At 68.8% G+C, this 56,012-nt stretch carries 54 protein-coding genes, 1 tRNA gene and 1 riboswitch (2 of these 56 running past the window's edge); of the genes, 36 read left to right on the forward strand and 19 right to left on the reverse strand.

The annotated features are described in order from the left end of the window. Positions 1-978: the start of a carbohydrate binding family 9 domain-containing protein gene (locus tag F4Y45_18245; GenBank protein ID MXY26447.1), read on the reverse strand. Its footprint begins 1,566 nt before the window's first position; only the first 978 of its 2,544 coding nucleotides appear in the window; it begins with the start codon at positions 976-978; its stop codon lies beyond the left edge, outside the window. A gap of 80 nt (positions 979-1,058) precedes the next feature. Beyond that, the gene (locus tag F4Y45_18250; protein MXY26448.1) at positions 1,059-2,573 is read right to left on the reverse strand and encodes a B12-binding domain-containing radical SAM protein; all 1,515 of its coding nucleotides are present in this window, start codon (positions 2,571-2,573) and stop codon (positions 1,059-1,061) included. Positions 2,574-2,727: 154 nt separating this feature from the next. Here F4Y45_18250 and F4Y45_18255 point away from each other — a divergent pair, with 154 nt between their 5' ends. Together F4Y45_18255 and F4Y45_18260 are read left to right on the forward strand one after the other, a co-directional pair. Beyond that, positions 2,728-3,705, forward strand: coding sequence for a hypothetical protein (locus F4Y45_18255; GenBank protein ID MXY26449.1), 978 nt, complete (start codon positions 2,728-2,730; stop codon positions 3,703-3,705). Between the two features lie 46 nt (positions 3,706-3,751). Beyond that, positions 3,752-4,789 (forward strand): hypothetical protein, encoded by a 1,038-nt coding sequence (locus F4Y45_18260; GenBank protein MXY26450.1) that lies wholly within the window; start codon positions 3,752-3,754, stop codon positions 4,787-4,789. Here F4Y45_18260 and F4Y45_18265 read toward each other — a convergent pair. Both F4Y45_18265 and F4Y45_18270 read right to left on the reverse strand, forming a co-directional pair. Beyond that, entirely contained in the window at positions 4,778-5,455 is a 678-nt protein-coding gene (locus F4Y45_18265; GenBank protein ID MXY26451.1) for a class I SAM-dependent methyltransferase, read from the reverse strand. The genes F4Y45_18260 and F4Y45_18265 overlap by 12 nt on opposite strands. Then, a complete protein-coding gene (locus F4Y45_18270) occupies positions 5,448-6,596 on the reverse strand; it encodes a hypothetical protein (GenBank protein MXY26452.1) in 1,149 nt (382 codons plus the stop codon). Before F4Y45_18270 ends, F4Y45_18265 begins: the two co-directional genes overlap by 8 nt. Before the next feature lie 17 nt (positions 6,597-6,613). On the opposite strand from F4Y45_18270, the gene F4Y45_18275 reads away from it, so the two are divergent. After that, complete coding sequence (locus F4Y45_18275; protein MXY26453.1) at positions 6,614-6,985, forward strand: DUF423 domain-containing protein; 372 nt, start codon at positions 6,614-6,616, stop codon at positions 6,983-6,985. A 111-nt stretch (positions 6,986-7,096) separates the two neighbouring features. On the opposite strand, the gene F4Y45_18280 is transcribed toward F4Y45_18275, so the two are convergent. After that, positions 7,097-8,272 carry a low specificity L-threonine aldolase gene (locus tag F4Y45_18280; GenBank protein MXY26454.1) on the reverse strand — a complete coding sequence of 392 codons (1,176 nt, stop codon included), beginning with the start codon at positions 8,270-8,272 and terminating at the stop codon, positions 7,097-7,099. Positions 8,273-8,385: 113 nt separating this feature from the next. Here F4Y45_18280 and F4Y45_18285 point away from each other — a divergent pair, with 113 nt between their 5' ends. The 6 genes from F4Y45_18285 (at position 8,386) to F4Y45_18310 (ending at position 13,760) form a co-directional block, all read left to right on the forward strand. After that, on the forward strand, positions 8,386-10,128 hold the full coding sequence (locus F4Y45_18285) for a PQQ-binding-like beta-propeller repeat protein (GenBank protein MXY26455.1): 1,743 nt from the start codon (positions 8,386-8,388) through the stop codon (positions 10,126-10,128). Positions 10,129-10,183: 55 nt separating this feature from the next. Continuing rightward, on the forward strand, positions 10,184-10,918 hold the full coding sequence (locus tag F4Y45_18290; protein ID MXY26456.1) for a hypothetical protein: 735 nt from the start codon (positions 10,184-10,186) through the stop codon (positions 10,916-10,918). 32 nt (positions 10,919-10,950) lie between these two features. Further along, positions 10,951-11,346, forward strand: coding sequence for a hypothetical protein (locus F4Y45_18295; GenBank protein ID MXY26457.1), 396 nt, complete (start codon positions 10,951-10,953; stop codon positions 11,344-11,346). A gap of 51 nt (positions 11,347-11,397) precedes the next feature. Continuing rightward, on the forward strand, positions 11,398-12,093 hold the full coding sequence (locus tag F4Y45_18300) for an SDR family NAD(P)-dependent oxidoreductase (protein ID MXY26458.1): 696 nt from the start codon (positions 11,398-11,400) through the stop codon (positions 12,091-12,093). Positions 12,094-12,198: 105 nt separating this feature from the next. After that, complete coding sequence (locus F4Y45_18305; protein ID MXY26459.1) at positions 12,199-13,188, forward strand: YhdH/YhfP family quinone oxidoreductase; 990 nt, start codon at positions 12,199-12,201, stop codon at positions 13,186-13,188. After that, positions 13,188-13,760, forward strand: a complete 573-nt coding sequence (locus tag F4Y45_18310) for a hypothetical protein (GenBank protein MXY26460.1) — start codon at positions 13,188-13,190, stop codon at positions 13,758-13,760. The genes F4Y45_18305 and F4Y45_18310 overlap by 1 nt, the downstream gene beginning before the upstream one ends. A 6-nt stretch (positions 13,761-13,766) precedes the next feature. Here F4Y45_18310 and F4Y45_18315 read toward each other — a convergent pair whose 3' ends face one another. Together F4Y45_18315 and F4Y45_18320 are read right to left on the reverse strand one after the other, a co-directional pair. Beyond that, entirely contained in the window at positions 13,767-14,360 is a 594-nt protein-coding gene (locus F4Y45_18315) for a cob(I)yrinic acid a,c-diamide adenosyltransferase (GenBank protein ID MXY26461.1), read from the reverse strand. A gap of 33 nt (positions 14,361-14,393) precedes the next feature. Then, complete coding sequence (locus tag F4Y45_18320) at positions 14,394-16,886, reverse strand: TonB-dependent receptor plug domain-containing protein (protein MXY26462.1); 2,493 nt, start codon at positions 16,884-16,886, stop codon at positions 14,394-14,396. A 20-nt stretch (positions 16,887-16,906) separates the two neighbouring features. Further along, positions 16,907-17,106, reverse strand: a riboswitch (cobalamin riboswitch). A gap of 11 nt (positions 17,107-17,117) precedes the next feature. On the opposite strand from F4Y45_18320, the gene F4Y45_18325 reads away from it, so the two are divergent. From F4Y45_18325 to F4Y45_18335, 3 genes are read left to right on the forward strand one after another with little or no spacing between them, the layout of a single operon-like run. Then, positions 17,118-18,290, forward strand: a complete 1,173-nt coding sequence (locus F4Y45_18325) for an adenosylcobinamide amidohydrolase (protein MXY26463.1) — start codon at positions 17,118-17,120, stop codon at positions 18,288-18,290. Next, positions 18,269-19,243, forward strand: a complete 975-nt coding sequence (locus F4Y45_18330; GenBank protein ID MXY26464.1) for a cobalamin biosynthesis protein — start codon at positions 18,269-18,271, stop codon at positions 19,241-19,243. Before F4Y45_18325 ends, F4Y45_18330 begins: the two co-directional genes overlap by 22 nt. Positions 19,244-19,251: 8 nt before the next feature. Then, entirely contained in the window at positions 19,252-20,049 is a 798-nt protein-coding gene (locus F4Y45_18335) for an MBL fold metallo-hydrolase (GenBank protein ID MXY26465.1), read from the forward strand. 102 nt (positions 20,050-20,151) lie between these two features. Here F4Y45_18335 and F4Y45_18340 read toward each other — a convergent pair whose 3' ends face one another. Continuing rightward, complete coding sequence (locus tag F4Y45_18340) at positions 20,152-21,507, reverse strand: hypothetical protein (GenBank protein ID MXY26466.1); 1,356 nt, start codon at positions 21,505-21,507, stop codon at positions 20,152-20,154. A 26-nt stretch (positions 21,508-21,533) separates the two neighbouring features. After that, positions 21,534-23,486 (reverse strand): molecular chaperone HtpG, encoded by a 1,953-nt coding sequence (htpG, locus tag F4Y45_18345; protein ID MXY26467.1) that lies wholly within the window; start codon positions 23,484-23,486, stop codon positions 21,534-21,536. A 178-nt stretch (positions 23,487-23,664) separates the two neighbouring features. On the opposite strand from htpG, the gene F4Y45_18350 reads away from it, so the two are divergent. The 5 genes from F4Y45_18350 to F4Y45_18370 all read left to right on the forward strand — a co-directional run bounded on the left by F4Y45_18350 (position 23,665) and on the right by F4Y45_18370 (position 27,761). After that, positions 23,665-24,969 (forward strand): hypothetical protein, encoded by a 1,305-nt coding sequence (locus tag F4Y45_18350; GenBank protein ID MXY26468.1) that lies wholly within the window; start codon positions 23,665-23,667, stop codon positions 24,967-24,969. Between the two features lie 13 nt (positions 24,970-24,982). Further along, positions 24,983-25,861, forward strand: a complete 879-nt coding sequence (locus tag F4Y45_18355; protein MXY26469.1) for a hypothetical protein — start codon at positions 24,983-24,985, stop codon at positions 25,859-25,861. A 47-nt stretch (positions 25,862-25,908) separates the two neighbouring features. Beyond that, complete coding sequence (locus F4Y45_18360) at positions 25,909-26,934, forward strand: hypothetical protein (protein ID MXY26470.1); 1,026 nt, start codon at positions 25,909-25,911, stop codon at positions 26,932-26,934. A 153-nt stretch (positions 26,935-27,087) separates the two neighbouring features. Further along, positions 27,088-27,348: a type II toxin-antitoxin system prevent-host-death family antitoxin gene (locus F4Y45_18365; GenBank protein ID MXY26471.1), complete on the forward strand. Its 261-nt coding sequence runs from the start codon at positions 27,088-27,090 to the stop codon at positions 27,346-27,348. Then, a complete protein-coding gene (locus F4Y45_18370; GenBank protein ID MXY26472.1) occupies positions 27,345-27,761 on the forward strand; it encodes a type II toxin-antitoxin system VapC family toxin in 417 nt (138 codons plus the stop codon). Before F4Y45_18365 ends, F4Y45_18370 begins: the two co-directional genes overlap by 4 nt. A gap of 127 nt (positions 27,762-27,888) precedes the next feature. Here F4Y45_18370 and F4Y45_18375 read toward each other — a convergent pair whose 3' ends face one another. After that, the gene (locus F4Y45_18375) at positions 27,889-28,446 is read right to left on the reverse strand and encodes a hypothetical protein (GenBank protein MXY26473.1); all 558 of its coding nucleotides are present in this window, start codon (positions 28,444-28,446) and stop codon (positions 27,889-27,891) included. Between the two features lie 114 nt (positions 28,447-28,560). Here F4Y45_18375 and F4Y45_18380 point away from each other — a divergent pair, with 114 nt between their 5' ends. After that, a complete protein-coding gene (locus F4Y45_18380; protein ID MXY26474.1) occupies positions 28,561-28,977 on the forward strand; it encodes a hypothetical protein in 417 nt (138 codons plus the stop codon). A gap of 37 nt (positions 28,978-29,014) precedes the next feature. Here the strand turns inward: F4Y45_18380 and F4Y45_18385 are convergent, their stop codons facing one another. Both F4Y45_18385 and F4Y45_18390 read right to left on the reverse strand, forming a co-directional pair. Continuing rightward, positions 29,015-30,070: a hypothetical protein gene (locus F4Y45_18385; protein ID MXY26475.1), complete on the reverse strand. Its 1,056-nt coding sequence runs from the start codon at positions 30,068-30,070 to the stop codon at positions 29,015-29,017. A gap of 47 nt (positions 30,071-30,117) precedes the next feature. Beyond that, the gene (locus F4Y45_18390; protein MXY26476.1) at positions 30,118-31,101 is read right to left on the reverse strand and encodes a hypothetical protein; all 984 of its coding nucleotides are present in this window, start codon (positions 31,099-31,101) and stop codon (positions 30,118-30,120) included. Between the two features lie 137 nt (positions 31,102-31,238). Here F4Y45_18390 and F4Y45_18395 point away from each other — a divergent pair, with 137 nt between their 5' ends. The 6 genes from F4Y45_18395 (at position 31,239) to F4Y45_18420 (ending at position 35,464) form a co-directional block, all read left to right on the forward strand. Further along, entirely contained in the window at positions 31,239-32,180 is a 942-nt protein-coding gene (locus F4Y45_18395) for a hypothetical protein (GenBank protein MXY26477.1), read from the forward strand. Next, on the forward strand, positions 32,108-33,286 hold the full coding sequence (locus F4Y45_18400; protein ID MXY26478.1) for an AMP-binding protein: 1,179 nt from the start codon (positions 32,108-32,110) through the stop codon (positions 33,284-33,286). Before F4Y45_18395 ends, F4Y45_18400 begins: the two co-directional genes overlap by 73 nt. Continuing rightward, positions 33,067-33,744 (forward strand): ATP-dependent acyl-CoA ligase, encoded by a 678-nt coding sequence (locus F4Y45_18405; GenBank protein ID MXY26479.1) that lies wholly within the window; start codon positions 33,067-33,069, stop codon positions 33,742-33,744. Before F4Y45_18400 ends, F4Y45_18405 begins: the two co-directional genes overlap by 220 nt. 92 nt (positions 33,745-33,836) lie before the next feature. Next, positions 33,837-34,829 (forward strand): hypothetical protein, encoded by a 993-nt coding sequence (locus F4Y45_18410; GenBank protein ID MXY26480.1) that lies wholly within the window; start codon positions 33,837-33,839, stop codon positions 34,827-34,829. 117 nt (positions 34,830-34,946) lie between these two features. After that, positions 34,947-35,174 carry an addiction module protein gene (locus F4Y45_18415; protein ID MXY26481.1) on the forward strand — a complete coding sequence of 76 codons (228 nt, stop codon included), beginning with the start codon at positions 34,947-34,949 and terminating at the stop codon, positions 35,172-35,174. Further along, complete coding sequence (locus tag F4Y45_18420) at positions 35,171-35,464, forward strand: type II toxin-antitoxin system RelE/ParE family toxin (protein MXY26482.1); 294 nt, start codon at positions 35,171-35,173, stop codon at positions 35,462-35,464. The genes F4Y45_18415 and F4Y45_18420 overlap by 4 nt, the downstream gene beginning before the upstream one ends. Positions 35,465-35,487: 23 nt before the next feature. Here F4Y45_18420 and F4Y45_18425 read toward each other — a convergent pair whose 3' ends face one another. The 5 genes from F4Y45_18425 to F4Y45_18445 all read right to left on the reverse strand — a co-directional run bounded on the left by F4Y45_18425 (position 35,488) and on the right by F4Y45_18445 (position 39,521). Next, positions 35,488-36,111 (reverse strand): DUF4126 domain-containing protein, encoded by a 624-nt coding sequence (locus tag F4Y45_18425; GenBank protein ID MXY26483.1) that lies wholly within the window; start codon positions 36,109-36,111, stop codon positions 35,488-35,490. 2 nt (positions 36,112-36,113) lie between these two features. Further along, entirely contained in the window at positions 36,114-37,931 is a 1,818-nt protein-coding gene (locus F4Y45_18430; protein ID MXY26484.1) for a PQQ-binding-like beta-propeller repeat protein, read from the reverse strand. A gap of 172 nt (positions 37,932-38,103) precedes the next feature. Further along, positions 38,104-38,736 carry an RES family NAD+ phosphorylase gene (locus F4Y45_18435; GenBank protein ID MXY26485.1) on the reverse strand — a complete coding sequence of 211 codons (633 nt, stop codon included), beginning with the start codon at positions 38,734-38,736 and terminating at the stop codon, positions 38,104-38,106. Between the two features lie 7 nt (positions 38,737-38,743). Further along, positions 38,744-39,340 carry a helix-turn-helix domain-containing protein gene (locus F4Y45_18440; GenBank protein ID MXY26486.1) on the reverse strand — a complete coding sequence of 199 codons (597 nt, stop codon included), beginning with the start codon at positions 39,338-39,340 and terminating at the stop codon, positions 38,744-38,746. Between the two features lie 94 nt (positions 39,341-39,434). Then, positions 39,435-39,521, reverse strand: a tRNA-Leu gene (locus tag F4Y45_18445). Between the two features lie 101 nt (positions 39,522-39,622). On the opposite strand from F4Y45_18445, the gene sppA reads away from it, so the two are divergent. Next, complete coding sequence (gene sppA / locus F4Y45_18450) at positions 39,623-41,374, forward strand: signal peptide peptidase SppA (protein ID MXY26487.1); 1,752 nt, start codon at positions 39,623-39,625, stop codon at positions 41,372-41,374. Positions 41,375-41,378: 4 nt separating this feature from the next. Here the strand turns inward: sppA and F4Y45_18455 are convergent, their stop codons facing one another. Further along, entirely contained in the window at positions 41,379-43,307 is a 1,929-nt protein-coding gene (locus F4Y45_18455; GenBank protein MXY26488.1) for a hypothetical protein, read from the reverse strand. A 99-nt stretch (positions 43,308-43,406) separates the two neighbouring features. Here F4Y45_18455 and F4Y45_18460 point away from each other — a divergent pair, with 99 nt between their 5' ends. From F4Y45_18460 to F4Y45_18490, 7 genes are all read left to right on the forward strand, one after another. Continuing rightward, entirely contained in the window at positions 43,407-44,162 is a 756-nt protein-coding gene (locus F4Y45_18460) for a GGDEF domain-containing protein (GenBank protein ID MXY26489.1), read from the forward strand. Next, positions 44,162-45,178: a rod shape-determining protein gene (locus F4Y45_18465; GenBank protein MXY26490.1), complete on the forward strand. Its 1,017-nt coding sequence runs from the start codon at positions 44,162-44,164 to the stop codon at positions 45,176-45,178. The genes F4Y45_18460 and F4Y45_18465 overlap by 1 nt, the downstream gene beginning before the upstream one ends. A 26-nt stretch (positions 45,179-45,204) precedes the next feature. After that, complete coding sequence (gene mreC, locus F4Y45_18470; protein ID MXY26491.1) at positions 45,205-46,044, forward strand: rod shape-determining protein MreC; 840 nt, start codon at positions 45,205-45,207, stop codon at positions 46,042-46,044. Further along, a complete protein-coding gene (locus F4Y45_18475; GenBank protein ID MXY26492.1) occupies positions 46,041-46,556 on the forward strand; it encodes a hypothetical protein in 516 nt (171 codons plus the stop codon). Before mreC ends, F4Y45_18475 begins: the two co-directional genes overlap by 4 nt. A gap of 24 nt (positions 46,557-46,580) precedes the next feature. After that, positions 46,581-48,575, forward strand: a complete 1,995-nt coding sequence (mrdA, locus tag F4Y45_18480; protein MXY26493.1) for a penicillin-binding protein 2 — start codon at positions 46,581-46,583, stop codon at positions 48,573-48,575. Then, a complete protein-coding gene (gene rodA, locus F4Y45_18485; protein MXY26494.1) occupies positions 48,572-49,678 on the forward strand; it encodes a rod shape-determining protein RodA in 1,107 nt (368 codons plus the stop codon). Before mrdA ends, rodA begins: the two co-directional genes overlap by 4 nt. Positions 49,679-49,814: 136 nt before the next feature. Beyond that, a complete protein-coding gene (locus F4Y45_18490) occupies positions 49,815-51,446 on the forward strand; it encodes an Rne/Rng family ribonuclease (protein ID MXY26495.1) in 1,632 nt (543 codons plus the stop codon). 7 nt (positions 51,447-51,453) lie between these two features. Here F4Y45_18490 and F4Y45_18495 read toward each other — a convergent pair whose 3' ends face one another. Further along, positions 51,454-51,966, reverse strand: coding sequence for a DUF664 domain-containing protein (locus F4Y45_18495; GenBank protein MXY26496.1), 513 nt, complete (start codon positions 51,964-51,966; stop codon positions 51,454-51,456). Between the two features lie 234 nt (positions 51,967-52,200). On the opposite strand from F4Y45_18495, the gene F4Y45_18500 reads away from it, so the two are divergent. The 4 genes in view from F4Y45_18500 to F4Y45_18515 are tightly spaced (at most 13 nt apart) and all read left to right on the forward strand, a layout consistent with a single transcriptional unit that may run on beyond the window. Then, positions 52,201-53,427 carry a NupC/NupG family nucleoside CNT transporter gene (locus F4Y45_18500; GenBank protein ID MXY26497.1) on the forward strand — a complete coding sequence of 409 codons (1,227 nt, stop codon included), beginning with the start codon at positions 52,201-52,203 and terminating at the stop codon, positions 53,425-53,427. Between the two features lie 13 nt (positions 53,428-53,440). Next, a complete protein-coding gene (gene mtnA / locus F4Y45_18505) occupies positions 53,441-54,487 on the forward strand; it encodes an S-methyl-5-thioribose-1-phosphate isomerase (GenBank protein ID MXY26498.1) in 1,047 nt (348 codons plus the stop codon). Between the two features lie 5 nt (positions 54,488-54,492). After that, the gene (gene tsaD / locus F4Y45_18510) at positions 54,493-55,716 is read left to right on the forward strand and encodes a tRNA (adenosine(37)-N6)-threonylcarbamoyltransferase complex transferase subunit TsaD (protein MXY26499.1); all 1,224 of its coding nucleotides are present in this window, start codon (positions 54,493-54,495) and stop codon (positions 55,714-55,716) included. Between the two features lie 12 nt (positions 55,717-55,728). After that, on the forward strand, positions 55,729-56,012 hold the beginning of the coding sequence (locus F4Y45_18515; GenBank protein ID MXY26500.1) for a dicarboxylate/amino acid:cation symporter. 1,057 nt of this gene lie beyond the right edge of the window; only the first 284 of its 1,341 coding nucleotides appear in the window; its start codon is at positions 55,729-55,731; its stop codon lies beyond the right edge, outside the window.

The following is a 56,012-nucleotide window of genomic DNA, read 5'->3' on the forward strand; positions in this document are numbered from 1 at the left end:
CGCCGCCGACAGGCGGAACATCCCCGGCCCGACGGAGATGGGGACCGGCGTCAGATAGACGCTCTCGTTCTTCCATCGGATGTTTCGCCCGAGCTGCACGCCCCAGAGCTGCTGCTGACCGCCCCCGAACCGCAACGACTTGAACGGGATCTCCGCTTCGACCGTCCACCCGCCGTCGAAGCGGCCCGTCCGCGAATCCCAGATGGGGTTCCAGTCGTTGTTCGGGTTGCCCTCGTCGGTGATCTGGTAATCGAAGAAGCCGCCGATCGGATTGACCATGAAGGCGACGCCATTACGACGGTCGTAGAACGTGTCGAATGCGAAGCTGAAGCTCTCGTTGTTGATCAACTGGAACGAGTCGCGCTGCATCTCGTTGGCGACCCACCGGGATTCCGGTGAAGAGTCCCACAGGCGCGCGGCCACGTAGACATTGGTGTCGTCGTAGAAGAGCCATGCCTCGGTGCGCTCCGTTGCGGGCGCTCCTTCCGCCGGGACCTGTTGCAGAAAGCCGCTCATCGACGGGGTCGTCTCGTAGGCTCCCTCGTCGAGGACCCCGTCCAGCCGGAGCGGTTCTCCGATCCGGACTGCCCGTACAGTGGCTCGGCCGCCAGCGTCTCGGGCGATGACTTCCGGCGCTGCGGGGGGCGGCGGGCCGTCGATGGCGCCTGGCGCGGCCCTGGCAAAGCCGCCGGCGGCTCCGCGGTCCGCGGGTGAGACCCCTCCGGTCGGCGGCCCGCCTCTCCCGGGCGGCCCTCCGCGCGCTCCCGGGGGGCGGGCACCCGGTGGCGGCGCCGACGGTGGAGAATCCGCCTCTGGCGGCGCCGTTTCACTTGACGGCGGCGTCTCGCGCTGCGGCGCGTATTCGGGGTTGATGGTGATCGTGACCGGGGCGCAGGCCGTGCCGGCCACCATCAGCAGGAGGGCCAGGAGTTCGGGGACTCCGGGGCGGCGGATTGCTCGCGGCGGGGCGTCAGTCATGAACATCCGATCCCGTCCACGCCGACAGCGCCGGCGCAAAGATCCTATGCCGGGTACGACAGTACTTGAACTGCGGGCGTTTACTGCGACCGCGCCGGAACCTGCAACTCCGGCATCGGCTCCGCGGTAAAGAGCCGCTTCAGGGGAATCGCGAGCCACCGCGCCCAGGTTGCCGCCCGGGAGACGCGCGCGCTGTCGGTGGCGATGCCGGTGTTGCCGTACATCTGGCGGTACAGCTTCGATACCAGCATGAACGCGAGGCGTGACTTGAGCGAGCGTACGCAGCGCGACCGCCGCCAGACCGCGCCGAGCCGGTAGAACCGGTCCCAGGCCCGTTGCGTTCCCATGCGGATCTCCTCGGCCGTCATCGCCGGGTGGGGCGAGAAGATCTTCGGCCGCTTAATCGGCGGAATCAGCCAGTACCGGCTGACCGGCACGCCGTCGACATCCGGCACTCCCTTCGCCTCGTTCTCTTCCCACTTCAGGAAGTCTAGGGTGCCGGGGAAGGGGGTGAGCGTCAGGAACTGCGCGAAATCTATGTCGGCGGCATTCGCAAGCGCCGCCGTCGCGTCGAACGTCGACGGTTTGTCGCTGGGCAGGCCGAAGATGAACGACCCGAGCACGTGCACGCCGTGCTCGCGGAACTGCCGGAGTTGTTGCACCAGGTCATCGCCCGCCAGGTTGAAGCCCTTGTAGACGTCCTTCAGCCCCTCCTCGGTAACCGCCTCCACGCCGATCAGCGCGCCCTTGATGCGCGCCGCGCGCATGGCATCGAGGAACGCCGGATCCTCGGCCGCCTCCATGGTGATCTGCGTAAAGAAGATGGTGTCTTCCGGCAACTGCGCGAGCATTTCCATCAGTTCGAACCGTTCGGCCCGCAGGGCCTCGAGCTCGCGCAACCGCGAGGGATCCTTACGCCGCTTGGCCATCGCCAGATCCTCGAGCGTTACCGGGTAGAAGTTGTCGTCCGCCAGCGCGATGAAGCGGAATCCCATCCGCCGCAGCTGCACGATCTCCTCGATGACCGCGTCAACCGTCCGCTGGCGCGGCTCCTGTCCGTCGGTCCGCCAGACCGAGCAGAACGAGCAGTGCTTGGGACAGCCCCGCACGGTCTGGACCGAGGCCCACATGTAGCGTTCGCGCGGCATCAGGTCCCATCGCGCCTTCTGCAGAGACGCGCCGGGAACACGGCCGCCGTCATAAATCCGTTCGTGCCGCCCCGCCGCGACGTCCTCGATCACGTGCGGCCACGCGCCGTCTCCGTCCCCCTTCACGACCGCGTCGGCGTGGCCGCGCTCCAGGGCTTCCTCGGGGTAGAGGGTGGCATGGATGCCGCCGTAGATCACCCGCGCGCCACGTTCCCTCGCAATGCGTCCCACCTCGTACCCGCGCAGCGCGTTGCCGGTATGGACGCCGATGCCGACGATGTCTCCCTCCTCGATCGTCTCTGGGTCGAGCGGTTCGAGAGTCTCGTCGACGATGACCGGATCGCCGTACTGCCGGGGTGTCGCGTGCGCCAGCACATAGAGCCAGCGCGGCGTGATGACCGCGAGACCAAAGGCAATATGGCTGGGGTTGATGAGATGTATGCGCATGTAAGGCGCGACCTCCGGGCTTCTTTGACCGTGCAGGTAGCACGCAAGCTTACTACAAGGGAGACGAAATCGGGACGCCTCCCTTGCGCCGGACGCGCGCCTGGGCGATCATCCGGCGAACCGCGATGGTCCGGTCGAGTCGGGGAGGACGCTCATGAGATGGTTCGTTCTTGCGCTCACCGTATCCGCAATCATCGCCGGTGCGGAGCCGCCGGCCGCGGCGGCCCAGGCCCCGGAACCGGGCGAGGAGCCGGCGGTTCCCCGCACGCCATGGGGCGATCCCGATCTGCAGGGGTTATGGAACCATGGCACCATCACGCCGCTCGAGCGGCCGCCCGAGCACGCCGGCCGCGAATGGCTTACCGAGGAAGAAATAGCGGCCGCCAACCTCGCTTCGGAGACGCGGGCTACCTCCGAACGGAGGAGCGAGTTGACTCGCGAGCAGGATGTCGCGCTCGCCTACAACCAGTTCTGGTGGGACCGCGGCATTTCGGTGGGCCGGACCTCGCTCATTACGGATCCGGCGGACGGCCGGCTGCCTCCGCGGACACCCGAACGACTGGAGTACGAGGCGACTGCCGAAGCGCAGCGGCTGGCTGCCGCCAAGCGCGGCCGGGTACCCGCGCACGGGCCGGAAGACATGGATCTGGGCGACCGCTGTCTCGTCTATCGCCACGTGCCGATCACGTCGAGCGGTTACAACAACCACGTCCACATCCTGCAATCCCCGGGATACGTCGCCATCTTCCAGGAGCAGATTCACGACTTTCGCCTGATCCCGGTCTTCGATCAGCCCAAGCTGGCTGACCAGGTCCGACTGTGGCTGGGCGTGTCGCGGGGCCATTGGGAAGGCGATACGCTCGTCGTCGAGACGACGAACTTCCATGCGCAGACCGACTATCTCGGATCGGGTCCGAATCGCAGCGTCGTGGAGCGGTTCACCCGGCGGGGCGAGAACGCCATCGAGTACTCGTTCACGGTGACCGACCCGAGCGTCTGGACCCGGCCGTGGAGCGGCATGGTGCCGTGGCGGCCGGCGGAGGGACCGACGTTCGAGTACGCCTGCCACGAGGGCAACTACGGCATGACCAATCTCCTCACATCGTCGCGGGCGGTGGAAGCGCGTCGGTGAGGAGGCGACCCGTCGTCGTAGAATGACGTTGGCAAGGAGGTTCAACATGACGGTTCGCGGTTTCGTCGTCGCTTGCATGCTGATCGGATTGACGGTGGGCGCGTCCACCGCGACGGCGCAGGGCGGGTACGAGCCGCCGCGGCTGCCGGACGGAAAGCCGGACCTGCAGGGGGTCTGGGACTTTCGCACACTGACGCCGCTGCAGCGGCCGCAAGACCAGGAGAGCGCGATCCTCACGGAGGAAGAGGCGGCCGAGATAGAAGCGCGGTCCGCCGAGCGCAGCGCCGAGCTGAACGCGCCGACCGAACGGACGGGCGAGCTCCTGCCCGTTGGCGGCAACGTGGGCGGCTACAACCACTATTGGGTGGACCAGGGTGCGAGCGTCGTGGGCGATCAGCGGACGTCGCTCATCATGGATCCGCCGTCCGGCCGCTTGCCGGAGCTTCAGCCCGGTTTCGAGCTGGTGGAGTTGTCGCTTGCCGAGGATCGGCCGGGCACTCGCCCCGTGCGGGTCCGCGCCGCCGGCATCGGGGCGGACAGCTATGAGGACCGCGGCCTGGCGGAGCGCTGCCTGCTCGGCTTCAACTCCGGTCCGCCGATAGTGCCGGCCGGCTACAACCAGAACCTGCAGATTTTCCAGACGCCCGACCACGTCGTCATCCTGCACGAGATGGTGCACGACGCCCGCATCGTGCCGCTCGATGGACGCGACCACCTGCCGGAGGGCGTCCGCCAGTGGATGGGCGACTCGCGCGGCTACTGGGATGGAGACACCCTGGTGGTCGAATCGAGGAACTTCACCGAGAAGGTCGCGAGCTTCAATCCGTCGGTCGCGACTTCCATCGGCGAGGGCGACACGCTGCATCTGACGGAGCGCTTCAGCCTTGTCGGGGACGACACGCTGCTCTATGAATTCACGGTGAACGACCCGACGACGTTCACCGCCCCCTTCACCGCGGCGCTGCCGATGAAGCGTGGCGAGGGCATGTTCGAGTACGCCTGCCACGAAGGGAACTACGGGCTCTTCAACATCCTGTCGGGCGCCCGCGCGGCGGAAGAAGTCGCGGCGGATTCACAGCCGTAGCCCGGGCTGCCGGGTGGGGCGGCGGGCGATGATTTCGGCGACGCCGAGATCGTCGCCTGCCGAGGGCCTAGCCGCCCGCTCCGTGCTGTGGAGGATGTCCCACCGCCAGGCCTTCACCTCGCGCTCCAGTTCGCCGGGCTGCAGCACGTAGCGGTGTCCCCTCCCGCCGGCGGGAGCCGGCAGGTGCAGGGCGGCGACGAACAGGCCGCCGGGGCGCGTTCCCGCCCGGACCGCCGCGAACAGCGGCCGGTGGATGAAGTAGCAGTCCACGATCAGGTCGTACGCCTCGCGCGCTATCACGAACCCCGGCGGTTCGGACTCTAGGTCGGCGGCATGCGCCGTGACGCGATCCTCGCAGCCCGCCCTTTCGGCACCGGCGAGCAGCAGGTCCAGGGCGGTCTCGGCGCCGTCAACCGCGTCGACCCGCCAGCCCCGCCGGGCGAGCCAGATGGCATTGCGGCCGGTCCCGCAGGCAAGATCGAGGGCACGCCCCGGATTCACGCCATCCACCGCCGGCGGCAGCAGGGAAGCCGGCGACTCGTCGAAGCCCGGTTCCCGCCCGGCGTAGCGCGCGTTCCACTTCGCGATCTGCCTGTTCACTTGCCGTCCGTCGTCCTGCTGCCGTGCCGCAGATTCGAGCCGCGTGGCGCCGGTGGGGTTACGGATGGGTGCCCCAGACCAATTCGGCCAGGAAGCCGGCCGGGATGCCTACGACGAGAAGGGCCAGGCTGACCAGAAGGAAGCGCGAATAGATGGGGACCTTCAGCGCGCGGTGGGTCAGCGGAACGGCGACCGTCTCGCGCTCGTCGATCGCCGAGTAGGCTTCCTGCAGCCCGTTCTCGGTGGAAACGTCGAAATAGTCGCCGCCGAAATCGCGGATCCGGTCAATCAGCAACACCCGGTCGGAATCCTCCTGCGTAGAGGTCTCGGCCGTCGTGTTGATGTAGATGATGTAGGGGATCACGTCGCGGGCGTTCAGGGCGGCGAGCTCCGCCTCGGGAATCTCGTCGACGTCGGCGTCGGTAATGATGAGCAGGGCGCGGCTTTCCGGCGCCCCCCGGTTGACCACGGAGGCGTCGCGGTCGAAGTGCCGGATGATCGACTGCAGGGCGCGCGTGATGTTCGTGGTTCCCTCGGAGTCGATGATCCGCACCTTGTCCTGGGGGACGAAGAAGCGGTCGCGCGGCGCGCCCGGCTCGCTCGCCAGGATCTTCACCGTCACCCAGGGCGCTCCCATTACCTGGAAGTAGTAGAGCTCGTCGTCGAGAACGAAGTCGTCCACCATGTAGGGGTACGACGAGAAGAGCCAGAGCGAGACCCGGTCGTTCTTCTGCTGTCGCATCTCGAGAAACGCGAGGTGCGCCTCGCGCGCCACTTCAGCGCGCGAACGGTCGCTGTTCGCGAACTCCCATGCCATCGAGAGCGACGTGTCGACCAGGTCGATCCGAACGCGCGACTCCACGTTTCCGGTGACCCGCTCGCTCGAGGTGAGAAACGGATCGGAGAGCGCCACGAGGATCATCACGAGCGCGAGGCCGAGGGCGACCTTGGGTATGGAATGCAGGACGCGGCTGGGCCAGCCTCGATGGAACCGCCGCGGAACCACGTGGCCCGAGTGGCGGCGCGCATGCCGTCGGCGAAGGAAGGCGAGGCGTCCTGCCGTCAGGAGGGCCGCGGTAAAGACCGCCATCGCGACCAGCACGGCGGTGCCGGTGTCGCCGTAGCGGACCTGCGCCAGGTCCGTGGCGAGCAGATCCTGCAGCTCTCCGCTCAGGAACTGCGAGAACGCGGTCCAGTTCGTGAGCACGGCGGTATCATAGACGCATGGTCGCAGGATGGTTCGCAACCGGCGCCGCGTTGTGCGGGGTCGGCGTCATGCTCGGAGCGTTCGGCGCCCACACGCTGCGCGATCGTCTGGGGACGGACATGCTTGCGATCTTCGAGACCGGTGTCCGGTACCACTTCATCCATGCGCTCGCCCTCTTTGTCGTGGCGTGGGCGGCGTCGCGCTGGCCTGGCCCGTTCGTCAATGCCGCCGGGTGGTTGTTCGTCGCGGGCATCGTGATCTTCTCCGGCAGTCTGTACATCCTCTCCATCTCCGGTATCCGCTGGCTGGGGGCCATTACCCCGATCGGCGGCCTCTGCATGATTGCTGGATGGGCGCTACTCGCGGTGGCTGCCTTGCGCGCTTCCTGAGGCGATCCGTCTCCAGCCCGCGCGGCCTTGCCGAACGCGCGCGGGCGCCACGGTGCGCCGGCCTCCAGGCCGGCATCCGTTCAACGCCGCGACCCGCGCCGTAACGGGCTCCTATAGTGAGGCCACGAACAAATCCGCCAGCTCCTCGGCCGGCCGGCGATTCCAGGTTTCGTTGACGCCGACCAGGATGCGTCCGTTCCGCGCTGCTCCGACCGCCACATCCGCGTCGCGCAACCGGCGTCTGAACGCGGCGATGTCGCGGGCCCCTACCGTCAGCCAGGAAAGGTTGGTTCCGCTCGCGACCGGTTCGATCGAGAAGGCGTCGTGCCGGCCGATCCTCTCGGACCAGGCGCGCGAGACGTCAATGGCCCGGCGGTAGCGGCCGACGAAGCCGGGCAGGTAGTGGTGCGCCATGGCGGCGAACGGCCACGCCGCCGGCAGGCCCGCCCCGAACATCCGCCGCGTGTGGTACATGCCGTCGAGCAGGGCACGGGGGCCGGCGAGGATCGCCCCGGACGGTGCGTTGAAGTACTTGTAGAGCGATACGTAGACGGTGTCGAAGGGCGCCGCGTACTCCGCGACGTCGCGGTCCTCGTAGGCCGCCTGCAGGAAGATGCGCGCCCCGTCGAGATGGAGGCGGATACCCTCGCGCTGCGCCAGCGAGACTATGCGGCTCAGCTCGCGCGGGTCGAAGGTGGCTCCGAAGTGCCGGCGGACCGGCGTTTCGATCGAGATGACCCGGATCGGCGCGCTGACCCGTCCGCTGGCCGTGCGGTCCAGGGTCGCTTCCACGTCCTCGGCCGTGAAATCCGGACGCCCGGCGCCGAGCGGGATGAGGGTGATGCCGCTGAGCGTCTGCACGCAGTCGCCCGAGTCGTTGTACAGGTGGCTGTCTGCCTGCACGATGGCGCGTCCGGCGCCACCGGCCAGCGCGCGCACCGCGAGATGGTTGGCGAGCGTCCCGGTGGGCATGAAGACGGCCCGTTCCTTGCCGAGCAGCTCCGCGAACACGTTCTCGAGCCGCTCGACGGCGCCGCCGTTCGAGTAGGAGTCGCGCGCCACGTCGCCACCGGCGGTCAGCTCGGCCAGGAGCTGCGCCGACTCCGCCGGGGTCAGGCCGAGGCCGTCGCCCGACATGCGCACCTCCCGCGTATCTTCCAGCGCCGTGGCCGCTGGCTTGGCCGCCGCCGATCCACGCCGCGCCTCCACCGGGCTCGCCCCGGCGAGGCCGTAGCCGACGCCGAGCGTGCCGACTTCCAGGAAACGCCGCCTGTCGATGGTCGTCATGGCTTGCCGCTCCCTCCCCGATCACTGCACCTTACGCCGCTGGGCGGCAGAAGACAACGGCGCGTCGCCCCTTCCGGGTGATTCGACTATGCTTTCCGGCTGGAGGTCGATTGATGACGCATAGGCACGGATTTACGGCGGGTTCGGGCGTGGTGGCGGCTGTGGCCGCGGTCGTGGTGCTGTTCCTCGGCGCGACTTCCCCGGCCGCGGGGCAGAACGTCGACTGGCGCCTGCACAATCTCGACCTGCACGGGAGCCGATACGCCGAGATCGATCAGATCACGCCCGAGAACGCCCACCGGCTGGAGCCGCGCTGGCTGTTTCAGCATGGCGTCATCGACGGCGTGAGCAACCAGACGACGCCGATCGTCATCGATGGCGTCATGTACCTGACCGACTCGCGGGGCAGCGTCTACGCCGTCGACGCTCACAACGGCCATCACCTCTGGACCTACGACGTGACCAACCAGCTCGGCGGGGGCCGGGAGGAGGGCTACATCTTCCGCCACCGCGGTCCCACCTACGAGGACGGCGTCGTGTACAGCGCCGCCGGGTCGTTCATTTTCGCGCTCGATGCCGAGACGGGGGAGCCGATCGAGACCTTCGGCGACAACGGCCAGGCGTCGGTCATCCTCGATGTGCTGCGCCTCCGCTATCCCGATGTCGAAACCGCCATTTCGATGGGCTACTGGTTCACGACGGCGCCGCAGATCCACGACGGCGTCATCTACGTCGGATCGACGCGGAGCGAGAGCCTGATTCCGGGGGGGCACGTTCTGGCCGTCGATGCGAGGACGGGCGAAGTGCTCTGGCACTTCAACACGATCCCGCAGGACGAGAACGATCAGGGTTGGGACATAGCCGGTCCGACCTGGGTTGGCGGCGGTCGAGAGGGCGGCGGCATCTGGGAGACGCCGTCGATCGACCCGGAGCTGGGCCTGCTCTACGTCGCCGTAGGCAACCCGTTCGGCGACAGCACGAAGCGGTCCGGCCTGAATCTCTTCACCGACTCGGTCCTGGCCCTCAGTCTCGACACGGGCGAGTTGCGCTGGTACTACCAGCTCGTCCACCACGATGTCTGGGACTACGACAACGGCAGCCAGCCGATCCTGTTCGACATCGAAGTGGACGGCGAGCGGGTGCCCGCGCTGGCGCAGGCGAACAAGAACAGCTTCGTGTATCTGCTGAACCGGGAGACCGGCGAGCCGATTCACTCGATAGTCGAGACCCCGGTGCCGACCGAGACCGATCGGGAAGGGGAGGAGCCGTGGCCGACACAGCCGATCCCGCACACCGCGGCCGGCGAGCCGATGCTGCCGGCCTCGCCGATCTTCCCGGAGGCCATCCCCGCCGATCATGCGGAGGGCAAGACCCTCGTGCCGATTTTCACGCCGATGGCGCCGGATCAGATTTTCGCTCCCGGCTACGGCGGCGGTCCGAGCTACGGGCCCCTCGCCTTCAGCAAGGAGACGGGTCTGCTTTACGTCAACGCGATCGATCAGCCCTTCAATTCGGGACGCGGTCCCCGGATGTTCTTCACGGCCTACGATCCCACGACCGGCGAGATGGTCTGGCGGCGGATCTACGAGGGGTACGGCCAGGCGGGGCCGGTGGTCACTTCCGGCGGCGTCGTGTTCGTCGGAACCGGGAGCAACCTCGCCGGCTATTTCTTCGCGATCGACGCGCGGACGGGCGAGGAGCTCTACCGCTTCAACACCGGCGCCGGGGTCTTCTCGTCTCCCTCGGTCTACATGGTGAACGGCGAGCAGTTCGTCACCGTCGCGTCGGGTGGGGGCGACCGGGGCCGGCGGGGCGGCGCCCTGATCCTCGCCTTCGCCCTGCCGAAGGAGGATTGACCGCCGGCCGGTGTAGAATCGCGGCAGGACGACGCAAGCGAGAGGTTCAGCGACCATGCCGAGATGGGTGGATGTACGGCGGACGCGGGTGATCATCGTGGCGGCCCTGCTGTTGTGGGGCGCGCCGGGAGTCGGGTTTGCACAGGACGCTGTGGAGATCCCGGATCTGGAAGGCACCTGGGACGGCGGGCCGGGTTCGCGGCCGATCAACGGCCCGAACATGCCATGGGTGCCGGGAGAGAACTTCCCGGTGCTCAACGAACGGGGCCTGGCGTACCAGGAGGCGTTCGACGAGGCGATCGCGGCGAAGTACGACTGCGTGCCGTCGACGCCGCCGGCGCTGATCTACGACCCCTACATGATGGAAGTGGTGCAGTGGCCCGATCGCGTGCTGCTCCGCTACGAGAAGGACGACCAGTTGCGCACCGTCTGGCTGGACGGCCGTGAGCCGACGGCGATGGACTACAGCCTGCAGGGCGTGTCGGTCGGTCACTACGAGGATGGCGCGCTGCTGGTGACGACCACGCACTTCACGTTCGACATCAGCGGCTTCGACGACTACAACGGCATCCCGTCGTCGCAGCTCAAGAAGGTGACGGAGCGCTACTGGCGTGAAGGGGAGCAGTTGAAGGTGACGGTCACGGTGGAGGACGAGCTGTTCCTGCGCGAGCCGGCGGCCTTCACGACGCAGTGGAACCCGGCGCCGGAGGACTACAAGCTGCAGTCCTACGAGTGCGACCCCGAGATTGCGCGCCTGCCGGTGAAGTTCATGGTCCCGAAGTATCGGTAGCGGCGCCGGTAACGATGAAGGAGGGTAGATCGGTGAGAATCCTGCTTTGGACAGCGGCAGCCGCGGGAGCGGTGGCCATCGCGTTCGTCCTGACCGGCGCGCCCGCGACGGCGCACCACGCGAGCGCCCCGTTCTACGACAACACGAAGAGCGTGGAGGCGGTCGGCACGGTTACCCGCTTCCTGTTCCGGAATCCCCACTCGTTCCTCTTTCTCGACGGCGAGGATGAGAACGGCGAGACGATCCACTGGGAGATCGAGATGGGCACCGCCGTCTCCATGAGCCGCCGCGGCTGGAGCCCCGAGACCATCAAGGTGGGCGACACCGTCCGCGCCGTCGGGCAGCCGTCCCGCGCTCCGGGAACGCACGGCATGTGCTGCGCCGAGCTGACGAGGGCGGACGGCGGTCCGATCCGTCCGGCGGACTGACGATCCCTCCCTGCCTTCCCGCCGCGGTTCGGTGGGACGCCCGTTCAGTTCATGGAGAGACAGCGATTTCTGATCACGGGCGCGAGCCAGGGAATCGGCGAGGCGCTCGTGCGTCTGGCTCGCGAGCGCGGGCATGACGTGGTCTTTACGGGCCGGGACGAGGCGCGGATTGCCGCTGTTGCGACCGCGACGGGCGCGCACGGAATCCGGGCGGACGTGGCCGTCGCCGAGGACAACCAGCGTACGGTCGACGCGTGCGTCGAACGCATGGGCGGACTGGACATTCTCGTCAACAACGCCGGCGTCGGCTACGCCAACCCGCTCGGCTCGATTGACATGGACCGGATGCGGGCCCTGTTCGACATCAACGTGTTCGGCCTGGTCGACCTGACGAACCGCGTCGCGCCGATGCTGAAGGCGCAGCAGAGCGGCGCCATCATCAACGTCGCGTCGACCTCCGGCATGAAGGGCGCGGCGGGCGGGACGGTGTATGCCGCCAGCAAGTGGGCGGTGCGCGGCATCAGCCAGTGCTGGCAGGCGGAGCTGCGGCCGCACGGCGTTCACGTCATCTCCGTGCTGCCGTCGGAAGTGCAGACCAACTGGATGGGGAAGACCGGCCGCAACAACCCGAACAAGTTGTACGCGGTCGACATCGCCCGGACGATCATGTCGGCGCTGGAGATGCATCCGCGCGCGTTGTGGCCGGAACTCGCCATCTTCGCCAACAACCCGTGGAAAGAGGACTGAGGGTATGGACCTGGCGGAAGTGGACTATCTGGCGGTGGGGTTGGAGCCTGCCTCGATCGTGGTCATGGCCGTGGTTCTGGAGTTGTGGAGCTAGCGCCCCCTCAGATGCCGTTTCGCGCGTTCCGGGTTGAGAAGACGGAAGACGGCCGGTTCGTCCGGAGCATCGTCGAACGGGAAGTGGTCGATCTGCCCGAAGGCGACTTGCTGATCGATGTCACGTGGTCGTCGCTCAACTACAAGGATGCGCTCTCGGCCATCGGCAACCCGGGGGTGACGCGCAGTTTCCCGCATACGCCCGGTATCGACGCCGCGGGCACGGTCGTCGAATCCGCCTCGCCCGACTTCTCACCCGGCGACGCGGTCATCGTCTGCGGCTTCGATCTCGGCATGGGCACGCCGGGCGGGTTCGGGCAACGGATCCGCGTGCCGGCGGGCTGGGCCGTCGCGATGCCGCACGGTCTGGATGCGCGCAGCAGCATGATCCTCGGGACCGCCGGGTTCACGGCGGCGCTCTCGGTCGACAAGCTGGAAGCGGCCGGCATGACGCCGGACGGCGGTCCCGTAGTGGTGACCGGCGCGACGGGCGGCGTGGGATCGGTTGCCGTCATGCTGCTGGCGAAGCTGGGCTACGACGTTCACGCGGTCACCGGCAAGGCGTCGCGCCATGACTTTCTTCGCAGCCTCGGCGCGAGCACGATCCTCTCGCGCGAAGAGGCGCTGGAAGGCGCGAACAAGCCGCTGCTGTGGCCGAAGTGGGGCGGCGCCGTCGATACGGTCGGCGGGCCTATTCTCTTCAACGTGATCAAGGCGCTCCGCTACGACGCGAGCGTCGCCGCCTGCGGCCTGGTGGCGTCGCCGGAGGTCCCCGCAACGGTCTTCCCGTTCATTCTGCGGGGCGTCAACCTGCTGGGAATCGACTCCGTCGTGCCGCCGCTGGAGCGGAAGCGTGAGATCTGGAACCGGCTGGCCGGACCGTGGATGCTCGACCTCGAGGCGCTGGTCGTGCCGCTGACCCTCGACACGCTGTCGGAGGCAATCGACCGGATCCTGGCCGGCGAAATGGCGGGCCGGGGCGTGGTCGACCTGAACGGATAATGCAGCGGTGCATCTCCGCGTCCTCGGCGGCGGCGTTCGCGCTGCTGCTCGGTCTCCCGGGCTGCGCGGCGGAAGTGGAGCCGCCGCCGTTCCGGCCGACCGCGACGGTCGAGGAACTGATGCGCACGATGATCGATCCGGCCGCCGACGCGGTCTGGGATGCGGTCGTCGTTGACGCCACCCCCGATGGGATCATCGAGATCGTGCCGGAGTCCGAGGGTGACTGGATCCGGCTGCGGCGCCAGGCCGTGACGCTCGCCGAGTCCGCCAACCTGCTGCTCGTGGAGGGACGCCGGATCGCGGCGCCGACGTCACGCTCGGAGCTGCCCGGGATCGACCTCCACCCGGACGCGATTCAGACCCTGGTCGATGAGGACTGGCAGACGTGGGTCGAGGTGTCGCAGGAGTTCACCGCGGCCAGCCTGACCGTCCTCGAGGCGGTCGACGCGCGTGACGTCGACGCGCTGCTCAACGCCGGCACCGAGCTGGATCTCGCGTGCGAGGCGTGTCACGCGGTCTACTGGTATCCCGGGTTCTCCGATCCGCGGCCCGCGGACGACACTCAGGACTGAGGTCCGTCACCAGGCGCGGGACCAGTTCGGTCCGGGCCGATCGTCAGTCCGGAGGGAAGCGTCGAGGCCCGCCTGGTGTTCCAGGAGACGGCCGCACAGCCAAAGCAGGTCCGAGAGCCGGTTGAGATAGGCGAGCACGGGCGGCCGCACTTCCGCTCCCGCTTCCATCAGGCGGACCGCATCCCGTTCGGCGCGGCGGCAGACGGTGCGGGCGACGTCGAGGGCTGACGCGACCGGATCTTCACCCGGCAGCGACCAGTCGCCCAGGACCCCCTCGATTCCCTCGATGCGATGCACCTCGCCGGTGAGACGCTCGACCATGGCGTCGGTCACGCGGCTGAGCGGGCGTCCGCTCCGCGTCTCGGGCGCGTTCGCCGGTGTGACGAGCTCGCCCCCGACGACGAACAGCTCGCGCTGGATCTCCTTCAGCAGGGCGCCCACCGGCTCGTCCCGGCAGATGGATCGGGCCAGGCCGATCTGCGCGTTCAGTTCGTCCACCGCGCCGCACGCCTCGATGTGAGGCGACGACTTGCGGACGCGGGTCCCGCCCAGAAGACCGGTCTCGCCGCCGTCGCCGCGCGTCGTGGCAATACTGCTCATGGTTTCCCTCTCCTCTTGTGTCCGGGGCGTTGATCAGTCGCCGCCCAGCGTGACCGACACCCCGGAGCGGAAGGCCGCCCCGAGCGACGGGAAGCCGGTTGCCGCCGCGTAGTCCTGGTCCAGCAGGTTCTCGATGCTCGCGAACCAGCGTACACGCGGGTGGAGTCGCCAGGACGTGCTCAGGTCGATCTTCTGGTAGGCCTGACCCAGGTCGCGGTTGGGTAGCAGCATCGACGGGCCGAAGAACGGATCGGCCAGGAACGTGCTGCCGTCCGACTTTCCGGAGAAGAAGCCGGCGAGCGTCACTTGACCCGAGCCGAGCAGGTACGACACGCGCAGGTTCGCGACATGCCGGGGCCGGCGGAACGGGCGTTCGCCCACCAGCGGGGAGTACTGGCCGATGGCGATGTCGGGCCACGCGGGATTGAAGACCGGGGCGAGGGCGCTGCTGCTGAACGATGCCGTCACCTCCGCGTCGACGTACGCGTACGACCCGAACATCTCGATGTTGCCGGCGCGCAGGTCGGCGGAGGTCTCCAGGCCGCGCGCCCGGAATGACGAGGCGTTGACGTTGGCCCCGAACGGCACTGCCGCGGCGGCGTCGGTCGCCACGCCCAACTGGGGCAGCACCGACTTGTTGACGTACTCAACCTGGTCGGTGAACACGTTGTCGAACCAGGCGGCCCGCAGTTGCAGGTGTCCTCCGGCGAGGGTCTGCTCGACGCCGACGTCGAACGTCCGGCTCCGTTCGGGCCCGATCGGCGCGATGCCGAACCGGGAAACGACCTCCGCGCCGCCGTCGAGCGACTCGAGGAGCGTGAAGAGCGACTGTGTCTGGTTGAAGACGGACGGCGCCTTGATGCCGCGGCCGGCGTTGACGGTCAGCTTTGTAGCGCCCACGCTGCCGCCGTCGGCCGCCGGCGTGCGGGCGTAGAACGCCAGCGAGACACGCGGCGTGACTGCCCGGCCGAACAGGCCGTTCCGTTCCACGCCGAGGCCGCCGGTGGCGAACAACCGGTTGCCGCCGCTGGCCTGGGCTTCCACGAAGGCTCCGCTGTTGACCCGCTGGATCTCGCCGCTGCTGCCGGAGCGGCCTTGCTCCCGCTCGATCCGGGCTCCCCCGGTCAGGTCGAGTGCGCCGGTCACCCGGTACGTCGCCCGCCCTGACACGAAGCGGCGGGTCGTGTCGGACTCGAAGACGGACGGATAGGCGCCGCCGTAGTCGAGGATGGCGCGCCCGGTGACGCTGTAGCCGTTCGCGCCGGTCACCGTCACCGTGTCGCCGAGGTAGTTGGCGCCGAAGCCGAACGGATCGAACGCCTCGCCGGTCGGTGCGGGATTGGAGAAGACGTAGTCGCGCTCCATGGATCCGAACTGCAACGCCGTCTGCAGGCGGCTGGTCACCTGGGAGTAGGCGGTCACTCCCACGAGCGTCAGCAACTGGGTCTGCGACGCGTCGTCCGGCCGGCCGTAGTAGAGGATGCCGTTGGGCGCCTCGTAGTCCGCGTCCATGCGGCGGACGGTGATGCTGATGTCCGTCGACGTGCCGAGCCGGATTCCCAAGCGGCCGGCGCCGGTCACGTTGGCATAGGCGTTGTTGGGCACCTCGTTGCCGGTCCGGAATCGCGAGACGTCGGCGAAGTAGTCGATCCGCCCGTTCAGACCGCCGAGCGACAGGGCGTGGCGTGACGTGCCGAAGTTGCCCCCATCGGCCGTGTAGGCGACGGTTGGCGTCTGCGTCGAACCGCGCGGCGTCGTCAGGCTGATGACGCCGTTCAGCGCGTCGGCGCCGTAGGTCACGCTGTTCGCGGCGCGCAGCACCTCGACCCGCTCGACGCCGGTTGCGGCGACGGTGGCCCACGCGAACGCCCCGCCGATATCGTTGGCCGGCACGCCGTCGATCAACACCTTGTTGAAGTCGGAGTCGCCGCCCCGAATGAAGACCGACGTCGTGCCGCCGCGTCCCGCCGTCTGCACGATGTTGGCGGACGGGGTCAGGCGGAGCGCTTCGAGAATGTCGACTTTCTCCAGGCGGTCGAGCGTCTCGGACGTCACCACCATGGCCGGCGCGCCGCTCCGCGCCTGCGGCAGGTCCGCCGCGGCGGCGGTCACTACGACGTGCTGCGCGATCGGCCCGATGGTCAGCGCGAGCGTGATCGTCGCCGTCGAACCGGCGCTCACGAACACGTGCGCCGCCAGCGGCTCGAATCCGCCGGCGCGCGCGGTGACGACGTAGCGTCCCGGGGCGAGGTGGTCGAACGTGAAGCCGCCGTTCGCCGCGACGGACGTCTCGGCCACTGGACTGCCGTCGCGCAGGACCGTGACGACGCCGCCCACCCCGCCGCCCAGTTGGTCGGTGACGACGCCCTCGATCCGGCCGGAAGTCTGCTGCGCGTGCGCAGGTGCGCTGAACAGACCGGGAACGGGGGAGAAGAAAAGAAGCAGCGCCGCGGCCGCGGCGCCCCCGATGGACCGCATCCGAACCTCCAGTCGGCGTCTCCACGCGCCGAGCATGCGGTGCGGCATCGGTCACGCCGCGCCCGCAGGTTTACCGATTCCCCGACGCCTGGTCTCCTGACTCGTGGATCGACACGGTGCGGCAACGCCTTCCCATGCCCGCGGCACAGTGGCTGACGCTGAAGCGTCGCTTGCCGCCCGCTCCCCACTTACAGTGGCGGGACCGTGTGGGTTTCTCACCCACTTCCCAACTCGTCGGGGCGCGAACAGTGGCCGAGAGTGTAGCATGCCGCCGACGCGATGAACCCGAAGACCCCGGAAGCGACGGCGGCGATAGGAGACGCGGCGGACGTGTTGCACGGCGACGGTCAATTCATCGCGCGGCGCAGCGGCAGGTTCCTGGTGGTCGAACTGCTGATGCCGCACCGGGTAGTCAGCACGTCGGCGCACCAGGGTGGTGAGCAGGAAGACCTGCGCTACCTCGTGAACCATCAGAGCTGTGAGGCGAGCGGCGATACGGCGCGCCACGAACTGATCAGCCGGCTCGGGCTTCCGGCGTACCACCGCGACGTTTGTGGCGAGATTGGCATCGATCCGGACCGGGCGGCGGTGATGGGAACCGCCGCCAACATGGCGTGCGCCGCCCACCGGTCCGCCGGGTTCGAGGAACTGCGGGCCGACGCGTTCGTGACGGCGGGGGTAGCCGGCAACGCCACGCGGGCCGGTGAGCCGGCATCCTGGCATGAGACGGACGATGGCAGTTGGCGCCGTGTCAACCCCATGGCCGGCACGATCAACACGCTCCTGCTGATCAACGTCCCGATCACGTCCGCCGCGCAGGCGCGCGCGGTGGTGACGATGACGGAGGCGAAGTCGGCCGCACTGGCGGACCTCGCGGTCCCTAGCCGCCGGTCGCCGGCGATCGCCACCGGCACCGGGACGGATCAGTTCTGTATTGCCGCGCCGCTCGATCCCTCGCGCCGGTCGCGCGAGTCGACCGGCCCGCACGCCAAGCTGGGCGAGCTGATCGGCGTCGCCGTCAAGGAGGCGACGGCGGAGGCGTTGCGGTGGCAGAACGGACTGGAGCCTTCGTATACCCGCGGCCTCGCGCACGCTCTGGGACGCTTCGGCTTTGCCGAGGCGGAGGCGCTCGAACGGCTTGCCGAGCTGCTCCCGGAGTCACAGCATGCGTTGCTCGAGCGCAACCAGCGGGCGCTGTTCTACGACCCGGGCGTCGCTGCATCGGCCTACGCGATCGCTGCCGTGCTCGATCGCATCGCCGCCGGGACCCTGCCGGCCGGTTACGCCGCCGAGGCGCTCCGCCACCAGGCGGCCTCGCTCGCCTGCGCGGTGTCGGCGCGGCCATTGGACTGGGTTTCGTTCCATGCCGCGCTGGGAGACGCGCGTGATGACAGTCCGGTGGATCTGGTGTTGCGCGCCATAGCCGTCGGCTGGGCCGCGAAGTGGACCTGACCTTCCTCGCACCCCGCGCCGATCTGCTGGTCGCCGCGGCCCTGGCGGATCTCGTGTTGGGCGATCCGCGCTACCGGTTTCATCCGGTCCGTCTCATTGGCCAGGCACTCGTCTTCCTCGAGGCGCGCCTGCGCGCCGTCGGTTGCGACGGCTATGTGGGGGGCTGCGTTCTGTTCGTGCTCCTTGTCGCCGCGAGCGGCGGCGCCGCGGGGATGGTCCTGGTTGTTCTCCAGGGTCTTCATCCCGTCGCCGCGCTGGCGGGACATGGCTTTCTGCTGTACAGCCTGCTTGCCCTGGGGGACCTGTTCGCGCACGGCCGTGCGATCGACGCGGCGGCCAACGCCGGGGATCTCGACGGCGCGCGCCGCGCCGCGGCGCGACTCGTCGGCCGCGACGTCGAGCGGCTGGATGCCGCGGGCTGCCGCCGCTGCGCGATCGAGAGTTTCGGGGAGAGCCTGGTGGACGGCTTCGTCTCGCCGATCGCGTGGTATGCAGTGGCGGGACTGCCCGGTCTGGTGATCTTCAAGCTGGTAAGCACCATGGATTCGATGGTCGGCTACCGGACCGAGCGCTACGCCCGCTTCGGTTGGTGCGGGGCTCGACTGGACGACGCGATGAACCTGCTGCCGGCGCGGGCGGGGTGGCTCCTGATCGCCGTGGCGGGAGCAGTGGTCCCGGGGGCATCGGGCGTTGCGGCGGCGCGCGTTGGCTGGTCCCAGCACGCCGTCGTGCCGGGGCCGAACGCCGGCTGGAGCGAGACGGCCCTGGCGGGCGCCATCCGCCGGCGCCTCGCGGGCCCAATCCACTTTCAGGGGCGACTGGTCACCGATCGCTGGATCGGGGAACCTGACGATCCTCCGGGCGGGAGCTCGACCGACTATCGACTGGCCGGCCGCGTGGTCGCGGTGGCGGCTCTCCTGACCGTCGTTGCCGCCGCCACCTGGCTGGCGTAGCTGCTAGGATGGCGGACATGTCCCGACTGCCTTTCGCCGTTACCGTCGTTGCCGCGCTCGTCTGCGTTGCCGCCCCGGCGGCGTCGCAGGAACCGCATCGAATCGCCGCCGATGGCGGCGACATCGTGATCACCCCGATACTGCACGCGTCGGTGCAGGTGGAACACAACGGGACGGTCGTTCACGTCGATCCGTGGAGCGCCGGCGATCTCTCGCGGGCGAAGCAGGCCGACCTGATCCTGGTGACCGACGATCCGTCTCATCATCTGGACCCGGACGCCATCACGCAGCTCCGGAAGCCGGGCGCGCCGGTCGTCCTGACGGCGGCGGCGGCCGAGCGGTTCGACGGGGGAGACGTGCTCGCGAACGGTGAGCAGGGCGTGTTCGCCGGCATTCCCGTCGAGGCGGTTCCCGCCTACGACATGACGCCGGGCCAGCCCTGGCATCCCAAGGGGGAGGCGAACGGCTATGTCGTCACGCTGGGCGGCCAGCGCATCTTCTTTTCCGGCGTCGGCGAGTGCGTGCCGGAAATCCAGGCGCTGCGCGACATAGACGTCGCCTTCATGCCGATGAACCTGCCCGTCGATCGAATGCGCCCGCGGCCCGTCGCCGAATGCGTCAAGACGTTCGGACCGTCGGTCGTCTACGTGTACCACTACGACAACGCGTCGGCAGGCTGGTTCGGCGACCGGAGCCGGCAACGCCCGGACAATGCGTCCCAGGTCGCCGCGACTATTCAGGCGTTGCGGGACGCGCTGGACGGAGAGCCGATCGAAGTGCGCGACGCCGAATGGTATCCCCGTTAGCGCCAGCGGTGCGCCGGCGTCCACGCCGGCTTTGATTCTCTTGCCGGCCTGGAGGCCGGCGCACCGTAGTGAAGCCAGCGCGCTCGCCGCGTAACCGGCGCGTCAGTAGGTTCCCGGCAGGCGGGAGTCGAGCACCATCTCCTCCGTCAGCGTCGACCCGAATCCCGGCGCGGTGGTCGCGACCGCATCGCCGTTCTCGAAGGGCGGCGACATCGCCTCCAGGATGGGCGAGCCGGCCGGAAAGCTCTCCGCCATCGTGCAGCTCGCGGCGGTAAGGGCGATCGGCAGGCCCCAGACGCTGCCGCCGCGGTGCGGAATGAGCTCCAGGCCCGCCCCTTCCACCAGATCGCGGATTCGCCGCCCCGCCGTCAGGCCGCCGCACCAGGTGATGTCGGGCTGCAGGATCTCCGCCGCACCCGTGCGAACCAGGACGTCGAAGCCATGCTCGGTGTACTCGTGCTCGCCGCAGGCGACGCGCGTCCATCCGGGCCCGCCGCCCCCGATTCGCTGAACCAGCTCGGCGTAGCCGAAGACGTCGTCCGGCGAGAGCAACTCCTCCATGAAGTAGAGGTTCGCGTCGCGTAGCTGTTCGGCGAAGCCGACCGCCCACTCGACGGTGCCGTTGCGGGACACGCAGTCGGTCATCAGGTTGCCGTCGGGACCCACCGCATCGCGCGCCTCCAGCACGGACTCCACCAGGCGCGCCTGATCCGCGGGGGTCGTGTGCGGCCCGACCGGGGCCGATCGCTTGAAGTGGCGGATCCCCCGCGCGCGGCCCTGGGCGACGTCGCCCCCGGTCTGATAGATGGCGAGCCGGTCGCGCGAGACGCCGCCGATCATCTCGTGAACCGGACGCCCCGCGTGCTTGCCGGCGATATCCCAGAGCGCGTTGTCGACCGCGCTCAGCGCCATGACGAAGAGGCCGCGCCGACCGTAGAAGAGCGCCGAGCTGTACATCTGGTCCCAGAGCTGCTCGGCGTTCAGCGGATTCGCGCCGACGACGAGGTGTTGCAGGTGGCCGTCGATGACTTCGACCGCCGCGGTGCCGCCCGCCCCCATCCCGAAGCCGGTGATGCCCTGGTCGGTCTTGATGACGGCGATGATCGCTGACGGCAACTGCTCGAACGGGCCGCCCCAGCGCCAGCGCCGCCTGTCGTCGTCGCCGGAGAACGTGGGTGGGTCGAGGAGGCCTTCCGATCGCTGGTTGATGTAGATGGGGTACGCGTTTACCTCTTCAACCGTGATCGGCGGTCCCTGGGTGCGCCACGCCTCGGCCTCCGTGGCGCGACTTGCGCCCGCCGCCGCCGCGAGCGCCGCGAAGCTCGTCATGCGTTGCAGGAAATGCCGGCGACTGGGGTGAGCGGGCCCTGGCGGGCGCGTTGGAAGTTCCGCTGGCGCGGAACTTCTACGGAGCAAGCTCCTGCCGGACGGGACGCCGCGGTAGTTCGTGCATGCCATGACTCGTCGCTCCTGTCGACGCCTGACTAACTGCCGGGGGGTGTCCAGAGCCGGGGCTTTCCCTCGCCCGCCATCTCGAGCAGCAGCCGATTCAGCCGCTTGACGAACGTCGCGGGGTCCGCCAGGTGACCGCCTTCCGCCAGCATCGACTGGTCGAACAGAACGTGGCTCCAGTCGCGAAAGCGATCGTCGTCGGTCTCGTCCTTGAGGCGAGTCACGATGGGATGCGTCGGGTTGATCTCCAGAACCAGCGGGATGTTCGGCACCGTCTGCCCTGACGCCTGGAGTATCCGCTGGAGATTGGCGCTGAGGCCGGGCGCGTCGCTCACCAGGCAGGCGGGGGACTCGGTCAGCCGATGCGTCAGGCGGACGCCCGACGCGCGGTCGCCGAGCGCCTGCTGCATCCGTTCCGTCAGCGGCTTGAGGTCCGTGTCCGTCGGTTCCTGCGGCTGCGTCTCCTCGTCGGTTTCGGCCAGCTCGCCCAGGTCGAGGTCGCCCTGCGCCACCGACTGCAGCGGCTTGTCGTCGAACTGCGGGAGGTGCGCGACCACCCATTCGTCCACCCGGTCGTGCAGCAGCAGCACTTCGACGTCCTTCTTCCGGAACACTTCGAGGTGTGGGCTCTGGCGCGCCGCGTCGAAGCTGTCGGCCGTCACGTAGTAGATCGCCTTCTGGCCGTCCCGCATCCGGCCCACGTAGTCGGCGAGCGAGACCGACTGCTCCGGCGTGTCGGTATGCGTCGACGCGAAGCGGAGCAGCGGGGCGATCCGATCCTGATTGCCCGAGTCCTCGCCGATCCCTTCCTTCAGGACGCGGCCGAACTCCGCCCAGACGGTCCTGTAGGTCTCCGGCTGCTTGTCGGCCAGTTCCTCGAGGCGCGCCAGCGTCCGTTTGACCGCCGTGTTCCGGATGGCCTCGACGTCGCTCGAGTGCTGCAGGATCTCGCGCGAGACGTTGAGGGGCAGGTCGTTCGAGTCGATCACGCCCCGAATGAACCGGAGGTAGCCGGGCAGCAGCTCCTTGGCGCCGTCCATGATGAACACCCGGCGCACGTACAGCTTGACGCCATGGCGTCGCTCGCGGTCCCAGAGGTCGAACGGCGCGTGCCGCGGGACATAGAGCAGCAGCGTGTAGTCCTGCCGCCCCTCGATGTGGACATGGGTGTGCGCGAGCGGCGCTTCGATGTCGTGCGCGATCGACTGGTAGAACTCGTCGTACTGCTCCGCCGTGATCTCCGACTTCGGCCGCGTCCAGAGGGCCGAGGCGGTGTTTACCTGCTCGGCCACGTCGGTGTCGCCGGTGTCGAGCGGTTTTCCGGCCGGCCGCGCCTTCGGCATCCGGATCGGGATGCTGATGTGGTTGGAGTACTTCAGGACGATGGACTGCAGGTGCGCCGCGTCGAGCAGCTCGTCCTCACCCTCCCGCAGGTGCAGGGTCACGTCCGTGCCGCACGCCGCCCTCGAGGCGGCTTCCAGCGTGTAGTCACCCTCGCCGGAGCTCTCCCAGCGCACGGCCGCCTCTTCCTCGGAAGACCCGGCCCGGCGCGTCGTCAGCGTCACCCAGTCGGCCACGATGAACGACGAATAGAAGCCGACGCCGAACTGGCCGATGAGCTGCGCGTCGTGCGCCTGATCGCCGGTGAGCTGCTGGACGAACTCGCGTGTGCCGGAGCGGGCGATCGTCCCGATATTGTCGATCACCTCCTCGCGCGACATGCCGATCCCGTTGTCCGAGACGGTAATCGTGCGGTCCCCGGCGTCGATCGTCACCTCGATCACGAGCTCGTCGTCGGATCCGAGGAGAGCCGGGTCTGTCAACGCCTCGAAACGGAGCTTGTCGCAGGCGTCCGAAGCGTTCGAGATCAACTCGCGGAGGAAGATCTCCTTGTTGGAATAAAGCGAATGAACCATCAGGTCGAGAAGCTGTCTTGCCTCGGCCTGGAAGGCGTGAGTGGTCTTGGCGGCGTCAATCTCCGGCACGGTAGTACTCCTGTTCAGCCCTGCCCATCGGACCAATCCGACAATCTATCACGGCAGAAGTTGCGCGACAGCGGAACTTCCAACGCGCCCGCAAGGGCGCGCGACCGCCCCATTGACAACGCTGCGTGATCGGCGCAAAGTTACCTAGATCGGCTGTTGATTCAGGAGGCAAGGCCCCATGAGAGCCCACGCGAGAATCCGTTCGGCCGGACCGTTCGGCGTCGCCGTTGCTGCCTTGTTCGCCCTGTCGGCCGCCCTGCCCGTCAGCGCCGCCGCACAGGCCGATTCGGACATCACCTTCACGAAGGACGTGCTCCCGATCCTGCAGGATTCCTGCCAGACCTGCCACCGGGAGGGCGCCATCGCCCCGATGTCGCTGATGACCTACGAGGAGACCCGTCCCTGGGCGCGGTCCATCCGCGAGAAGGTGACGACCCGCGCCATGCCCCCGTGGTTCATCGACAAGACGATTGGCGTGCAGGGCTTCAAGTACGACCGGTCGCTCAACGACGATCAGATTGCCACGATCGCCAGTTGGGTCGACGCGGGCGCGCCGCGCGGCAACCCGGCCGACGCGCCGCCGCCGCGCGAGTTCGCCGACCGCGACATCTGGCATATCGGAGAGCCCGACTGGATCGTGCCGATCCCGGAGCCGTTCGTCGTACCGGCGGACGGCGCCAACTGGTGGGGCGACCTCTTCTCGGATTCGGGCCTGACCGAGGACCGCTGGATCAGCGCCGTCGAGACGAAGCCGTCGGCCGAGGGCTTCCCGGTCGTGCACCACGCGGTGACGCGGCTGCAGGAGTCGGAGGATGCCGACGAGGGGGACTTCCTGAACGAATATGCCCAGGGAAAGAACGGCGACATTTTCCCGCCCGGCACGGGCCGCCTGGTGAAGGCGGGATCGGTCATCCGTTTCAACATGCACTACGCCTCGATCGGCGAGGAGCGGACGGACCGGACCAGTGTCGGCCTCACCTTCTATCCGGAGGGGGAGGAGCCGGAGCACGAGCTGTTCTCCCGCGCGCTCGCGCAGAACTACGACCTCGACATCCCCTCGGGGGAAGAGGACATCCGGCACGACAGCTACCACCGCTTCGAGAACAACGTCCGGCTGACCGGATTCCAGCCGCATCTGCACAACCGGGGCAAGCGGCAGTGCATCGAGGCGATCTATCCGACCGGTCAGACCGAGATGCTCAGTTGCGCCAACTGGGACTTCGGCTGGCACATCGTCTACAACTACGCTGACGATGTGCAGCCGCTGCTGCCGGCGGGCACGATGATGCACACCATCACCTGGCACGACAACTCGCGCGCCAACCGGTGGAATCCCGACTCGCGGAACTGGGCGGGGTTCGGCCAGCGGTCGAGCGACGACATGAGCTTCACGTGGACCAGCTACTACGAGCTGGATGACGACGAGTACGCCGCCGCGGTCGAGGAGCGGAAGGCCGCCGCCGCCAACAACAACGACAATTGACGGAGGCGGGACGATGCGGCTGCTGAGACTTACGGCCGCGCCGGTGGCGGCGGTTGCGGGACTGCTGCTCGCCGTGCCCGTTACCGCCGGCGCGCAGATGCGGTACGACCGGGGCCAGACCGTGGCGCCGGTCTTCGAGGGTTGGGAGCGGAACCCGGACGGTACCTACACGATGGTGTTCGGGTACATGAACCGCAACTACGAGGAGATGCCGGACGTCCCGGTCGGCCCGGACAACCGGTTCGAACCGGGTCCCGCCGACCGCGGCCAGCCGACCCGCTTCTACCCCCGCCGCCAGCAGTTCGTCTTCCGGGTGCAGGTGCCGGCCGACTGGGGCGAGCAGGACCTGATCTGGAACCTGACCGTTCAGGGCAAAACGGAGCAGGCGTTCGGGTCGCTCTGGCCGAGCTGGGAGATCGACGACGGCGTGGTCAAGGCGAACCGCGGCATGGGGATCCAGGGCGCGCCGGCGGACAATCAGCGTCCGGAGATCGCGGTCCGGGGCGGCGCCGAGTTGCGGGTGGCGGTGGGCGAGCCGCTGACGATCACGGTGGACGTGAGCGACGACGGAATTCCCGGACCGCGTCCGGCGCCAGCGAACGACGAGCAGCGGGCGGCCCGGGAGCGGCGCCGGCAGCTCGCGCATCCGATGAACCAGGCCGTGGTGAATGCCTTCGACGCGGGGGAGACCGGCCTGGCCGTTACGTGGATCCACTATCGCGGTCCGGGCGAAGTGACCTTCGATCCCAGGGTGATTTCGATCGAAGGGGGACGCGGCGGGGAAGCGACCACCACGGTTCGCTTCTCGGAGCCGGGAACGCATCTGCTGCGCGTCCACGGAGACGATTCCATCAACGCCACGCCGTTTGACGTCACGGTCACCGTGCGGTGATGGCCGGAAATGGCGACGTCACGGGCAGCAGTGAAGGAGACGACGTGATGCACCGGTATACGGGACGGCAAGGGATGACGGCGGGCGCGGGTAGCGTGGCCTGCGCCGCCCTGGCGCTGATGATTTTCGGATTCGCGGCGCCCGCGGGCGCCCAGGGCGCGCCGGACGGCTGGGAGCCCGAGCGCCTGGCCGATGGCCAGCCGAACATCCAGGGGATGTGGAACAACACGCGCGCCATGTTCACGCCGCTCGAGCTGCCCGAGGAGCTGGCGGGCCGCGACGACATCACCACCGACGAGCTGCGCGAGCGGGCGTCGGAGCGGGGCAGCGGCCGGATCGAGCGGAGCGAGTGGCGCGGCCACGAGAACAACCGGGGCGGCGTCGGCGGCTATGGCCTCTACTGGTTCGACTGGTACTTCGACGAGCCGACCGACATCGGCCAGGCGTCCATCATTGTCGACCCGCCGAACGGACGCGTTCCGGAGCGGACGGCGGATGCGCGGGAGCGGATTGCGCTGAACATGGCGCAGTTGCACGACTCCTACGCCAACATGGAAACCGGCGACCGCTGCATCTCGCGCGGCGTGCTCGGCATGATGATGCCGACCGAGTACAACAACGGCACGCTGATCCTGCAGCCGCCGGGCTATGTCGTCTTCCACAGCGAGATGATTCACAACGCGCGGATCATCCCGATCGACGACACCCCGCACGTGGATGACGGCATTCGGCAGTGGGAAGGCGATCCGCGCGGCCGCTGGGAAGGGAACACGCTGGTCATCGAGTCGACCAATTTCCGCGCGGTGCGGAACATGCGGGGCCCGACGGCGGGGACGCGCTCACGCCAGTCCGAGGCGCAGCGGATCGTCGAGCGGATCACGATTGTCGGCCCGGATGCCCTCCGGTACTCCGTGACCATGGATGATCCGGAGACCTACACCGGGCCGTGGACGGCGTCCTTCCCCTACGACCGGGACGACAACTACCTCCAGTTCGAGTACGCCTGCCACGAGGGGAACTACTCGGTTCCCAACGCGCTGGCGGGCGCCCGCGTGGAAGAGGCGGAACCGTAGGCTGAGGGAGACGACGCCAGCCTGTTCCGTCGGACGTGCCGTCGAGGCAATCCTCCGTCGCTCGGGAGCGATGCTGACGGCCCCGATCTGATAAACTAGTTTGGCATCTAGTTGGTTAAACACCCCCGTTTCGGTGGGTGGCAGGAGGCTGTCATGCGAGAGGTCGGCGCATTCGAGGCGAAGACGCATCTGTCGGGCCTGCTCGACGATGTCGCCGCCGGCGAGACGGTGACTATTACCAAGCGCGGCAGTCCCGTCGCGCGTCTGGTTCCGGTCGATGATCGGGAGCGGCGAGCGGCCGACGACCGCCGCAGAGCCCGGGATGCGGGTGATGCCCTCCGCGCTCTGCGAGCCCGCTTCGGCGGCGCGACGGTTGAAGAAATCCTGGAGCTACGCGACGAGGGGCGCAGATGAACGGACCCGTCGTCGATTGTTCGATAACCGTCGCTTGGGTTCTGGGGGACGAAGAGTCCACCGCAACTCTGGCAGTGCTCGAGTTGGTGCAGCAGCAAGGCGCCGTCGCCGCCGCGGTCTGGTGGGCCGAGGTGAGGAACGCCCTGATCCGGGCCGAACGCCGCGGTCGAATGAGTCTCTACGGCACGGAAGTGGCGCTGGCGGCGCTGGATGCACTCGCGATACGCCTTGACGGCCTGCCCGACAGTGTCCCCGTTCTCGCCCTCACGCGCGCGCATCGACTGTCGGTTTACGACGCGATGTACCTGGAACTGGCCCTGCGGGAGCGTCGCCCGCTGGCCACGCTCGACCGGCAGCTCGCGGTCGCGGCGCGAGCGGCGGGGGCCGAGGTCCTGGGTATATCGGTGGCGTGACCGGAGCATACGGCTCCCGGAGCGAGGTGAGGGTGGCTTGGAGCAGGTGCCTTCGCGTACACGACAACGGCCCGACCCTCGTGGAGGGCCGGGCCGTTGAACAATCCTCCCCGCCGTCGCGTCGCGGCTACCGTCCGGGGACCATCAGATGGGCGGCCGTCGTGCCCGCCTCCATGATCCAGACCATGTCCGCGCGCCGCTCCGCCGGGAGCCCGAGCGAGTCCGCCGTGGCGTTCGGCACCGCAATCGTGATGTGGGCGTTCGCGCTCGCCTGATCGCGGCCGCTCACCGAGTACCAGACGGTTCCGAACTCCGCCAGCACGCGGGTGCCGTTGGCCTCCGCCTCGGCCATCATGGCGCGACGGGCATCGGCGTCGTCCCCCGCCTCGAGCGCAAACTGCCGGTTCTGCTCGAACCGGGGCAGATTCCCCTCGGCGGAGCATTGCACGGCGAAGTCAGCCGTTCCCGGTACGTCCGAGCGGTCCCAGCAGACCAGGCCGTTCTGGCTCTCGCGGACGACGACCCGGTTACCGTTGGCGTCCCAGCGCACGACGCCCGCCTGTTCGGCGAGCCGTTGGGGGGCGGCGACCGTGGCCTTGGCGATCACGTCGGCGTCCGATTGCGCGTTTGACGTAGCGGGCGCCGCGAGCAGCGCGGCGATGGCGATGAGCAGGTAGCGTCCCATGTCTTGATCCTCCTCCGGAAAAGGCCGGTCGCGGCTATTCTAATCTAGCAGGCCGTATAGGGACTGCCGGCGTCTATACTGCGGTAACGCGGCCGACGCCGGAAGGGGAGGGGGATGGCGTTTCGACGCGCGGGCGTGATCCGCTGGCTCGGGCTCGTTGCGATCTTCGTGCTGCTGGCCACGCGGCCGACGGACCTCGGGCGCGCGGCGCAGGGCCGGCAGGGCTCCGGCGAGGAGCTGGCCGAGGACTGCACCCTCTACTTCGAGTTCCTCGGGCGAACCGGCGCCGGACGCCAGGAGACTTTCGAGATCGACCCGTTCGGAATGGGCTACTGCGCCGGCCTGGTGCGCGGGGTGGCGGAATCGGCGAACCGGTTGATGCCGGGCGCCGTCTGCCTCCCCCCGGACACGACGGCGGCGCAGGCGGTGTGGGTAGTCGTCAACTACCTGCACGAGCACCCGGAGGTGCGCCGCACCGCCGACACCACGATTGTCCTGACCGCCCTGCGTGGCGCGTTCCCGTGCGACTAGCGGACCGCTAGTACTTCGCTCCGCCGCCCGCCACGCGTCAGGGCATCACGCGCACGTACTTCCGCAGCATGCGGGGACGCGGCTCGCCGCCGTAGAGGTTCCCCTCGGCGTCGACCGCGACGAACTCGGCGCCGTTGCCGGCCGGGTCGCGCGGGTCGCCCCACGGGAACAGGACGAACTCGTTCACCCAGCCGGTCTCCACGTCGCCGATCCGGATGCCCATCTCGAAACCGGGGTTCTGCAGGTCGTCGGACTCGGAGTCCGCGACGTAGATGCGCCCGTGCGCGTCGAACGAAATCCCGCTCGGCCGGCCGAACTGCAGCCACTGGGCGATGAACTCGCCCTCCTGGTCGAAGATCTGAATACGGTTGTTCGACCGGTCGGCTGTGAAGACGCGTCCGTCGTTGTCGAGGGCGATCGCGTGCAGCGTCCGGAACTCGCTCGGCCCGTATCCGGTCTGGCCCCATTCCTTGATGTACGTGCCGTCGGGCGCGAACTTCACGACGCGGTTGTTGCCGTCGTTCTGGTGTCCGTCGGCGACGAAGATGCTGCCGTCGTCCGCCACCACGACATCGGACGGCGCATTGAAGTGGTCGCGTCCGCCGCCCGCTTCGCCGGGGGTGCCGAGGGTCATCAGCCTCTCGCCGGTCGAGCTGAACTTGACCACGATGTGGCCACGGTCGCCGCCCTCCGGCGTCCGCGCCGCGGCCACCGAGTCGGTCACCCAGACGTTACCGTCCGGATCGATGTCAATGCCGTGCGGCCAGATGAACATCCCGCCGCCGAAGCTCTCCGCCACCGTCCCGTCGGGCCGGAACTTGACGACCGGATCGAGGTCGGAGTCGAGGCATTCGTAGCCGAAACGCTCCGGGCCGGCGTCACAGCGCAGGATGGCCCAGATGTGCCGGCCGTCGTTGTCGACCGTCGCGTCTCCGACCGCTCCGATTGCCCGGCCGTCCGGAAGCGTCGCCCAACCGTCGACCATTCGGTACGGATTGGGATAGGTCTGGCCGCTCAGGTCACCCAAGGCGCTCACGGCGACGATCACCGCCAGGGCCGCGACGATTCCGATACGTCTCGCTGTCTCCATCATGGTTGTTCCCTCGTTTCTGCTTGTTCCTGATCGTGCTTGCCGGCGGCCTAGCGTTCCTGCGCGCGCTGGCCGCTCAGCGAGTTCGGTACGGCGTAGTTGCCCTCGTGACAGGCGTACTCGTACTGCAGGTACTCGTTGTCCCGCTTGTAGTTGAACGCCACGGTCCAGGGCGCCGTGTAGGTCTCGGGATCGTCGACCCGCAGCTCGTAGCGAAGGGTGTCGTTGTCGAGCAGCGTGAACCGTTCGACGACATGCCGCGCCTCCGTCTGCGGGGCGCGCGATCCGGGTCCGCGCTGGTTCTCGACCACCTTGAAGTTTCGCGATTCGACGACCAGCGTGTTGTCTTCCCAGCGGGCGCGCGGGTCGCCGTTCCAGAGCCGGATCGCCGAGTCGGCGGGCGGGCCGGCGTCGATCGGAATGACCCGCGCGTTGTGGATCATCTCGCTCAGGATGACGACGTGGTTCGGTGTGTGGAAGAACATCTTGCCGTTGTTGTACGCGGTCGGCATCATGATGCCGTAGGTGCCGCGCGACAGGCAGCGGTCACCGGTCTCCATCGTCGAGTACGAATCGTGCAGGTGCTCGCGGTGCCATGCCACGCTCGCCTGGGCCTTCTCCGTCATCGCCGGCATCTTGCCGCTGGCCGGCTCGATCAGCAGGGCCGGCGCATCAATGCCGGACGGCTCCTTCCAGAACCAGTCGAACCAGTAGTTGGCGTAGGCGCCGACTCCGCGGCTGTTCTCGTGACCCTGCCACGTGACTGACTTGCGCTGGTCGGACCGCTCCTGCACCAGGGCCTCGATGTCTTCCTGGCTCACCTCGCGGCCGGCCAGCGCGTCGGGCAACTCGAGCGGGATGTGTGCGGAGCCGACGTTGTTCCAGGTGCCGTTCAGATCGGGCTGGCCGTCGGCGAGCCGGGGCGGATCCCAGTCGCCGTTGCCGTTCTGCGCGGCTGCCGGGGTTGCCGCGCCAGTCGCCGCGATTGCCGCCACCGCCGCCGCGGCCGTGAGCCGGAGGATCAGTCGGAACATGGTGAACCTCGCTTTCGGGCTGATGATACTGCGATCCGGCGCGTCCCGTGCACTGGCCGGCGCCCGTTCTTGCGCCGCCTACCGGCGAGCGGTATCGTAGCCGCAGGCGGACGGCTCAACCGGGAGGAAGGATCACCATGGGCGCACGAAGCGATGATTGCTGCGGTCGGTCGGTCGTGACGGCGCTGGCGGTGCTGCTCGCCCTCTTTGTGGCGGCGCCGGCGGCGGCCCAGGAATTCCGGACGCCGTGGGGTGATCCCGACCTCGAGGGGACCTGGTCCTACGCGTCATTGACTCCCCTGCAGCGGCCCGCGAGCATGGGAGAGCGGGAGCACTACACGCCGGAGGAAGCGGCGCAGCGGAACATCGAGGTGACGCAGGATCGCGAGCCGCCCCCGGGTAGCGTCGGGTCCTACAACGCCCTCTGGTTCGACCGGGGCCGGGTCAGCCCCGACCTGCGGACATCGCTCATCACCGACCCGGCCGACGGGCGCCTGCCGGTCCGGCCGGAAACCACCGCCAAGCAGGAGGCGGCGCGCGCCTACAGCCGCGAGCATCCGGCGGACTCCTGGCTCGACCGGAGCAACTGGGATCGCTGCATCACCTATCACGGCGTGCCGCCGGTATCGACCGGCTACAACAACACGTACCACATCGTGCAGACGCCGACCCATGTGGCGATTCGGGTGGAGAACATCCACGACGTCCGGATCATCCCCATCGATGGCCGGCCCGCCCTGACGGATTCCATTCGGCAGTGGAACGGTGATTCGCGCGGCCGCTGGGAGGGCGACACGCTGGTTGTCGAGACCCGCAATTTCAGCTCGCAGACGCAGCACCGGTTTCCGTCGTCTCCCGAGACGGTGGCGGTGGAACGGTTCCGCCGCCTCGACAACGACACCATCGAGCACACGTTCTCGATCGAGGACGATTCGGTCTACACGCGGCCGTGGACGGCGATGCGGCACATGCCGCGCATGCCCGACTACATCATCTATGAGTACGCCTGCCACGAGGGGAACTACGCAATGACCAACATCCTCCTGGCGGAGCGGTCGCGGGAGGCGGAGGGACGCTGACGCTTCGGGCGCTCCTTGAAGGCCGCGCGCGAACGACGCCGGCCGCGCCCTTCGTCATCTTCGACGGCCTGGACGGGCGGGTCACGACCCGGACCTACCGCGAATTCGACCGGGAGGCGAACCGGGCCGCGCACCTCCTGGCGCGCCTGGGTATCGGCCGGGGCGACACGGTCACGCTGCTCCTGTCCAACTGCCTGGAGTTCCTGTACCTCTGGTTCGGCGCCGCCAAGCTCGGCGCCGTCATCGTCCCCGTCAACACGGCGTCGTCGGTCTCGGAGCTGGAGTACCTGGTGGTCCACTCCGAGAGCCGGCTGATCTTCACGCAGGCTGACCAGGCGGACGTCGCCCGGCAGGTGCGGGAGCGGTGTCCGCGCGTGGAAGAAGTGGCTATCTGCGGGGCCGGAGCCCCGTCACCCGCGGTCGACTTCGGCCGGCTCGCGGCGGAGTGTCCCGAGACGGCGCCCGAGGGGCCGGCGCCCTCGCCCACGGACGAGGCCGCCATCCTCTATACGTCCGGGACGACGGCGCGTCCCAAGGGCGTGCTCGTCACGCACGCCAACTACCTCTGCGCCGGCGAGACGGTGGCGCGCGCGGTCCGGCTGACCGCCGCCGACCGCCACCTGGTCGTCCTGCCGCTGTTTCACGGCAACGCCCAGTACTACTCGACGATGAGCGCGCTGGTAACCGGCGCCAGCATGGCGCTCATGGCGCGGTTCAGCGCGAGCCGCTACTTCGATCAGGCGATTGCCCACCGGTGCACGGTCTCCAGCCTGTTCGCGGCGCCGATCCGCATGCTGCTGGTCCAGCCGCGGCGGCCGGAGCATGCCGTGAACGACCTGCGCGTCGTGATCTTCGCGCAGAGCGTGACGCCGGCTCAGCTCGCGGAGTGGGACCAGCGGTTCCGCGCGCCGCTGCTGCAGCTCTGGGGGATGACCGAAACGATGGGGCCGCCGCTCATCAACCCGCTCGACGGCGAGCGGCGCAACCAGTCCATGGGGCTGCCGGCCCCGGTTACGCGACCCGACTCGTTGACGAGGGCGGCCGTCCCGTCGCTCGTGGCGAGATTGGACAGATCGTCGTGCGCGGCGAGCCGGGCGTGTCGCTGATGAAGGGCTACTACCGGAATCCGGACGCCACGGCCGAGACCATCCGGGACGGCTGGCTGTGGAGCGGCGACAACGCACGGCAAGACGCCGACGGCTACTACCATTTTGTCGACCGCGCCAAGGACATGATCAAGCGGTCGGGAGAGAACGTCGCCGCGAGCGAGGTGGAGGCGGTAATCCGCGAGCATGCCGACGTCTTCGACTGCGCCGTCATCGGCGTGCCCGACGAGATGCGCGACGAAGCCATTCTCGCCGTCGTCGTGCCGCGAAGCGGGGCGGGGAAGCCGCCCGCGGCCGGATTGACAGAGGAAGCGGTGATCGACTGGTGCCGCCAGCGCCTCGCCGGCTTCCGCGTCCCGCAGTTCGTGCGGTTCCGGGCGGAGCTTCCGCGAACCGCGGTCGGCAAGGTGCAGAAGCACGTCCTCCGGGCTGAGGTCGGATCGGCGCCTCCGGCCTGAGCGGATGAGCGGCCGGCGGGTTGCATCCACGGTGCGGGTGCGCGAAGATGCGGGAGCGGACCGTGGCGGGTTCGCACCGGAGGAGGTGGCTCATGGAGCGTCGAACTCGAACGGTAGTCGCGACGGTGGTGACGGCCATGGCGTGCATGCTGCTGGCTCCGTTCCCGGCAGCCGGCCAGGGCGGGCTGCGCACTCCTTGGGGCGACCCGGATCTGCAGGGTCTCTGGACCGGTTCGACACTCACGCCGCTGGAGCGGTCACAGGCATTTGCGGGCCGCGAGTTCCTGACCGAGGAGGAAGCGGCGGAACTCGAGCAGCGCGCCGACAGCAACCGGTTCGTCGAGCGTGAGGTGCGCGAGGGGGATCCCGGCACCTATAACCAGATCTGGTTCGATCCCGGCACGCGGCTGGTGCCCGACCGACGCACCGCCCTGATCACCGACCCGCCCGACGGCCGCATCCCGTATACCGCGGAGATGCGCGAGCGCGAGCGGCTGCAGGTGGCCTACCGGGTGAACGGCGCGCGCTACTCCTGGGTGGACGTCGATACCGGCGAACGCTGCATGACGGACGGCGTGCCGATGTTCTGGCTCGGCTACAACCCGAATCACCTGATCGCGCAGACGCCCGACCACGTCATCATCCTGCACGAGATGTTCGGCGACCGGCGCATCATTCCCCTCGGCGACGCGCCGTCAGGGACAGTCCGGCAATGGAACGGCCACATCCGCGGCCACTGGGAGGACGACACGCTGGTCGTGGAGTCCACGCACTTCGTCGACGGGACGGCGAACCGCTGGGCGGCGACGTGGCGCATGCCGACCGAGACCATGCACCTCGTCGAGCGCTTTACGCGCGTCGACGCCACGACTCTCGAGTACGAGTTCACCCTCACCGACCCGGCGAAGTTCACCCGTTCCTGGAGCGTCCGGCTGCCGCTGACCACGAACCAGGCGTCCCGCGGCGTCACTTCCGGGCCGCTCTACGAGTACGCCTGCCACGAGGGCAACTACAGCCTCATGAACGTGCTCAGCGGCGCCCGGGCCGAGGATCGGGCTCGCGCCGCGGGCGGCGGGCAGGAGTGATCGCACGAAGGCGTCCGCGTCTTTGTCATTGCGCTATGTATCTTGCGAAATACATGTGTGGGTGACGCGGAGTATGGACATCTTGCTGTCACAGCTCAGGAGTGAGAGGATGGAGTTATGGCAGTTGCGCCGGTTTCGGTATTGCTCAAGCTTCCCGGCTCTGAACGGGCCGCTCTGGCGATGGCGCTGTGGGACAGTCTTACCGACGCCGAGCGTGAGGCGGAGCTTGTCCTGACCCCGGAGCAGGAGTTGGAGTTGGACCGGCGCTGGGCTGCGCATCTCGAAGACCCCGCCTCGGCGATTCCCTGGGCCGAAGTGCGCCGTCAGCTTCTCGGTAGCCGGTGATATGTTCTGTCCGGTTTCTGACCGAAGCAGCCGCTGAGGCTTCGGATGCGCTCCGCTGGTACGAGAGTCGACGTTCCGGTCTCGGAACGGAGTTTGTAGAAGCCGTGGACCACACCGTGTCACGAATTGCGGAGAATCCCGTGGCGTTCCCCAAGGTACGGGGAGAAGTTCGTCGAGCGGTGCTGTCACGCTTTCCGTACGCCGTCTATTTTCGACTGGTTGGCGACGCCGTCGTTGTGCTCGCCGTGCTCGGTCGCCAACATCCCGAACGCTGGCAGTCTCGCGCATAGTCATCTCCACGTTCGTCACGCCGTCAGCCCGTGGACTTCCACAGGTCACCGCGTAGCGGCTCATCTGGCTGGCGAGGATAAGCCCGCGCGGGAGATCGCGCAGCGCGTCGCCACACGACAGCACCGACTACAGCAACCAGCAGCAGGACGGCGGCCAGCACCAGTAGCGGCGCGACAAGCGCCAGCACCGACAACCCGGCCGCGGCGCCGTTCTCGCCGGTCGACACCACCGGCGTTCCCAACCCCGCGGTCATCGCGGTCGTCGCTCCACGCACCAGTGCTGTGCCCGCCCGGACGAGACCCGCCGTCCCGCCGCCGGCGACGGCGGCCAGGGTCCACTGGAGAAGTGGCGACGTGGTCTCGATGCTCGCGGCCGACACCATGACGCCCGCGACCACCGCCATCGGCATGGCCACCGTATCGAGCAGGTTGTCGAGCCAGGGGATGTAGTACGCGCCGATCTCGAACACCACCGCCGCCGTAAGGGCCAACAGGGCCGGAGTGTCCGCCATCCATTCGAAACCGGCGCCTAGCTCGAGGAAGCCCGCCCGGGCGGCCAGTCCCATGACGAGAACCGGCAGGAACACCCGAATGCCGCAGGCCGCGGCCAGCCCCACTCCGAGACCCAGGCTCAGCACGAACTCCATGGTCAGGGCAGCGCGAACGTCACCAGCACGTTGCTCCCGAGCGGCGCCTCGAGTTCCGGCGCATACGTGGCGATGCGGTCGCTGAAGCCGCCGACCGGCACGGTGACGTACTGGCGTCCGTCGACCTCGTAGGTGACCGGGTAGCCGCTGATCTGGCTGCCGAGGATGGTCTCCCACAGCACGTCGCCGGTCTCGGCGTCGAAGGCGCGCAGCCGGCGGTTGGAGTCGCCGAAGAAGACGACGTTGCCGGCCGTGGCGAGCGTCGACCCCGCGTTCGGCGCGCGCTGGCCGTAGCGCCAGACGGCCCGCCCGGTGGCGATGTCGAGGGCCCAGACTTCGGTCAGGTCGCCGTCCTCTTCACGCCCCGGTTCGGGCACGGAGAACCGCGGACTCGTGCCGGAGACGCTCCGCTCGTTCGCGGTCTGATTGAGGCACGAGCGGTTGATCGGGATGTAGAGGAGCTTGGTGACCGGACTGTAGGACCACGACCACCAGCCCTTGATGTTGTGGCCGCAGATGATGAACTGCTCCCCGAATTCGCGCGCCACCAGGTCCATGTTGATGGTTACCGCGCCGGTTTCGACGTCCACGTCGCTGATGATGAAGCGCTCGGTGTCCTCGTAGGGGAACGGCGTGGCCCAGAGGAACTCGCCGGTCTCGCGATCATTGACGAACAGGCCGCCCGGCTCGCCCATCACCACGACGACCTTGCGTTCCTCGGCGGTGCCCGCGATGGCCGGATTGATCCACCGGACGGCTTCCGGATCGGGGTTGACCACCGTATCGATCAGGGTCCGTTCCTGCACGAAGTCCTCGTCCCAGTCGTCGCACGGCAGGTACTGGTAGTACCAGTCGATGGCGCCGGTCTCCGCGTTCATGGCGATGGTCGAGTTGGAATAGAGCTCGCACGGCGTGGTGTCGCCCACGTCCCACGTGCCCCGGCGGGCCAGCCGCGTGTAGGGAAGCGGCACGGCGATTCCCCAGAAGACGAGGTTCAGCTCGGGGTCGAAGCTGCCGGGGAGCCCCCACGGCGACACGTGGACGCGGTTGGCGGTCGGCAGGTTGCCCCAGGTCTCGCCGCCCGGATCGTCGGCGCCGGCCGCGGTATACGTCCGCCACTGCTCGTCGCCGGTCGAGGCGTCGTGGGCGGCGACGAAGCAGCGCGGCTCGAGGCGGGCCGGACTGCACGTGCGGCCGCTCATCACCTGGCCGTTGATGATCATCGCCCCCGACGAATGGCTGATGCCCGTGCGGAAGTCGGCCGTCTCGACGTCGAGGGCCACCTCGCCGGTTTCGGCGTCGAGGGCGACGATGTGCGCGTCGGCGGTCAGGTGATAGATATAGCGATCGTAGATCGCGAGGTTGCGGGTCCTGCTGCCGTACTGGGCGTGCTCCCGGATGTCGGGCGGGAGGTCGCGCTGGTAGTCCCAGATGCGGTCGCCCGTCGTCGCATCGAGCGCCTCGATGTGGTCGTAACCGGGATGAGCGATGTACATCACGCCGTCGTAGACCAGCGGACGGATCTGCTGGGGTCCCTCGTCCATCGCGCGCATCCAGGCGAGCTGCAGCTCGCCGACGTTGTCGCGCGTGATCTGATCGAGGGGGCTGAAGGCCTGGAAGTCGTACGTCCGGTGCACCATCAGCCAGTCGGCCGGATCCGGGTCGCGCAGCATCTCGTCGGTGATCGGGACGAAGCTCTGGGCCTCGACGGTAGTGGACAGCTCGTGTGCGGGGAGCGGCAACTCGAAATCGCCTCCGAACAACCAGAGGCCGACGGCAAGGGCCGCACCAAGCGATGCGTGGGACAGGGACTTCGTCATGGTGTCGCTCCTTCCCGTTTCGTGGTCAAATCCGGCATCACCGAGCGCACGCCGCGCGATCCGAACGCTCCATGATGCCGTACTCCCGGCTCTTGCGCGCGAGCACGTTCTGTCGCGCCGCCCCGTCCAGCGACCCGCGCGGCCTGGTTCTCGCGCCCATGCGCTCGGCGCGTCAGGAGACCGCGTAGCCCAGCGTCCGGGCGATGTTCTTCAGCAGGCTGAGAATGGCCGGGTCGCCCAGCGCACGATGAAACCTCGGATGTCCCGGGGTTGCGCCGGCCGCCTCAGAGCGATCCGTCAGGACCATCGCCGGGCGGTTGGCGTGCATCGATGACGGGTAACGAAGCCCAACGGTCGCGGGGTAGGAATCGTAGCATCCACGCGCCCAGTTCCGGGCCGTGGATCGAGCGCCCGTCATCAGACCCATCGATGCGCCCGCGCGGGTGGTGAAGGAGCCGGTGAGATCGAGGAGCGGCAGCGGGACCGCAGTGTCGAACCCGACAAGCCAGGGTTCCTTGTGCCAGCGATTGATGACGCGGGTGTGCTGGAAGACCTCGGCGAAACAGGTCGCTGGATCACATGCCGCGTAGAGAACGGCCCGGTCCTGGTATGTCGCCGGTTGGCCGAGGTGGTGATCGAATCGGGCGGCAGTCGGCCCTGCGTGTCTGAAATGATCCCACCGCGTGGGATGTCGCCCGGCGCGGAAGTAGATCCGCCACACCGGCGCGCCGGTGGGCAGTGTGTGCACATCCGGTTTCAGCGCATCGAGCCGGGTGATCTCGGGAGTGCGTGGAACCTTGGGCACCGGCCCATCACAAAGCGCCTGCCATCTCTACGACAGGCGCCGGATCCATGCCGGCCCTCAGCCAGTCGAGCGGAGTGAGCGCCTGGCCGTCCGGCGCCTCCAACTCCGGGTCGGGAGTCGTGAACCAGCGCAGCACCGAGACCGCATCGAGTGTGTTCGGCACGGCTGCGTTCACGGCCCCGATGTTCGGCACGAGTCCATCGTGACCGAACTGATGAACCGGGATCGTCCATCGGCCGTCGATCCGGACCGCGTGCAACGTGCGCTCGCGGATCATCTGGCGCACGCGAACCGGCGTGATCCCCCCGAGGCGTGCCGCGGCCTGGGCCGGCGTGAGACCCGTTGCCAGGATCGCACCGAAGGCGGAGACGTAGGTCGCCATGGGATCATCGCGGTCGGGGTGTTCATCGACGTCAGCGCCGGCCTGTTGCAGCAAGGCGATTTCCGGCGGCGTCAACTCGTGGGCCGACGGTCCGTACAGCGTGCGGCGCATGCTGTCGATCGCCTGTTGAAGTGCTGCGTTCAGGATTCTCGGCGGCCGGGCTGCAAGGCCGTGCATCTGGAAATAGCGATCGTTCGCCGGGTGAGTGCGTTGTTGTGGCATCGTCGAGACTTGCTTTCGTCTCCTTTCGTCAAAAGCAAAGGGAATAGTGCCATCTTCGATCGACCGGTCGCAAGCATCTGGAACCGGGGATGGTTGGTGCGGAAGGGGGGATTTGAACCCCCACGAGCCGAAGCCCACAAGCTCCTGAGGCTTGCGCGTCTGCCAGTTCCGCCACTTCCGCGAGAGTGAGGACTGTGAGGAAAGGGCAGTATAACACCGCTCCGAATCGGGCCGTTCCGCCTATACTCGAAGGGTCTGCTGTCTAACGAAGGAGATTCACCAGTGGCACTGTCACGTGGCGCGCGCTTCGTTCTTCTGTTCATCACGCTGGCCGTCATCGTGTCGATCGGCGGCATGGCGATGGGCTACTACATGGTCTCGCGGGGGCCGCAGGTCGAATCGGAATCGGTGCTCTGGTTGCGCGTGCCGCCGGTGCTGACCGAGCGATCGCCCGACGACCTTCTCGGCCTGCTGAGCGGCGACGGGGGCTCCACGGTGGGGTCGATCGTCGGCGCCCTTCGCAAGGCGAAGGTGGACGATCGGGTGACCGCGGTGGTCCTGGCGCCGTCTCCCGGTATTGCCTCGTGGGCCGCGATGCAGGAGATCCGCGACGCGGTGGCCGACTATCGCAAGTCGGGCAAGCCCATCGTCGGCTACGTCGAGTTCGGTCTCGCCCCGGCGTATTACCTGGCGTCCGCCTGCGACGAAGTGGTCATGACCCCGAGCAGTCCGCTGATTCTGGTCGGCGTCGCGGCGTACGAGATGTTCCTCCGCGGGGCGCTCGACAAGCTCGGGCTCGAGGCGGACATGGTGGCGGCCGGCGACTACAAGACGGCGATCAACGGCTACACCGAGACGACCTTCACGCCGGAACACCGCGAGGCCACCGACGCGCTGGTCCGCGACCTGTACGAGCAGCTTGCCGACGGGATCGCGGAGGGGCGGGGCATGACTGCGGCTCGCGTCCGCGCCCTGATCGACGAGGGGCCGTTCGTTCCCGCCGACGCGGTGCGCCATGGCCTGGTGGACGAGCTGGCCTACGAGGACGAGCTGCTCGCGCGCCTCGCGCCGGACGACGACGAGCCCGCCACCATCGACGCCGGGGAGTACCGGCGCGTGAGCGCCCGCAGCCTCGGGCTGGGCGGCGGGCCGCGCATCGCGGTGGTGTACGCGGAGGGCCCGATACTCATGGGATCGGCTGGAGGCGCCCTGCCGGGCATGTCGTCGATCATCGGATCCCGCTCGACGTCCCGGGCGATCCGCCAGGCGCGCGAGGACGACTCGATCGAGGCTATCGTGCTCCGCGTCAACTCGCCGGGAGGCGACGCGACGGCGTCCGACATCATCTGGCGCGAGCTGGTGCTGGCGCGCGACGAAAAGCCGCTGGTCGCCTCCATGTCCGAAGTGGCCGCCTCCGGCGGTTACTACATCGCCGCCCCCGCCCATTCCATCGTGGCGCAGCCCGGCACGGTCACCGGGTCCATCGGCGTATTCGCCGGCAAGTTCGCCGCGCGGGGCGCTCTGGAGAAGCTGGGGGTCGGCATGGAGGGCGTCACCTACGGCGCCCAGGCCGATCTTCTCTCGCCGGTCGATCGGTTCAGCGAGGCCGGGCGCGCGTCCATGCAGGCGCAGGTGGACGACATCTACGAGCGGTTCCTGCAGGTGGTGGTCGACGGCCGGGAGATGAGCCGCAACGACGTGCATGCGGTGGGCCAGGGACGGGTCTGGACCGGGCGGCAGGCGCTGGATCGGGGCCTGGTGGACGAGCTGGGCGGCTTGCGGGAAGCGGTCGAGCTGGCCAAGGCGCAGGCGGGGATCGACGCGGATCGCGACGTGACGCTGGTGACGTACCCCGCTGCCCGTTCGCTCTTCGATGCGTTGCGGGTCGGGGTGCGGACGTGGTCCACGCTCGGCGGGGCCGCCGCCTGGGCGGAGGGGCCGGAAGCCGAGACCGCGCGCACGCTCTGGTGGCAGGCGCGTCTGGCCAGCCGGGGCGCACCCCTGCTGCTGATGCCGCCCCTGCTCGTTCAGTAGCCGCTCAGGCCTGGCCGAGCGCGAGGTCGAGCACGGCCTGATCGATGGTGATCTCCAGCCGCTGCTTGACCTGGTCGAGGTAGGCGGTGAAGAACTGGTTCTGACGCTGCACGGTCAGTTCGTCGCGGATCGTGTCGCGGTTCTGAGCCAGATCGTCGACCGTCGCCTCCTCGCGCTCGGCCAGGTGGACGATGGCGACCGCGTTGCCGGCCTGCACCACGTCGCTCACCGCTCCCGGCTGCATGTCGAAGGCGACCGTTTCCAACTCCGGACTGAAGCCCACCTGGGGCAGCGAAGCCCCGCGCGCGACCAGCTCGCTCGATCCGACTGACAGCTCCGCCGCCTCCGCCGCGGCGACGAAATCCTCCGCCTCGCGAAGCGTCGCGAGCGTCTCGGTGGCCCGCTCGCGCGCCAACGTGAGGGCCTTCTTGCGGATCACGTCCTCCTGGACCTGGTCGCGCACCTCGTCGAGTTCCGGGATGTACGGGTCCTGCACTTCCGTGACGGTGACGAACGCCGGACCGGCCGGCGACGGAATCGGCCCGGCGATGTCGCCCACCTCGAGACTGAAGGCCTCGGCCGAAACCTGCGGCGCAAGGCCCAGGCCCAGGATGGGCTCGCCCTGCGCGGCGAAACCCGACTCCTGCATCAGGTAACCGCGCGCCATGGCGGCGCGCTCGAGCGCTTCCGGCGAGTCCGCCTCGACCGCGACGGCGCGCGCGAGCGCGTTGACTCGCGCCAGGGACTGCTCCTGCTTCAGCGTGTTCTCGATGGCGGCGCTCACCTGCTCGAACGGCTGCGTGACCTCGTCCACCTTCTCGGTGACGTGGATCACGTGGAAGCCGAACGGACTCCGAACCGGGTCCGAGATCTCGCCGGCCGCCATCGCGAACGCCGCCGCCTCGAACTCCGCGACCATCCGCCCGCGGTCGAACGTTCCCAGATCGCCGCCGTCGGCCGCGTTCGCTTCGTCCTCGGAATGTTCGCGCGCCAGCTCGGCGAAGTCCGCGCCTCCGCGCGCCTCGGCGGCCAGCTCGGCGGCCCGGGCCTCCACGTCCGCTTCCTCCTCGTCGTCGTCGACCCGGAGCAGGATGTGGCTCGCGCGCACCTGGCCCGGCGTCCGGTACTGCTCGATGTTGGCGTCGTAGTACAGCCGCACTTCGTCGTCGGCGAGGGTCAGGCCGTCGCGGATGGCGATCTGATCGATCAGCAGGAACCGCATCCGGCGCTTCTCCGGGATCTCGTAGGTCGCCTGCTCCTCCGCGAACTGCGCCGCGATGTCGTCGTCGGTCGCCTCCAGGCCCTCGCGGAAGTCGATTTCGCGGAAAGCCACCACATCCACCCGTACGCGCTCGTTGCGGCGGCGGTGTTCTGCTTCGACCTCGGCATCCGACACGCTGACCCAGCCCGTGATGGCCGCCTGCAGGCGCTGGAGCATGATCTCGTTCCGGATGTCCTCCTCGAACTGGGACGGATCGATCGGCGGCCGCTGCGCCGCGAGCAACTGGCGGTACTGCTGTTCGCCGATGAACTGCCCGTTTACCTGGAACGCGGGGATCGACAGAATCCGTTCGCGCACTTCCGCGTCGCTCACTTCGATGCCGAGGCGTCTCGCTTCATCGAGCGCGGCGTGGCCGTCTATCATCTGCTGCAGCACCTGACGGTCCAGGCCCAGTGAGCGGATCAACTCGTCGGAGACGTTGCCGCCCATCTGCAGGCGGTACTGCTGGAGTTGCTGCGCATAGAGCTGTTGGAAGTCGAAGCGGAGGATCTCGCGGTCGCCGACCCGTGCGAGCACCTCGTTCGGCATTCCGACGCCCCCGGACTGATCCATGAAGCCGGGGACGTACAGGAAGATAAAGGCGAGAACGACGGCCGCCAGGCTCCACTTGAGCCATCCCTTGTGCCGCCGCATCCGATCGAGCATGGTCATGGCCCCATTTTACTATCAGGCCGCATCAGGCGGCGTGGTTCGGTGGGCAGACACCGGCGCCGCTGCGCGCCGCGGCCGCACGCCCGCCGCTGCACGCCGATGCCGGGTCGGTGTAGAATCTTCCGGCGGAACCAGACCCGCCAGTCAGGAGAAGCGATTCTCGCACAGTTCGCCGTGCCTGCCCTGGCACACTTCCCCGGTTTGCGGGGACACCCTCGCCGGCCGGAGAAGATCGTCGCCATGATGCGGTCGGCGCAGTCCTCGCCCGACCCCGCATTCGTCGCCCGCACGGCGTTCGCTCTGGGCACGATCGCGCTGGAAACTGCCAGGCGCCTCGAACGGGCGGAGACGCTCTCCCTGACCGACGACCTGACCGGCCTGCCGAACGGCCGCCTTTTTCGAAGGGCCGTCGGCTCCGCGCTCTCGCCGGGGGCAGGCGCGGGCGGTCCGGTTTCGCTGCTGTTGATCGATCTGGATGATTTCAAGTCCGTGAACGATCGTTATGGTCATCCGCGGGGCGACCGGGTGCTGGTAGAGACGGCGGCGTTGCTGCGCACGGGTACGAGAAGGTCCGATCTCGTCGCGCGGGTCGGCGGCGACGAGTTCGCGGTTCTCCTGCCTGCCACCGGCCGCGCGGGTGCGGCGGCGGTGGCGGCTCGGCTGCACCGGCAGATCGGCAGCCACCGGTTCCTGGGCCGCGCGCGGTTCGCCGCGCGGGTCACGGCCTCGATCGGAACCGTCACGACGCGCGCCGGCCTGCCGGCGGGCGCCGTCGTGCAGATGGCTGACGACGCACTGTATCGGGCCAAGCACCGGCGGCGCTCCCGTGGGACGCTCCGGATGAAGGAGCGTTGATGTTCGAGATGTTGTCGTTTTTATCGACCGACCTGGCAATCGATCTGGGGACCGCGAATACGTGCGTCTTCGCCAGCGGCAAGGGGATTGTCGTAAACGAGCCGTCGATCGTGGCCGTCAACCGTATGACAGGGAGCATCGAAGCGGTTGGCAACGAGGCGAAGCGGATGCTCGGACGCATGCCGGGCGGCATGGACGCGGTCAAGCCGATGCGCGAAGGCGTCATCGCCGATTTCGAGGCCGCCGAGCAGATGCTCTCGTACTTCATCAAGCGGGCGAACAACAGCTTCCTCGTCCGCCCGCGGGTCGTCATCGGCATCCCGTCCGAGGTCACGCAGGTGGAGCGGCGCGCCGTCAAGGACAGCGCGTTCCGCGCGAAGGCGAGCGAGGTCTACCTGGTCGAGGAGGCGGTGGCCGCAGCCGTGGGGGCCGGGATGCCGATCACCGAACCGTTCGGCAACATGGTGATCGATATCGGCGGCGGAACCACCGACATCGCGGTCATCTCGCTCGCCGGCGTGGTGTACAGCCGGGCCGTCCGCGTGGCGGGGAACGAGATGGACGACGCCATCATCCAGTACGTCAAGCGGGAGCACAGCCTGCTGATCGGCGAGCGGACGGCGGAGGAAATCAAGATTGAACTCGGATCGGCCTCCGAGCTGGACGAACCGATGACGCTGGCGATCAAGGGCCGCCACCTAGTGAAGGGCGTGCCCCAGACGGTCACGCTGACCGACGGCGAGATCCGGGAGGCCATTTCCGACCAGGTGGACATCATCGTCGAAGCGGTGCACGATGCGCTGGAGCAGACGCCGCCGGAGTTGTCGGCCGACATCTCGGACCGCGGCATCATGATGACCGGCGGCGGGGCCATGCTGAAGGGTCTCGATCGGCGGATCACCGCCGCGGTCGGCGTGGGGGTCACCCCGGCTGATGATCCCCTCTACTCGGTGGTGAAGGGGGCCGGCGAGATGCTGAACGACCTGGGCCTGCTCCGGAAGATCGCAGTGGGTTGAGCATGGCGGGGACGGGAGCCTGAACCGTGTTAAGGAGGCATCGAACCGCATCGGTGGTGCTGGCGGTGCTGCTCGGCCACGTAGTGCTGATATCCGCCCAGCTCACCGTCCAGTCGGGGAGAACCCTGCTCGACGCGACGATCTTCGGCACCCTCAGCGAGGCGCAGCGGCTGGTGGCGGGCGCCACCGGCCTGGTGCGGGGCGCCTGGAACGGCTACGTCGGCCTGCACACCGTCAGCCGGACGAACCGCGACCTGGAAGCGGAAGTGGCGGCGCTTCGCCTGCAGCTACAGGAGCAGCACGCGCTCGTGCAGCAGGCGCGCGGACTGGAGCGCCTGCTCGAGTTGCGCCAGTCGGTCGATCTCGACACGGTCAGCGCCCGCGTGATCGGCGCCGACGCATCCCCCTGGTTCCGAACCCTGACGATCGACCGGGGCAGCCGCGATCTCGTCGACGCGGACCTGGCGGTGATAGCCCCCGCCGGCGTCGTCGGCCGGGTTGTCGGACGTCCGGGCCTGCGCGCCGCGCAGGTGCAGCTCCTGATCGACCGGAACGCGGCGGCGGGCGCCCTGATAGAACGGACGCGCGCCGTCGGGATCGTCGTCGGCCAGGACGATCCGGCGGTCTTCTCGATGGAGTACGTATCCAACCAGGAGGACGTCGCGGTGGGCGATCGCGTCATCGCGTCGGGCGCCGACGGCATCTTCCCGCACGGTTTCACCATCGGAACGGTGGCGGAAGTGTCGCGCGGACCGGAGCTCTACAAGAACATCCGGGTCACTCCGGCGGTTGATTTCACGCGGCTCGAACAGGTCCTGGTGGTGATGGACAACGCCGGAACCCAGGTGGCGGAGGGGCTCCGATGAGGGTCGGCCGGATTGGCCTGGCGATCCTCGCGGCGCTGGTGGCGCAGACGACCATCGCCTGGCTGCTGGGGAGCGCCCGGGCGAACGTCGACCTGCCGCTCGTGGTGGTCGTCCTGGCGGGGCTTGACGGCGGACCGTTGACGGGGTTCCTGACCGGCGCGATCGCCGGCTGCGGGCAGGACTGGCTGTCGGGCGGAATCGTCGGCGTCAGTGGCGTCTCGAAGAGCCTGGTCGGGCTGGCGACGGGTATGGTCGCCACGTACGTCTACACGACGGGAATCCTGTTCCAGGGACTGGCTATCGCCGTGGCCACGGTCGTGCACATATGGGCCTTTGTCGCCCTCTATGCGCTCATGCCGCAGGCGGGGCCGTCCGGCTCGTGGGACGTCGTCCTGATGCAGACTCTGGCGAACGCCGCGGTCGGACTGGCGGTGCTGGCGGTGGTCCGGTACGGCCCCTGGCCGCCCGACGCCGAAGAAATGCAGCGCCGGACGCGGCAGAGCGCCTCGTAGCGCCGGCGCGGAGCGAGACAGGATTTGGCATACAGACTGTCGCCGTCGATCGAGCAGGCCACGCGGGCGGACGCCCGCCGCGTCGGGTTCCTGCTGATCGGCTTCCAGGCGAGCGTCGCACTCGTCTTCGTCGGCGTCCTGACCGCTTTCTGGTACTTCCAGGTCAGCCAGCACGAGCGCTTCCTGCTCCGCTCGGAGAACAACTACCAGCGGCAGCTCGACCTGCGGGCGCCGCGGGGCGTCATTCTGGACCGCGACGGCCGGGTCCTGGTGGAGAACCGCGATACGTCGAACATCTCCCTGATCCGTGACCAGGCGGAGCAGATCGACGAGTCGATAGCGACGCTCTCGCGGGTCACCGGGGTCGACGTCCAGGCGGTGCGGGATACGCTGGAACGCCATCGGAACGTCCCTTCGTCACGACCGGTCGCCGTCGTGCAGAATGCGTCGCTCGCCCAGATTGCGTCGGTCGCGGCGCGCCGTCTGGAGCTGCCGGGAGTCGTGGTGGAGCAGACGCCGAACCGCTACTACCCGGCCGCCGATCTGGCCGCCCATTCCTTCGGCTACGTCGGAGAAATCACCGAAGGGCAGCTCGATCAGGAGCAGTTCGCCGGGCTCCGGAGCGGCGACATCATCGGCCATGCCGGGGTCGAGCGCACCTACAACCACCTGTTGATGGGGACGGACGGCCAACGCCACATCGTCGTCGACAACATCGGCCGGGAGTTCGAGGTCGTCAGGGAGACGCTCCCGGTCGAAGGTCATCAGTTGCGGCTCACCATCGACTACGACCTGCAGAAGGCGGCGGAAGACGCCTTCCGGGCGGCCGGCTTCAACGGGGCGGCGGTGATGCTCGATCCGTGGAGCGGCGACGTTCTCGCGCTGGTCAGCCTGCCGGCCTACGACCCGAACGCCTTCGCCAACGGCATCGACGGCGCCGCCTGGACGGCGCTCAACCGCGACCGGTTGAAGCCGCTGCAGAACCGCGCCCTGCAGGGCCGCTACTCGCCCGGATCGACGTTCAAGATCGCGATGGCCGTCGCGGCCCTCGAGGAAGGGGTGATCGACCCCGACTTCAAGGTTGCCTGCCACGGCGGCGGTACGTTCTACGGCCGGTTCTATCGCTGCCACGCGACGCATGGCGTGGTCGGGATGGAGGAGGCCCTCGAGAAGTCGTGCAACACGTACTTCTACACGCTGGGCCAGCAGCTCGACGTCGATCAGATTCACAAGTGGTCGACCGCGCTCGGCCTCGGCGAGCTGAGCGGGATCGACCTGCCGTACGAGGTCCAGGGCCTGGTCCCGTCGCGCGCCTGGAAGCAGGAGGCGACCGGCGAGCGCTGGTATCCGGGCGAGACCATCTCGGTCGCGATCGGTCAGGGGCAGGTGTCGGTGACGCCGATGTCGCTGGCGGTGATGATGGCGACGGTGGCGAACGGCGGCCAGCGGGTCACGCCGCGGCTGCTCGACGCCTGGAACGACGGCAGCGGCTGGCAGAGAGCGTCCAATCCGTCGATGGCGTCGATCGTGCGGATGTCGCCGCAGACCATCGAGACGCTCCGGACCGGCCTCTGGAACGTCGTCAACCGGGAGGGGACGGGCCGGCGCGGCCGGATCCGCGGGCGTGACGTCATCGGGAAGACCGGCACCGCGCAGGTCATCTCACTCGACGGCCTGGAAGCGGCGGGGGAGACCGATCGCGATCTGCGCGACCACGGCTGGTTCGTCTTCGCCGCGCCGCGGGACGTCCCGCGTGTGGCCGGCGTGGTCTTCGCCGAGCATTCCGAACATGGCTATCTGGCCGCGCCCATCGCCCGCCACCTGATGGAGACCTACTTCGCCAAGGCGGAGGGTGAACCCTTGCCGGTGCTCCCGCCGCCCGCGCCGCCGGCGCGGCCCGCCGTCGGGCCGGACCGGGCGGACGTCCCGGCGGGCGGATCGCCGGCCGAACCGCCCGCGCTGCCGGGCGGAGAACCGGTGGCGGCGGGAGACCTGGTCGGGGCGGGAGGTGATCCGTGATCGTCGACCGCCGGCTCCTGGCGCATTTCGACTGGCCGCTCCTCACGGCGCTCGGCCTCCTGAGCCTGCTCGGCCTCCTGATGATTTACAGCGCCACCTACGATCCCGCGACCGGCCAGGCGGGACCGCAGGTCCTGCGGCAGCTCGTCGCGCTGGTGATCGGCTTCGCCGCGCTCGCCGCCTGCCTGGCGTTCGACTACCGGGCGCTCATCGAACGGTCGGCGCTGCTATACGGCGGCCTGCTGGCGGCGCTGGCGCTGACGCTCGTCGCCGGCGTCGAGCAGGGCGGCGCGCAGCGATGGCTCAACCTCGGGGTCGCCACGATTCAGCCGTCGGAATTCGCCCGGGTCGTCCTTGCGCTGGTCCTGGCGATGCTGCTGGTCCGCTCGCGCTACCGGCAGCGGACCACCGGCGACTGGGTCCTCGCCTGCGTCGTGGTCGCGATACCCGTGCTCATGATCATGCAGCAGCCCGACCTGGGGACCGCGGCCACCCTGCTGCCGGTCGGACTGGCCATGGCCCTCATGGCGGGCATGCGGTTCCGCGTGCTGGGCGCGCTGGCCGTCGTCGCCATCCTCGCCGCGCCGGTCGTCTGGGCCTACGGCCTCGAGGACTACCAGCGGACGCGCGTCGCCAGCTTCCTGGATCCGGAGCGGGATCCGCGCGGGGCCGGCTACCAGCAGATTCAGGCGCGGATCACGGTCGGCGCGGGGGGGCTGACGGGACGCGGCTTCCTGCAGGGGACGCAGAGCCAGTACAACTTCGTCCCGGCCGCGCACACGGACTTCATCTTCTCCGTCCTCGCGGAGGAGCATGGGTTCCTGGGGGTGGTCTTCGCCCTGGGGCTCTACCTGTTCGTGATCCTCAGGTCGCTGCAGGCGGCCCGAGTTTCGGAAGATCGCCTCGGCGTGCTGCTCGTGGCGGGCATCATGGCGGGATTCACGTTCCAGGTGGTCTACAACGTCACCATGTCGGCGGGCCTGTTGCCGGTGAAGGGGCTCACGCTGCCCCTGCTGAGCTACGGGCGCTCGTCGGTAATCGCAACACTCATCGGGTTCGGGCTCATCCTCAACGTGAGGATGTACCGGTTCTCAAAGTACTGATTCCCAGTACTGATGAAACTATCGACGGCTCGGCGCAACGCGGCGCACGGCGGCGTCAGGAGGGTGAGCGCAGTGGACCTGCGCGCCCGGGACGCCTGCCGGTCGCCGCGGCCGGGCCGCCAGGAGATCGCACTGCATGAACAAGGAGTTGATTGTGTCGTCGTCCGGCCGGGAAGTGGCCGCGGCGATTCTGGAGAATGATCAGGTTGCCGAGATCTACATCGAGCGGGAAAGCCAGCGCGGCGTCGCCGGCAACATCTACAAGGGGCGCGTCCGCAAGGTCCTCCCCGGGATGCAGTCGGCGTTCGTAGATATCGGCCTCGAACGTGACGCCTTTCTCTACGTCTCGGACGTCCTGGACACGATCGAGGAGTTCGAACGGCTCGAGTCGGGCGACAGCGACGACGATCCCCCCGCCGGCGACGGCGCTGGCGCCGATGACGCCAGCGGCAACGGCAGCAACGGCGGTAGCGGCGGCAACGCCAACCGGGGCAACGGCGGCAAGGCCAAGCCGACCGGCCGCGTCCGCGCCACCGGCCAGAACAGCGCCGACCAGAAGATCGAGAACCTCCTGAAGGGAGGTCAGGAAGTGCTGGTGCAGGTGGTGAAGGAGCCACTCGGCACCAAGGGCGCGCGCGTCACCTCGCACGTCAGCGTCCCGGGGCGCTTTCTCGTCTTCATGCCGGCCGCCGATTCCGTGGGCGTCTCGCGCAAGATCGACTCGCGCGAGGAGCGCCGGCGGCTGCGCGGCATCATCAAGTCGTTCCGGGAGGAGAACGGGTTCCCGGGCGGCATCATCATCCGGACCGCCGCGGCCCGGCGCTCCACCGAGGACATCGAGGGCGACCTGCGCTACTTCAACGAGCTGTGGACCGAGATGCGCGAGCAGATGGACTCCAGGCGCGCTCCCGCGGTGCTGCACCGCGAGGAGAACCTGGTGGCGAAGCTGCTGCGCGACCACCTAACGGACGACTACTCGGCGATCCGGATCGACGACACGCGCGAGCACGATCGCGCGCGCGGGCTGGTCGAACGGTTCATGCCGTCGCTCGCGCCGCGGCTCCAGCACTACACGAAGACGTTTCCCATCTTCGAGGAGTACGGCGTTCAGTCGGAGATCGACAAGGCGCTTCGAAGCAAGGTGTGGCTGAAGTCGGGCGGCTACATCGTGATCAACCAGACCGAGGCGCTGGTCGCCATCGACGTCAACACCGGCCGCTACGTCGGAAAGAAGAGCAGTGGTCTCGAGGAGACGATCGTTAAGACCAACCTGGAGGCGGCGGCCGAGATCGTCAGACAGATCCGGCTGCGCGATCTCGGCGGGATCATCGTCCTCGACTTCATCGACATGGACGACCGGAAGAACCGCCTGAAGGTGGCCCAGGCGTTCGAGCAGGAGATGCGGCGCGACCGCGCGCCGTCGAAGACCGCGCACGTCTCGGACTTCGGCCTGATCATCGTCACGCGCAAGCGCGTCCGGCAGAGCCTGGAACGGCAACTGACCGATCCCTGCCCGTACTGCTCCGGCAGCGGCGTCATCAAGTCCACGTCAACGATCTGCCACGAGATCTTGGCGGAGATGCAGAAGGCGGGCCCCGACCTGCACGGCCGGCCGGTTCAGCTACGGGTCAACCCGGACATCGCCCGGATCCTCCGCAAGGAGGAGCAGGGCGTCCGGCGCGACATCGAGAAGCTACTGGGGAGCGCCCTGACCATCGAGGCGGACGACCGGCTGCATCACGAGCAGTTCGACGTCATGGCCTGGTAGCGCGGGATCAGCGGCTGGGCGTCTTGCGCCAGATCTCGTGGATGGCGTCGGCGTTGATCAGCTTGGTCGCATAGGCGATCTGGCCGACGTGCAGCGCGTAGTGGCTCACCTGCAGCGTGATCACCTCGGCCAGGGTCATCGGCTCCGGCGTTTCCTCCGTCACCTCCAGCAGCCGCCCCGGATCGAACCCCCGGAGCGCGGCGTCCGCTTCCTCGATGGCCTGGTCCAGGTTGGCCCGCAGCAGGGCGGCCGGCAGCTCGCGGCGCTCCGCGAACTCGGTGCGGCGGTCGCGGACGAAATCGCTCCCGCCGATGATGCGGCCGATGTAAAAGCGGGTGGATCCGGTGCAGTGGAGCACCAGGTTGCCGATCGCGTTCGACTTCTCGTTCGGGCGCCACCAGATCTGTTCCGGCCGGAGCGCGCCGATACACGCGCGCACCTGCCCCGTCAGGTGGACGCAGAGCCGCGAGCGCGCGATGTCGACGAAGGCGGCGTCGGCGGAGGTGGCGGGATCGGTCATGGCGTGATCCTAGCAGCCCGTGGTGAAGCCCTGCGTGGCACCGCGAGCGGCGAGGCGCCCGGCTGACAAGGCTAACTGCGGCGCTGCGCCGTGGGGTAGGCTTCCCCGGATGCGCACCGCTTCCGAAGGGCCGAGAGGATGACGGCGGCGGGGAGGCTGCGCCTCGGCGCCGGCTTCGGGGCGGCGGTCCTGGCCCTGGCCGCGTTCGCGCTGGCATCGTCCCTGCCGGGGCCGGTGCGCGCGCTGATGGGGATCGCCGCGTTCATCCTGACCGCGGTCGCCTGCTCGGCGAACGCCGCGGCCATCCGGTGGCGGACCGTCGCGTGGGGCATCGGCCTGCAACTGGCCCTCGGGATCTTCATCCTGAGGTTCAGCATCGGCGGCGTCCGGCCGGGCTACGCGGCCTTCTCGGCCATCGCGGATGTCGCGACCGCGTTCATGGGCTTCACCAGCGCCGGGTCGGAGTTCGTCTTCGGCGTGCTGGCCGATCCCGCCGCGATGGAGCAGGTCTTCCCGACCGGCCTGGTGCTGGCGTTCGCCGCCCTGCCGATCATCATCTTCGCGTCGTCGGTCTTCACCGTCCTCTACTACCTCGGCATCCTGCAGGTGGCGGTCAGCCTGATGGCCCGCGCGATGATGCCGCTGATGCGCACGAGCGGCGCGGAGTCGCTCTCGGCCGCCGCGAACGTCTTCCTCGGGCAGACGGAGGCGCCCATCGTGGTCCGCCCGTACATCCCCGCCATGACGCAATCCGAGCTGCTCGCCCTCATGACGGGCGGGCTCGCGACCATCGCCGGCAGCGTCTTCGCGATCTACGTCAGCCTGGGCGCGGATCCGGTGGCGATGCTCACCGGGAGCGTGATGGCGGCGCCCTGCGGCCTCTACCTCGCGAAGATCCTGCTGCCCGAGACCGACCAGCCGGCGACGGCGGGCCGGGCCGTGATCAGCCGCGAGCGGCAGCACGTGAACCTCGTCGACGCCGCCGCGTCGGGCGCGGCCAGCGGCATGCAGCTCGCCTTCAACGTCGCGGCGATGCTGATCGCCTTCCTCGCGTTCATCGCGATGATCGACGCCATGCTCGGCTTCGTCCGGCCCGGCCTGTCGATGGCCGGGATCTTCGCTTTCCTCTTCGCGCCGGTCGCCGCCCTCCTCGGCGTGCCGCCGGCCGACATCCCGGCCGTGGCGGATCTCCTCGGCACGAAGCTCGTGACCAACGAATTCGTCGCCTACGTCAAGATGGGCGGCGAGTACGCGACGACCCTGAGCGACCGCGGGCGGACGCTGGTGACCTTCGCGCTGACCGGCTTCGCCAACTTCGGCTCCATCGGGATCGTCCTCGGCGGCATCGGCAGCATGGCGCCCGACCGGCGCGTCGACCTCGCGCGGCTGAGCGGCCGCGCCCTGCTCGCCGGGTTCACCGCCACGATGATCAACGCCTGCGTCGCCGCCCTGCTGCTGTAGGCTGATCAGCACGATGTTGCCAACCGTCGAATGGAAGGACGACCACGTCGTGATGGTCGATCAGCGGAAGCTGCCGGCCCACGAGGTCTACGTCGAGCTGAAGACGGCGCGCGAGGTGGCGCGCGCCATCGAGCGCATGGTGATCCGCGGCGCCCCCGCCATCGGCGTCGCGGCGGCGATGGGGCTGGCCCTCGGCGTCGTGAAGTCCCGCGCCACGGGAAGCGCGACCCTCGCCGGCGAGTTCTACCGGCAGTGCGAGATGATGGCCGGCACCCGTCCGACCGCCGTCAACCTGTTCTGGGCCATCGACCGGATGAAGCGCGTCTTCTCGGAGGCGGCGCGGGCGGGCCGGTCGCCGGCCGAGATCCGCGCCATCATCGTCGCCGAGGCGCGGGCGATCCACGACGAGGACGTGGACTGCTGCCGGACGCTGGGCCGCCACGGCGCGGCGGTGGTGCCCGACGGCGGGCAGGTCCTGACGCACTGCAACGCGGGCGCGCTGGCGACCGGCGGCTACGGCACCGCACTCGGCGTGGTCCGGGCGGCGGTCGAGGCGGGCAAGCGCATTGCCGTCTACGCCGACGAGACCCGGCCGTTCCTTCAGGGGGCGCGGCTCACGGCGTGGGAGCTGCTGCGCGACGGGATCGACACCACCGTCATTACGGACGGCATGGCGGGGCCGCTGTTGCGGAGCGGGAAGGTGGACGTCGTGGTCGTCGGGGCGGACCGGATTGCGGCGAACGGCGACGTCGCGAACAAGATCGGCACCTACACCGTCGCCGTCCTCGCGCGCGAACATGGCGTGCCGTTCTACGTCGCGGCGCCGACGTCGACCGTCGATCTCGCGACGCCGGACGGCTCCGCGATTCCCATCGAGGAACGGAACGAGCGCGAAGTGACCCACGTCGGGTCGTCGCGCGTCGCCCCGGAGGGCGCGGGGGTGTGGAACCCCGCGTTCGACGTGACGCCGCACGCCCTCGTGGCGGGCATCATCACCGAGCAGGGAGTCTGCCGGCCGCCCTACGGCGAGAGCCTGCGCGCCGCGTGCGAGGCCGTCTGACGCACATGCAACTACTGGCCATCGAGACGTCGTGCGACGAAACGGCCGCCGCCGTGGTGGCCGACTCCGGCGATCCCGCCCGGCCGTGGGACGTGCGCTCGAACATCGTGGCGTCGCAGGTGGAGATTCACCGCGCGTGGGGCGGCGTGGTCCCGGAGCTCGCGTCGCGCCAGCACGTGCGCGACATCTGCGGCGTCGTCGACCGCGCGCTGGAAGAGGCGGACACCGGCTGGGACGGTCTTGACGCCATCGCCGTGACGCAGGGACCGGGGCTGGTCGGCTCGCTGCTCGTGGGCGTCGCTTTCGCGAAGGCCGCCGCCGCGTCGCGCGGCCTGCCCCTCGTCGGCGTGCAGCACCTGGCCGGACACATCGAATCGCTCGTCGTCGAGGGCGGCGCGATGCCGCTGCCGGCCGTCGTCCTGGTGGTGTCGGGCGGGCATACCAACCTCTACCTGGTGGCGGGGGAGGCGGCGGACGGAACGCTCGCCTGCCGTCTCATCGGCAAGACCCGCGATGACGCGGCGGGGGAGGCCTACGACAAGGTCGCGTCGCTCCTCGGCCTGTCCTACCCGGGCGGCCCGGTGATCGACAAGCTGTCCCGCACCGCCAACGACCGCGCCGTCGATTTCCCCTACGCGCGCATGACGCACGACGACCGGAACGCTCCCCCGGAGGGCGCCCGTCCCGCCGGCATCGCGGCAACGCGCCGGCTCCGGGAGCTGGAGTTCAGCTTCAGCGGCCTCAAGACATCGGTCAAGCGCCACGTGCAGCGGCGAGTCGCCGAGCAGGAGGGCCGCGACGTCCAGGCGCGCCCCGGCGCGCCGGACGACATGGCGGGCCACGCCGCCGCACAGGGGGCGGCACCGCAGGGCGCCGCCGCGTCGGAAAACAGGCCCGACACCGCCGCCGCGCTCTCCGAAGCGGAAGTGGCGGACATCTGCGCCAGCTTCCAGCGCGTCGTCGTCGACACGCTGCTCGATCGGACGTTTCTCGCGGCGCGGCGCTATGGCGCGCGCAGCGTCGGCATCTCGGGAGGCGTCTCCGCCAACTCGCGCCTGCGCGCGGACGCCACGACGCGCGCCGAGCAGGCCGAGCTGCCGCTCTTTCTCCCGTCCATGGCGCTGGCCACCGACAACGCCGCCATGATCGGCGCGGCCGGCCTCCGCCTCCTCCACGCCGGCATCACCGCGCCACTCGACCTCAACGCCAGGGCGTCGCTGCCGCTCTGATACGCTTCGCGCATGAGCTGGCTGGGACAAACACACTGGCGCATCCTCGTTGCGCTCGGGCTTGGGCTCGTCTGGGGCGTCGTCGCCACGTTCGTCGGGCTCAGCGGTTTCACCCGCGACTGGATCACGCCCTTCGGCACCATCTTCCTGCGCCTGCTGCTCCTGATCGCGGTCCCGCTGGTGCTGGCGTCGCTCGTCACCGGCGTCGCGTCGCTCGCCAACCTCCAGAAGCTGTCACGCATCGGCGGCAAGACGATTGCCATCTACCTCGGGACGACCCTCATCGCCCTGGTGAT

Source organism: Acidobacteriota bacterium (assembly GCA_009838525.1).
GTDB lineage: Bacteria > Acidobacteriota > Vicinamibacteria > Vicinamibacterales > UBA8438 > VXRJ01.

What these genes read in the sequence shown, in the direction of transcription:
- F4Y45_18380 (MXY26474.1), top strand. Translation starts at nt 28,561, where the DNA reads ATGGCGTTTCGACGCGCGGGCGTGATCCGCTGGCTCGGGCTCGTTGCG.
- F4Y45_18410 (MXY26480.1), top strand. Translation starts at nt 33,837, where the DNA reads ATGGAGCGTCGAACTCGAACGGTAGTCGCGACGGTGGTGACGGCCATG.
- F4Y45_18340 (MXY26466.1), bottom strand. Translation starts at nt 21,507, where the DNA reads ATGGCATGCACGAACTACCGCGGCGTCCCGTCCGGCAGGAGCTTGCTC.
- F4Y45_18430 (MXY26484.1), bottom strand. Translation starts at nt 37,931, where the DNA reads ATGACGAAGTCCCTGTCCCACGCATCGCTTGGTGCGGCCCTTGCCGTC.
- F4Y45_18305 (MXY26459.1), top strand. Translation starts at nt 12,199, where the DNA reads ATGCCGTTTCGCGCGTTCCGGGTTGAGAAGACGGAAGACGGCCGGTTC.
- F4Y45_18440 (MXY26486.1), bottom strand. Translation starts at nt 39,340, where the DNA reads ATGCCACAACAACGCACTCACCCGGCGAACGATCGCTATTTCCAGATG.
- F4Y45_18375 (MXY26473.1), bottom strand. Translation starts at nt 28,446, where the DNA reads ATGGGACGCTACCTGCTCATCGCCATCGCCGCGCTGCTCGCGGCGCCC.
- mtnA (MXY26498.1), top strand. Translation starts at nt 53,441, where the DNA reads ATGTTGCCAACCGTCGAATGGAAGGACGACCACGTCGTGATGGTCGAT.
- F4Y45_18325 (MXY26463.1), top strand. Translation starts at nt 17,118, where the DNA reads ATGAACCCGAAGACCCCGGAAGCGACGGCGGCGATAGGAGACGCGGCG.
- F4Y45_18370 (MXY26472.1), top strand. Translation starts at nt 27,345, where the DNA reads ATGAACGGACCCGTCGTCGATTGTTCGATAACCGTCGCTTGGGTTCTG.
- F4Y45_18280 (MXY26454.1), bottom strand. Translation starts at nt 8,272, where the DNA reads ATGACGACCATCGACAGGCGGCGTTTCCTGGAAGTCGGCACGCTCGGC.
- F4Y45_18425 (MXY26483.1), bottom strand. Translation starts at nt 36,111, where the DNA reads ATGGAGTTCGTGCTGAGCCTGGGTCTCGGAGTGGGGCTGGCCGCGGCC.
- F4Y45_18320 (MXY26462.1), bottom strand. Translation starts at nt 16,886, where the DNA reads ATGCCGCACCGCATGCTCGGCGCGTGGAGACGCCGACTGGAGGTTCGG.
- F4Y45_18290 (MXY26456.1), top strand. Translation starts at nt 10,184, where the DNA reads ATGCCGAGATGGGTGGATGTACGGCGGACGCGGGTGATCATCGTGGCG.
- F4Y45_18390 (MXY26476.1), bottom strand. Translation starts at nt 31,101, where the DNA reads ATGTTCCGACTGATCCTCCGGCTCACGGCCGCGGCGGCGGTGGCGGCA.
- F4Y45_18495 (MXY26496.1), bottom strand. Translation starts at nt 51,966, where the DNA reads ATGACCGATCCCGCCACCTCCGCCGACGCCGCCTTCGTCGACATCGCG.
- F4Y45_18460 (MXY26489.1), top strand. Translation starts at nt 43,407, where the DNA reads ATGCCGGGTCGGTGTAGAATCTTCCGGCGGAACCAGACCCGCCAGTCA.
- F4Y45_18250 (MXY26448.1), bottom strand. Translation starts at nt 2,573, where the DNA reads ATGCGCATACATCTCATCAACCCCAGCCATATTGCCTTTGGTCTCGCG.
- F4Y45_18475 (MXY26492.1), top strand. Translation starts at nt 46,041, where the DNA reads ATGAGGGTCGGCCGGATTGGCCTGGCGATCCTCGCGGCGCTGGTGGCG.
- F4Y45_18395 (MXY26477.1), top strand. Translation starts at nt 31,239, where the DNA reads ATGGGCGCACGAAGCGATGATTGCTGCGGTCGGTCGGTCGTGACGGCG.
- F4Y45_18335 (MXY26465.1), top strand. Translation starts at nt 19,252, where the DNA reads ATGGCGGACATGTCCCGACTGCCTTTCGCCGTTACCGTCGTTGCCGCG.
- F4Y45_18285 (MXY26455.1), top strand. Translation starts at nt 8,386, where the DNA reads ATGACGCATAGGCACGGATTTACGGCGGGTTCGGGCGTGGTGGCGGCT.
- F4Y45_18385 (MXY26475.1), bottom strand. Translation starts at nt 30,070, where the DNA reads ATGATGGAGACAGCGAGACGTATCGGAATCGTCGCGGCCCTGGCGGTG.
- F4Y45_18350 (MXY26468.1), top strand. Translation starts at nt 23,665, where the DNA reads ATGAGAGCCCACGCGAGAATCCGTTCGGCCGGACCGTTCGGCGTCGCC.
- F4Y45_18415 (MXY26481.1), top strand. Translation starts at nt 34,947, where the DNA reads ATGGCAGTTGCGCCGGTTTCGGTATTGCTCAAGCTTCCCGGCTCTGAA.
- F4Y45_18365 (MXY26471.1), top strand. Translation starts at nt 27,088, where the DNA reads ATGCGAGAGGTCGGCGCATTCGAGGCGAAGACGCATCTGTCGGGCCTG.
- F4Y45_18310 (MXY26460.1), top strand. Translation starts at nt 13,188, where the DNA reads ATGCAGCGGTGCATCTCCGCGTCCTCGGCGGCGGCGTTCGCGCTGCTG.
- F4Y45_18360 (MXY26470.1), top strand. Translation starts at nt 25,909, where the DNA reads ATGCACCGGTATACGGGACGGCAAGGGATGACGGCGGGCGCGGGTAGC.
- F4Y45_18465 (MXY26490.1), top strand. Translation starts at nt 44,162, where the DNA reads ATGTTCGAGATGTTGTCGTTTTTATCGACCGACCTGGCAATCGATCTG.
- F4Y45_18355 (MXY26469.1), top strand. Translation starts at nt 24,983, where the DNA reads ATGCGGCTGCTGAGACTTACGGCCGCGCCGGTGGCGGCGGTTGCGGGA.
- F4Y45_18455 (MXY26488.1), bottom strand. Translation starts at nt 43,307, where the DNA reads ATGACCATGCTCGATCGGATGCGGCGGCACAAGGGATGGCTCAAGTGG.
- F4Y45_18275 (MXY26453.1), top strand. Translation starts at nt 6,614, where the DNA reads ATGGTCGCAGGATGGTTCGCAACCGGCGCCGCGTTGTGCGGGGTCGGC.
- F4Y45_18255 (MXY26449.1), top strand. Translation starts at nt 2,728, where the DNA reads ATGAGATGGTTCGTTCTTGCGCTCACCGTATCCGCAATCATCGCCGGT.
- F4Y45_18300 (MXY26458.1), top strand. Translation starts at nt 11,398, where the DNA reads ATGGAGAGACAGCGATTTCTGATCACGGGCGCGAGCCAGGGAATCGGC.
- F4Y45_18315 (MXY26461.1), bottom strand. Translation starts at nt 14,360, where the DNA reads ATGAGCAGTATTGCCACGACGCGCGGCGACGGCGGCGAGACCGGTCTT.
- F4Y45_18260 (MXY26450.1), top strand. Translation starts at nt 3,752, where the DNA reads ATGACGGTTCGCGGTTTCGTCGTCGCTTGCATGCTGATCGGATTGACG.
- tsaD (MXY26499.1), top strand. Translation starts at nt 54,493, where the DNA reads ATGCAACTACTGGCCATCGAGACGTCGTGCGACGAAACGGCCGCCGCC.
- F4Y45_18490 (MXY26495.1), top strand. Translation starts at nt 49,815, where the DNA reads ATGAACAAGGAGTTGATTGTGTCGTCGTCCGGCCGGGAAGTGGCCGCG.